This is a genomic window from Bacillales bacterium (genome assembly GCA_035700025.1).
GTDB lineage: Bacteria > Bacillota > Bacilli > Bacillales > DASSOY01 > DASSOY01.
This window is the reverse complement of sequence record DASSOY010000075.1, coordinates 1-52,850: the sequence shown is the minus strand read 5'-3', so window position 1 is coordinate 52,850 and position 52,850 is coordinate 1. Positions and strand designations below refer to the sequence as shown.

General features: G+C 48.8%; 53 protein-coding genes. 48 read left to right on the top strand and 5 right to left on the bottom strand.

Going from position 1 to position 52,850, the window contains the following annotated elements; translation table 11 throughout:
* Positions 1-189 precede the first annotated feature (189 nt).
* The 6 genes from hutH to VFK44_13630 all read left to right on the top strand — a co-directional run bounded on the left by hutH (position 190) and on the right by VFK44_13630 (position 7,500).
* The gene (gene hutH, locus VFK44_13655) at positions 190-1,710 is read left to right on the top strand and encodes a histidine ammonia-lyase (GenBank protein HET7629414.1); all 1,521 of its coding nucleotides are present in this window, start codon (positions 190-192) and stop codon (positions 1,708-1,710) included.
* Positions 1,701-3,365: a urocanate hydratase gene (gene hutU, locus VFK44_13650; GenBank protein ID HET7629413.1), complete on the top strand. Its 1,665-nt coding sequence runs from the start codon at positions 1,701-1,703 to the stop codon at positions 3,363-3,365. Before hutH ends, hutU begins: the two co-directional genes overlap by 10 nt.
* On the top strand, positions 3,366-4,622 hold the full coding sequence (gene hutI / locus VFK44_13645; GenBank protein ID HET7629412.1) for an imidazolonepropionase: 1,257 nt from the start codon (positions 3,366-3,368) through the stop codon (positions 4,620-4,622).
* Positions 4,615-5,571 carry a formimidoylglutamase gene (gene hutG, locus VFK44_13640; GenBank protein ID HET7629411.1) on the top strand — a complete coding sequence of 319 codons (957 nt, stop codon included), beginning with the start codon at positions 4,615-4,617 and terminating at the stop codon, positions 5,569-5,571. The genes hutI and hutG overlap by 8 nt, the downstream gene beginning before the upstream one ends.
* Positions 5,572-5,730: 159 nt before the next feature.
* The gene (locus VFK44_13635) at positions 5,731-6,393 is read left to right on the top strand and encodes a YpjP family protein (protein HET7629410.1); all 663 of its coding nucleotides are present in this window, start codon (positions 5,731-5,733) and stop codon (positions 6,391-6,393) included.
* 129 nt (positions 6,394-6,522) lie between these two features.
* Positions 6,523-7,500 (top strand): zinc-binding dehydrogenase, encoded by a 978-nt coding sequence (locus tag VFK44_13630; GenBank protein ID HET7629409.1) that lies wholly within the window; start codon positions 6,523-6,525, stop codon positions 7,498-7,500.
* Between the two features lie 78 nt (positions 7,501-7,578).
* On the opposite strand, the gene VFK44_13625 is transcribed toward VFK44_13630, so the two are convergent.
* The 3 genes from VFK44_13625 to dctP all read right to left on the bottom strand — a co-directional run bounded on the left by VFK44_13625 (position 7,579) and on the right by dctP (position 10,620).
* Positions 7,579-8,913 carry a TRAP transporter large permease subunit gene (locus tag VFK44_13625; GenBank protein HET7629408.1) on the bottom strand — a complete coding sequence of 445 codons (1,335 nt, stop codon included), beginning with the start codon at positions 8,911-8,913 and terminating at the stop codon, positions 7,579-7,581.
* Between the two features lie 14 nt (positions 8,914-8,927).
* A complete protein-coding gene (locus VFK44_13620; GenBank protein ID HET7629407.1) occupies positions 8,928-9,467 on the bottom strand; it encodes a TRAP transporter small permease in 540 nt (179 codons plus the stop codon).
* Between the two features lie 76 nt (positions 9,468-9,543).
* Positions 9,544-10,620 carry a TRAP transporter substrate-binding protein DctP gene (gene dctP, locus VFK44_13615; protein HET7629406.1) on the bottom strand — a complete coding sequence of 359 codons (1,077 nt, stop codon included), beginning with the start codon at positions 10,618-10,620 and terminating at the stop codon, positions 9,544-9,546.
* 363 nt (positions 10,621-10,983) lie between these two features.
* Here dctP and VFK44_13610 point away from each other — a divergent pair, with 363 nt between their 5' ends.
* From VFK44_13610 to VFK44_13595, 4 genes are read left to right on the top strand one after another with little or no spacing between them, the layout of a single operon-like run.
* On the top strand, positions 10,984-11,652 hold the full coding sequence (locus VFK44_13610) for a GntR family transcriptional regulator (GenBank protein ID HET7629405.1): 669 nt from the start codon (positions 10,984-10,986) through the stop codon (positions 11,650-11,652).
* Positions 11,653-11,671: 19 nt separating this feature from the next.
* A complete protein-coding gene (locus tag VFK44_13605; GenBank protein ID HET7629404.1) occupies positions 11,672-12,463 on the top strand; it encodes an enoyl-CoA hydratase/isomerase family protein in 792 nt (263 codons plus the stop codon).
* 4 nt (positions 12,464-12,467) lie between these two features.
* Positions 12,468-13,658 (top strand): CoA transferase, encoded by a 1,191-nt coding sequence (locus tag VFK44_13600; GenBank protein ID HET7629403.1) that lies wholly within the window; start codon positions 12,468-12,470, stop codon positions 13,656-13,658.
* 40 nt (positions 13,659-13,698) lie between these two features.
* A complete protein-coding gene (locus VFK44_13595) occupies positions 13,699-14,322 on the top strand; it encodes a flavin reductase family protein (GenBank protein HET7629402.1) in 624 nt (207 codons plus the stop codon).
* Here the strand turns inward: VFK44_13595 and VFK44_13590 are convergent.
* On the bottom strand, positions 14,319-15,143 hold the full coding sequence (locus VFK44_13590) for a hypothetical protein (GenBank protein HET7629401.1): 825 nt from the start codon (positions 15,141-15,143) through the stop codon (positions 14,319-14,321). The two genes, VFK44_13595 and VFK44_13590, sit on opposite strands and share 4 nt — an antisense overlap.
* A 132-nt stretch (positions 15,144-15,275) precedes the next feature.
* Between VFK44_13590 and VFK44_13585 the strand changes: the two genes are divergently transcribed.
* The 28 genes from VFK44_13585 to VFK44_13450 all read left to right on the top strand — a co-directional run bounded on the left by VFK44_13585 (position 15,276) and on the right by VFK44_13450 (position 41,112).
* Positions 15,276-16,340 carry a hypothetical protein gene (locus VFK44_13585; GenBank protein HET7629400.1) on the top strand — a complete coding sequence of 355 codons (1,065 nt, stop codon included), beginning with the start codon at positions 15,276-15,278 and terminating at the stop codon, positions 16,338-16,340.
* 72 nt (positions 16,341-16,412) lie between these two features.
* Positions 16,413-16,700 (top strand): hypothetical protein, encoded by a 288-nt coding sequence (locus VFK44_13580; protein HET7629399.1) that lies wholly within the window; start codon positions 16,413-16,415, stop codon positions 16,698-16,700.
* A gap of 39 nt (positions 16,701-16,739) precedes the next feature.
* Entirely contained in the window at positions 16,740-16,964 is a 225-nt protein-coding gene (locus VFK44_13575) for a hypothetical protein (protein ID HET7629398.1), read from the top strand.
* Between the two features lie 182 nt (positions 16,965-17,146).
* Complete coding sequence (locus VFK44_13570; protein ID HET7629397.1) at positions 17,147-17,938, top strand: SDR family oxidoreductase; 792 nt, start codon at positions 17,147-17,149, stop codon at positions 17,936-17,938.
* Positions 17,939-17,963: 25 nt separating this feature from the next.
* Positions 17,964-19,226 carry a DUF2088 domain-containing protein gene (locus tag VFK44_13565; GenBank protein ID HET7629396.1) on the top strand — a complete coding sequence of 421 codons (1,263 nt, stop codon included), beginning with the start codon at positions 17,964-17,966 and terminating at the stop codon, positions 19,224-19,226.
* Between the two features lie 42 nt (positions 19,227-19,268).
* On the top strand, positions 19,269-20,468 hold the full coding sequence (gene lhgO, locus VFK44_13560; protein ID HET7629395.1) for an L-2-hydroxyglutarate oxidase: 1,200 nt from the start codon (positions 19,269-19,271) through the stop codon (positions 20,466-20,468).
* A 113-nt stretch (positions 20,469-20,581) separates the two neighbouring features.
* The gene (locus VFK44_13555; GenBank protein ID HET7629394.1) at positions 20,582-21,106 is read left to right on the top strand and encodes a thiamine pyrophosphate-binding protein; all 525 of its coding nucleotides are present in this window, start codon (positions 20,582-20,584) and stop codon (positions 21,104-21,106) included.
* A complete protein-coding gene (locus VFK44_13550; protein ID HET7629393.1) occupies positions 21,103-21,684 on the top strand; it encodes a thiamine pyrophosphate-dependent enzyme in 582 nt (193 codons plus the stop codon). Before VFK44_13555 ends, VFK44_13550 begins: the two co-directional genes overlap by 4 nt.
* A gap of 184 nt (positions 21,685-21,868) precedes the next feature.
* The gene (locus VFK44_13545) at positions 21,869-22,615 is read left to right on the top strand and encodes an alpha/beta fold hydrolase (protein HET7629392.1); all 747 of its coding nucleotides are present in this window, start codon (positions 21,869-21,871) and stop codon (positions 22,613-22,615) included.
* A 366-nt stretch (positions 22,616-22,981) separates the two neighbouring features.
* Entirely contained in the window at positions 22,982-23,863 is an 882-nt protein-coding gene (locus VFK44_13540; protein HET7629391.1) for an isocitrate lyase/PEP mutase family protein, read from the top strand.
* On the top strand, positions 23,860-24,318 hold the full coding sequence (locus VFK44_13535) for a TRAP transporter small permease subunit (protein HET7629390.1): 459 nt from the start codon (positions 23,860-23,862) through the stop codon (positions 24,316-24,318). Before VFK44_13540 ends, VFK44_13535 begins: the two co-directional genes overlap by 4 nt.
* A gap of 3 nt (positions 24,319-24,321) precedes the next feature.
* Positions 24,322-25,635, top strand: coding sequence for a TRAP transporter large permease (locus tag VFK44_13530; GenBank protein HET7629389.1), 1,314 nt, complete (start codon positions 24,322-24,324; stop codon positions 25,633-25,635).
* A 22-nt stretch (positions 25,636-25,657) separates the two neighbouring features.
* Positions 25,658-26,743 carry a TRAP transporter substrate-binding protein gene (locus VFK44_13525; protein HET7629388.1) on the top strand — a complete coding sequence of 362 codons (1,086 nt, stop codon included), beginning with the start codon at positions 25,658-25,660 and terminating at the stop codon, positions 26,741-26,743.
* A gap of 165 nt (positions 26,744-26,908) precedes the next feature.
* Positions 26,909-27,973, top strand: a complete 1,065-nt coding sequence (locus tag VFK44_13520) for an Ldh family oxidoreductase (protein ID HET7629387.1) — start codon at positions 26,909-26,911, stop codon at positions 27,971-27,973.
* 50 nt (positions 27,974-28,023) lie between these two features.
* Complete coding sequence (locus VFK44_13515) at positions 28,024-28,587, top strand: HD domain-containing protein (protein HET7629386.1); 564 nt, start codon at positions 28,024-28,026, stop codon at positions 28,585-28,587.
* Complete coding sequence (locus VFK44_13510; GenBank protein ID HET7629385.1) at positions 28,584-29,276, top strand: RraA family protein; 693 nt, start codon at positions 28,584-28,586, stop codon at positions 29,274-29,276. Before VFK44_13515 ends, VFK44_13510 begins: the two co-directional genes overlap by 4 nt.
* An 8-nt stretch (positions 29,277-29,284) precedes the next feature.
* Positions 29,285-30,352, top strand: coding sequence for an isocitrate/isopropylmalate dehydrogenase family protein (locus tag VFK44_13505; protein ID HET7629384.1), 1,068 nt, complete (start codon positions 29,285-29,287; stop codon positions 30,350-30,352).
* Positions 30,353-30,378: 26 nt separating this feature from the next.
* Positions 30,379-31,173, top strand: coding sequence for an SDR family oxidoreductase (locus VFK44_13500; protein ID HET7629383.1), 795 nt, complete (start codon positions 30,379-30,381; stop codon positions 31,171-31,173).
* Positions 31,174-31,214: 41 nt separating this feature from the next.
* A complete protein-coding gene (locus VFK44_13495) occupies positions 31,215-31,874 on the top strand; it encodes a GntR family transcriptional regulator (protein ID HET7629382.1) in 660 nt (219 codons plus the stop codon).
* 45 nt (positions 31,875-31,919) lie between these two features.
* Complete coding sequence (locus tag VFK44_13490) at positions 31,920-33,287, top strand: acyclic terpene utilization AtuA family protein (protein ID HET7629381.1); 1,368 nt, start codon at positions 31,920-31,922, stop codon at positions 33,285-33,287.
* A 21-nt stretch (positions 33,288-33,308) separates the two neighbouring features.
* Entirely contained in the window at positions 33,309-33,617 is a 309-nt protein-coding gene (locus tag VFK44_13485; GenBank protein ID HET7629380.1) for a DUF4387 domain-containing protein, read from the top strand.
* Between the two features lie 100 nt (positions 33,618-33,717).
* The gene (larA, locus tag VFK44_13480) at positions 33,718-34,980 is read left to right on the top strand and encodes a nickel-dependent lactate racemase (GenBank protein ID HET7629379.1); all 1,263 of its coding nucleotides are present in this window, start codon (positions 33,718-33,720) and stop codon (positions 34,978-34,980) included.
* Between the two features lie 155 nt (positions 34,981-35,135).
* Entirely contained in the window at positions 35,136-36,611 is a 1,476-nt protein-coding gene (locus tag VFK44_13475; protein HET7629378.1) for a DASS family sodium-coupled anion symporter, read from the top strand.
* Positions 36,612-36,678: 67 nt separating this feature from the next.
* Positions 36,679-37,659, top strand: a complete 981-nt coding sequence (locus VFK44_13470; GenBank protein HET7629377.1) for a quinone oxidoreductase — start codon at positions 36,679-36,681, stop codon at positions 37,657-37,659.
* A gap of 87 nt (positions 37,660-37,746) precedes the next feature.
* On the top strand, positions 37,747-38,427 hold the full coding sequence (locus VFK44_13465; protein ID HET7629376.1) for a GntR family transcriptional regulator: 681 nt from the start codon (positions 37,747-37,749) through the stop codon (positions 38,425-38,427).
* Positions 38,428-38,429: 2 nt separating this feature from the next.
* Positions 38,430-39,488 (top strand): tartrate dehydrogenase, encoded by a 1,059-nt coding sequence (locus tag VFK44_13460; protein ID HET7629375.1) that lies wholly within the window; start codon positions 38,430-38,432, stop codon positions 39,486-39,488.
* A gap of 72 nt (positions 39,489-39,560) precedes the next feature.
* Complete coding sequence (locus VFK44_13455; protein HET7629374.1) at positions 39,561-40,484, top strand: AEC family transporter; 924 nt, start codon at positions 39,561-39,563, stop codon at positions 40,482-40,484.
* Positions 40,485-40,515: 31 nt separating this feature from the next.
* Positions 40,516-41,112, top strand: coding sequence for a DJ-1/PfpI family protein (locus VFK44_13450; GenBank protein ID HET7629373.1), 597 nt, complete (start codon positions 40,516-40,518; stop codon positions 41,110-41,112).
* Between the two features lie 45 nt (positions 41,113-41,157).
* Here the strand turns inward: VFK44_13450 and VFK44_13445 are convergent, their stop codons facing one another.
* The gene (locus tag VFK44_13445; GenBank protein ID HET7629372.1) at positions 41,158-42,225 is read right to left on the bottom strand and encodes a DctP family TRAP transporter solute-binding subunit; all 1,068 of its coding nucleotides are present in this window, start codon (positions 42,223-42,225) and stop codon (positions 41,158-41,160) included.
* 457 nt (positions 42,226-42,682) lie between these two features.
* Between VFK44_13445 and VFK44_13440 the strand changes: the two genes are divergently transcribed.
* From VFK44_13440 to VFK44_13395, 10 genes are all read left to right on the top strand, one after another.
* The gene (locus VFK44_13440; GenBank protein HET7629371.1) at positions 42,683-43,222 is read left to right on the top strand and encodes a TRAP transporter small permease; all 540 of its coding nucleotides are present in this window, start codon (positions 42,683-42,685) and stop codon (positions 43,220-43,222) included.
* Positions 43,222-44,493 carry a TRAP transporter large permease subunit gene (locus VFK44_13435; protein HET7629370.1) on the top strand — a complete coding sequence of 424 codons (1,272 nt, stop codon included), beginning with the start codon at positions 43,222-43,224 and terminating at the stop codon, positions 44,491-44,493. The genes VFK44_13440 and VFK44_13435 overlap by 1 nt, the downstream gene beginning before the upstream one ends.
* Positions 44,494-44,529: 36 nt before the next feature.
* Positions 44,530-45,375: a CoA ester lyase gene (locus tag VFK44_13430; protein HET7629369.1), complete on the top strand. Its 846-nt coding sequence runs from the start codon at positions 44,530-44,532 to the stop codon at positions 45,373-45,375.
* 25 nt (positions 45,376-45,400) lie between these two features.
* Complete coding sequence (locus VFK44_13425) at positions 45,401-46,762, top strand: MmgE/PrpD family protein (protein HET7629368.1); 1,362 nt, start codon at positions 45,401-45,403, stop codon at positions 46,760-46,762.
* Positions 46,749-48,194 (top strand): DASS family sodium-coupled anion symporter, encoded by a 1,446-nt coding sequence (locus tag VFK44_13420; protein ID HET7629367.1) that lies wholly within the window; start codon positions 46,749-46,751, stop codon positions 48,192-48,194. Before VFK44_13425 ends, VFK44_13420 begins: the two co-directional genes overlap by 14 nt.
* A 76-nt stretch (positions 48,195-48,270) precedes the next feature.
* The gene (locus VFK44_13415) at positions 48,271-49,434 is read left to right on the top strand and encodes a mandelate racemase/muconate lactonizing enzyme family protein (GenBank protein ID HET7629366.1); all 1,164 of its coding nucleotides are present in this window, start codon (positions 48,271-48,273) and stop codon (positions 49,432-49,434) included.
* Positions 49,435-49,715: 281 nt separating this feature from the next.
* Complete coding sequence (locus tag VFK44_13410; protein ID HET7629365.1) at positions 49,716-50,894, top strand: CaiB/BaiF CoA-transferase family protein; 1,179 nt, start codon at positions 49,716-49,718, stop codon at positions 50,892-50,894.
* Between the two features lie 25 nt (positions 50,895-50,919).
* Positions 50,920-51,444, top strand: a complete 525-nt coding sequence (locus VFK44_13405) for a MaoC family dehydratase (protein HET7629364.1) — start codon at positions 50,920-50,922, stop codon at positions 51,442-51,444.
* Between the two features lie 26 nt (positions 51,445-51,470).
* Positions 51,471-52,625: an acyl-CoA dehydrogenase family protein gene (locus VFK44_13400; protein ID HET7629363.1), complete on the top strand. Its 1,155-nt coding sequence runs from the start codon at positions 51,471-51,473 to the stop codon at positions 52,623-52,625.
* Between the two features lie 10 nt (positions 52,626-52,635).
* The coding region (locus tag VFK44_13395) for an MmgE/PrpD family protein (GenBank protein ID HET7629362.1) at positions 52,636-52,850 on the top strand (215 nt) is incomplete at its 3' end.

Sequence of the window (52,850 nt, the reverse complement as noted above, 5' to 3'; positions counted from 1 at the left end):
TTTGCCGGGAACACCGGCCCTTTTATGAGCTTCATATTGCACCCGAAGGACTGCTTTTGCGAATCCGTTGATTCGTGAAGAGCAGTCTTTTTTTATCGCTTTATTTTGGTACAGTGCTGATATGGCAAGTGGTTGAGGTGGAAATTGTATGGAAGAATTTCGTGTTGCTTGATAGAAAGGAGATCAACGATGATCACTTTAGATGGTCACCAATTGACGTTGCGGCAAGCTGCGCGCGTGTTGTATGACAATGAGACGGTTTGTGCCTCCGAGGAAAGCTGGCGGCGTGTAGAGAAAAGCCGAAAGATGGTAGAGCGGATCGTTAAAGAGGGCGCGGTCGTTTACGGGTTAACGACCGGCTTTGGGAAGCTGAGCGATGTGTTGATTGAGACGGACGACGTTGAGGATTTGCAGTTGAACTTGATCCGCAGCCACGCCTGCGGCGTCGGCGAACCGTTTCCGGAAATGGTCAGCCGGGGCATGTTATTGCTTCGTGCGAACACGCTTTTGAAAGGCTATTCCGGCGTTCGCCGCATCGTCATTGAACGGCTCATGCAGCTGTTGAATACGCGTATTCATCCGGTCGTGCCTCAGCAAGGGTCGCTCGGCGCAAGCGGTGACCTCGCTCCGCTCGCACATCTCGCACTCGTGTTGATCGGCGAAGGCGAGGTGTTTTACAAAGGGGAGCGCGTGGAAGCCATCCAAGCGCTGGCGCGCGAAGGCATTTCCCCGTTGACCTTGTCCGCGAAAGAGGGGTTGGCGTTAATCAACGGTACGCAGGCGATGACCGCGATGGGCGCTGTCGCTTATTTGGAAGCGGAAAAGCTTGCGTATCAAGCGGAAGCGGCAGCCGCCTTGACGATGGAAGGACTGCGGGGCATCATTGATGCTTTTGATGAAGATTTGCACGCGGCGCGCGGTTATCACGAACAAGTGGAAGTTGCTGAAAGGATCAGGGGATACTTGCACGGAAGCCGTTTGGTGAGTCGGCAAGGGGAACTGCGTGTGCAAGATGCGTATTCCTTGCGGTGCATTCCGCAAGTGCATGGAGCCACTTGGCAAACACTCGCTTATGTGAAAAATAAATTAGAAATCGAGTTTAACGCAGCAACCGATAATCCATTGTTGTTTCCAGATGAAGACAAAGTCATATCCGGCGGCAACTTTCACGGCCAGCCGATCGCGTTTGCGATGGATTATCTCGGGATTGCGATGGCGGAGCTTGCGAATATTTCTGAGCGGCGCATCGAGCGGCTCGTCAATCCGCAATTGAATGAAGGCTTGCCGGCGTTTTTAAGCAGTGAACCTGGCTTGCAGTCCGGCGCGATGATCTTACAATATACAGCGGCTTCATTAGTGTCGGAAAATAAAACCTTGGCGCATCCGGCGAGTGTCGATTCGATTCCGTCGTCGGCGAACCAAGAGGATCACGTGAGCATGGGCACGATTGGTTCGCGGCATGCACATCAAATCATCCAAAACGTACGCCGTGTCGTCGCGATTGAGATGATTTGCGCGTTGCAAGCTTGCGAGTTTCGCGGCGTTGAGAAGATGGCGAAAGAGACGTATCGGTTGTGGGAGACGGGACGCAAAATCGTGCAGCCGCTTGAAAAGGACCGCGTGTTTTCGCGGGATATTGAAGCGATGAGCCGTTGGCTGAAGGCATCGGATGTATTTGTGAAGATGAATGAAACGGAGGAATCGAAATGAAAAAAACGACGATACGAGCCCCGAGGGGAACGAAGTTAAATACGAAAGGCTGGGTACAGGAAGCGGCCTTGCGCATGTTGATGAACAACTTGGATCCGGAGGTCGCGGAGCGGCCGGAGGATTTGGTCGTCTACGGCGGAAGCGGAAAAGCGGCGCGAAACTGGGACAGTTTTGAGCGGATCGCGGCGACGCTGAAGACGCTGGAGGAGGATGAGACGTTGATGGTGCAATCCGGGAAACCGGTTGCGGTGTTCAAGTCGCATCCAGATGCGCCGCGCGTGCTGTTGGCGAACTCAAATCTCGTGCCGGCGTGGGCGAATTGGGAGACGTTCCGCAAACTGGAGAAAAAGGGACTGATCATGTTCGGGCAAATGACGGCGGGCAGCTGGATTTACATCGGCAGCCAAGGCATCTTGCAAGGCACGTATGAGACGTTCGCGGAAGCGGCGCGGCAGCATTTCGGCGGGACGCTGGCCGGCACGTTGACCGTGACGGCGGGTCTCGGCGGCATGGGCGGCGCCCAGCCGCTGGCGGTGACGATGAACGACGGCGTCGTGATTGCGGTGGAGCCGGACGCCAAGCGAATCGAGCGGCGCATCGAGACGAAGTATTGCGACGAGATGGCCCAGACGCTCGATGAGGCGTTAGCGAAGGCGCGCGAAGCGCAGCGCGAGCGGCGGCCGCTTTCGATTGGCCTCGTCGGAAACGCTGCGGAAATTTTACCGGAACTTGTGCGGCGAGGGGGAACGCCTGATCTCGTCACCGATCAAACTTCGGCGCATGATCCGTTGAACGGCTACATTCCTGTCGGTTATTCGATTGCGGAAGCTGACAAACTGCGGAAAGACGATCCTGACACGTATTTAAAATTGGCGCGTGAAAGCATCGTCGCTCATGTGGACGCGATGCTTGCTTTGCAAAAGGCAGGCGCGGTTACGTTCGATTACGGCAACAACATTCGCCAAGAAGCTTATAATGCCGGCGTCAAGAATGCGTTTGACTTCCCTGGTTTTGTGCCGGCGTTCATTCGCCCGCAGTTTTGTGAAGGGAAAGGGCCGTTCCGTTGGGTCGCGCTCTCTGGGGATCCGGAAGACATATATAAAACGGACGAAATCATTTTGCGCGAGTTTGCCGACAACAAACATTTGTGCAAATGGATTAAGATGGCGCAGGAGCAAGTATCGTTCCAAGGCTTGCCATCGCGTATTTGCTGGCTCGGCTATGGGGAGCGTGCGAAGTTCGGGCGCATCATTAACGAAATGGTGGCGAGCGGTGAAATTTCGGCGCCGATCGTCATCGGCCGTGACCATCTTGATTGCGGCTCGGTCGCTTCGCCGAACCGGGAAACGGAAGGCATGAAGGACGGCAGTGACGCGATTGCGGACTGGCCGCTTTTAAACGCGATGATTAATGCGGTCAACGGCGCCAGCTGGGTGTCGCTGCACCACGGCGGCGGCGTTGGCATGGGCTATTCGATTCACGCCGGCATGGTCATTGTTGCTGACGGCACGGATAAAGCTGCAGCCCGTCTTGAACGTGTGTTGACGTCTGACCCGGGTATGGGCATCGCGCGTCATGTGGATGCGGGATACGATTTAGCGGTGAAAACAGCGAAAGAGAAGCACGTGCGCATTCCGGGATTGGAGGCCGAATAAATGGATTTAGTTTTGCATAACATCGGGCAATTGTTGACGATGGACAACGGCACCGACACGCCGGTGAAAGGGAAAGCGATGCAGGAGCTTTCTGTGATAAAAAATGCTTGGCTGGCTGTACGCGACGGAAAGATTGCTGAGGTCGGCCAAGGGGACGGCTGGCGTGCGTTTGATGCCGCCGACGTCGTCGATTGCGGCGGCAAGCTTGTCACGCCGGGACTCGTCGAGCCGCATACGCACCTCGTGTTCGGCGGTTCGCGTGAACACGAGATGGCGCTGAAGCAGCAAGGCGTACCTTATCTCGAGATTTTAAAACAAGGCGGAGGCATTTTGTCGACTGTGCGGTCGACGCGCGAAACGTCGGAAGACGTGTTGGCAAAGAAAGCGCGTTTTCATTTGCAACGGATGATGACCTACGGCGTGACGACGATGGAAGCGAAGAGCGGATACGGGCTCGATTACGAAACGGAAATGAAGCAGATGCGCGTAGCGAAGCAGATGAACGAGGAAACGAAAATGGACGTCGTGTCTACGTTTCTCGGCGCGCATGCGATTCCGGAGGAATACAAAGGTGAGCCGGATCGGTTTCTGGAGGTGATGGCGGCGATGCTGCCGGAAATCAAAGAACGCGGACTGGCCGAATACGTTGATATTTTTTGCGAGACGGGCGTGTTTTCCGTTGAGCAATCGCGTACGTTTCTCAAGAAGGCGAAAGCGGAAGGGTTTCGCGTGAAAATTCATGCCGATGAGATCGATCCGCTCGGCGGCGCCGAGCTGGCCGCTGATCTCGGTGCGATTTCAGCCGATCATCTCGTCGGCACATCGGATGAAGGGATGCGTCGGATGGCCGAAGAAGGCGTGATTGCTGTGTTGCTGCCGGGGACGTCTTTTTACCTTGGCAAGGAAAAATACGCCCGTGCACGCGACATGTTGGAAGCGGGGGCGGCAGTTGCGCTTTCAACCGATTTCAACCCGGGAAGTTCGGTAACGGAAAACTTGCAGTTCATCATGAATTTGGCGGCGTTGAAGCTAAAGATGACACCGGAAGAAATTTGGCATGCGGTGACAGTAAATGCGGCTCATGCGATCGGACGCGGGGATTCCGCCGGCAAGCTCGCCGTCGGAAGGAAAGCGGACATCGTCGTATGGGATGCGGACAACTACTTGTACATTCCGTATCATTACGGGGTGAATCACGTAAACTCGGTTTATAAAGCAGGGGAAAAAGTGTTTGAAAGAGGTGGTGTTCATGCCTGAACATTTGCGGCCGGCAGGTCAGGCGGGATTCAAGGACAGTGAAGTAACGAAGGCGCACGAGATCATCCAGCCGTGGAACGGCGGCGAATCCGTTGACGGATTCGGCCTCATCGGCGCGCCGCTATCGAAGCCGTCAATCAGCCACTCCGGCGCCGCGGAGGCGCCAGCGGCGATCCGAAGCGCGTTGTCGTCGTATACGACGTATGCGATCGACAGCGAAGTCGATTTGAAGACGGAAACGCTGCAAGATTTCGGCGACGTGGCGATGCACGTCACCGATTTGGCGGAGTCGCATCGCCGAATCGAAAACACTTTCAGCGAAATCTTTCAATCTCACCCGCACATGCTGCCGATCATTCTCGGCGGTGATCATTCGATCAGCTGCCCGAGCATAAAGGCATTTGCTCAAGCGAAAGGCACGATTGGCGTTATTCAATTCGACGCCCATCACGATTTGCGCAACCTGGAAGACGGCGGTCCGTCGAACGGAACGCCGTTCAGAGGGCTGCTCGAAGCTGGAGCGTTGCGCGGCGAAAACCTCGTGCAAATCGGCATTCGCGATTTTTCCAACAGCCGTGAATATCACGAGTATGGCCGGCAGCAAGGGGTGACCATCTACACGATGCAAGACGTCGTCGAAAAGGGTATCCGGCCAATTTTATCTCATTCACTCAATGGTTTGAAAGAACGTGTCGATGCGGTCTATGTTTCGGTTGACATGGATGTGCTCGATCAAGCATTCGCACCCGGTTGTCCGGCGATTGGTCCCGGCGGCATGGATACCGCGACCTTGCTTTCCGGCATAGCGTTTCTTGGCGGGCGGCCGGAAGTGCGGGGAATCGACATCGTTGAAATCGATCCGACGATTGATTTTCGCAACATGACAAGCCGTGTGGCGGCGCATGTGGTGTTAAACTTCATGAAGGGGAGAGCACAGGAAAGTCTCTGAACGATTCTTCAGAGATTTTTTGCAGGTTTTCGTAAAAACGAGCAGTGATCGTTTTGTATTTTCCTCTGAGTTAAGTGAAACTTTTACCCGTTTGAATCGTCTAATAGATAGATAGGCAATATTTGCTCTGGTCTTGGGAATGGCTTAGGGGGGAGTCGAATGTTCCGGTTGTTGAAGAAAATAGTGGTGACATTGACCGCCGCGTTAACATTCGGTACGTTCGTTCCCGGTTCGCACGTCTCTTCGGACCGTACCCATACGACGAAATCAAGCCGGTTTGAGGGGGCATCGTCCGAAAGCGTTGAAATGAGCTCCGGCTCGGATTCGAACGCCAAGAACCAGACAAAACGCAGAAGGGAAGAAACGCCGGCCTCATGGAATGAAATTGCCGCTGCGGCTGAGCATCCTTCCGAACTGAGAACGAGATTGCCGAAATTTACGGTGAAACTCGCGGTGCGTCAAGGGTTCAGGAAATTCGGTCCTGCCATTTCCAACCAAGTCGGCGATGAGTACCGCGAAACGATTGTACCGAAGATCGGAGATGTTATGGAAGATTTATCGGGTCAATTGGATGAGGATACGTTAAGAAACCTCGTCGTTTCGCAATCACCTTCAGGTGGTTTCGGCGAAAAAATTTTTCATATCTTTGATGGGAGAAACGGTAAAGATCTCGTACGCTTTCATGTTCGCCGGGATCATCCGCCGAAGGACGGGTATTGGTTCAACTTTCATTATCATGTCGTGATGGATCACTATGAAAACCATCATGAACTTGGCAATATTTATTGGGACAAAGATACACCTCCGAAATGGATGGCTTAACGCACTGTTGAGGGTGCGTTTTTTTGATGGCAAGGTTGCGGCGTTTAAGAGGACATTTCGCGACAAATGTCGAATTGAATTAACGGAATCAGCATGGAACTTTATTTCCGGGGGGACGGTGCAATCCGTATGAAAGCTGTTGTTGTTACAAGGTTTGGCGGACTTGAAGGAATGAAATTCGAGGAAGTGGAACGGCCGAAGGTTGGAAACAATCAAGTATTGATCCGCGTTGCGGCTGCTGCGGTGAATTTTGCTGACATTAAATCACGAAAAGGGAAATTCCATGGAGGTCTGCGTCCGCCGTTCATTCCCGGGTTGGATGCGGCGGGAACGGTGGAAGCGATCGGTGCACACGTGACGAGTGTAAAAGTAGGGCAACGCGTGATTGCCTTTCCCACGACGGGATCGTATGCCGAGTATACTGTGGCGAACGAAAACTTGACGTTTCCGATTGCCGATACGGTTGATTTTGAGGTGGCTGCTGCCAGTCCACTCGTTTCATTTACGTCATTTCAACTGCTTTCTGAAGTCGGACGCCTGAAGAAAGGGGAGAATGTAGTTATTCATTCCGCTGCGGGCGGCGTGGGTACGACGGCGATCCAAACCGCCAAGATTCTCGGAGCGGGATTGATCATCGGAACCGTCAGCCGTGACGAGAAGAAGGAAACGGTATTGAAAGCCGGAGCCGACGTTGTGCTTAATTACGAGAAGGAGGACATTGTAAAAAAAATACTGCACTACACGGACGGGCATGGGGGAGATGTGATTCTCGATTCCATTGCGGCAGAAATTGGAGAAAAAAGTATGGAATGCCTTGCGATGTACGGCCGGCTTGTGAATTTCGGCAATGCTGGGGGGCGGCCGGTGCAGTTCCAATCAACGGATTTGCATTCGACGTGTCGATCAGTACTCGGATTCAGTCTCGGAACGACGATCAAGCGGCGTCCGGAAATAGTAAGGCAGACGGCGGAACAAGTATTGCCTTACTTGGCTGACGGTCGGTTGAACATCGTAATCGGACGTAAGCTGCCTTTGGAAGAGGCGAGAGCGGCTCATGATTGGATTGAAAGCCGGAGAAGCACCGGGAAGGTTATACTTGTTCCTTGATCCGAAAGGTTTTTGTCTACAAGAGTGTGGAGAAACCTTAAGGTTTCTCCACACTTTGAGCAGCCGATTCTTTTTTAATTACCCCATTAATTTCTCCGGCAGCCATGTGACAATTTGCGGGAAGATGCTGAAGAGGACGATCGAAAGTCCGATGACGATGATATAAGGAAGTGAACCTTTTAAGATTTCCGATGTCGGAATGTCCGGAGCAATTCCTTTAACAACAAATAAATTCAGTCCGACCGGAGGCGTGATGAGGCCCATCTCCATATTAATTGTCATGATGACGCCGAACCAGATCGGATCAAATCCGAGCGCCGTAATAATCGGATAAATGATGGGCGCCGTCATTAATATAATGGCAACCGGCAGCAAGAAGCATCCCAACAATAACAGGAACAGGTTAATGAAAAGCAAAATCAACCATTTGTTCATGTTCAGTCCTGCGATATACCCGGCGAGATCCTGCGGAATGGAAAGGAAGCTCATGACCGTACCAATCAAGAATGAAAAGGCGATGATCAACAAGATCATCGTGCTCTCTTTCGTCGACTCGAGCAAAATGTTCATCATTTTCTTCAGTGTCATCGATCGGTAAAAGACGACGACCATGATTAAGGCTAGAATCGCCCCGACAGCCGCTGCCTCACTTGGCGTCGCAAATCCGCCGTACAGCGATACAAGAATCGCGACCAACAACGCAACAAATGGAAAAACTTGGAGAAAAGACTTAAATCGATCTTTCCATGAAAAATCGGCGATGACCGGACCGTTTTCTGCCGTCTCACCTCCGACGGAGATTCCGCGCCGTTCCAATAACGTCGCGATGACGATCCAGATACAAAACATCACAGTCAAGATGATGCCTGGGATAATACCGCCGAGAAACAACTGTCCAATTGATTGTTCGACGGCAATTCCGTATAAAATTAATGTGACGCTCGGAGGAATGAGAATGCCGAGCGTACCGCCGGCAACTACAGCTCCGGTTGCGATCGGATTCGAATAGCCTCTCTTTTTCATTTCCGGAATCGCTACTTTTCCGATGGCTGCAGCAGTAGCCGCGCTCGATCCCGATAACGCCGCAAACAACGCGGAGGCAGCAACGGAACTGATCGCGAGCCCGCCGGGGAGGCGACCGACCCATTTTTGTGCGGCCGAAAACAAGTCAATGCTCGCTTTCGAACCGGCAAAAATCGCTCCCATCAATACAAATAGAGGGATGGCAAGCAAAGAGAAGTTATCGAGCGATTGATAAATGAAATTCGCCAACAGTTCAAATTGGGCGGGTTCCAAAAATATGAAAATCGTTGCCACAGCAACGATGCCCAATGCAAAGGCAATGGGCATGCCGGCCATTAACAAAACCAGGGTGGCAACAGCCATGAAAATGCCTGCAACTAATGAATGCAAAACGGATCACTCCTTCATGAGGCGGATTCGTTCGCGTGATCTCCGCCATTTTTGAAACGTCGAATGTCTTCGAATATAATCACGATGAATTGCAGCGAAACGAGCGTCATCCCTAACGGCAAAATAAAATAGGGATACGTAAGCGGAGGTCCCCACAGTGTTTCCGAGGTCCAGCCTTCGGAAGTCGCATGCCACCACATGTGCCATCCTCTGTAAGCGACAAACACCGTTAATACGAGCCCGATGAACGAAGTGACGATCCGTAACCCCTTGCGAATCCGCTCGGGTAAAATCATCAATGCAATGTCGACGTTTACGTGGGCGTCGTGTTTTAATCCGTAAGCCGCTCCGACGAAGGCGCCGAACATTAATAAGTAAATGCTTAATTCCGTCTGCCAAATCGTTGGAGAACCGAAAATATATCGCACCGCCACTTTGTAAAAAATAATCAAAGCTGCGGCAAAAAGTGCAATGCCGCTTAAATAACCGCTGATTTCGCTGATCGTGTTGATGATCCGAATAAAAACCGGTTTGCGGTCGTTGTTGATGCTCATCGTTTACCTCCTGAACGCTGATTTAAAACAGTGGCTGTGACCAACGATGAGTCGGACACAGCCACGTCCACCTTACTTATTGATTCGGAAGGGTTTTCTTTGCTAATTCCATTAACTCTTTTCCGCCTTCGACATTATTCGCAAAGTCATCCCAAATCGGTTTAGCGAGTTCCACCCATTGTTGATAAGCTTCGTCAGGCATCGGAACTACGTTAACCCCTTTTTCTTTAAACAAATCGGAAACGCGCTTGTCGTCCGCCGCTGAAGCCTCGTACACCCAAGGCTGCAACTCTGCGGCCGTTTCTTCAATTGCTTTTTGCTGATCTTTGGAAAGCTTGTCCCACGTATCCATGCTGATCAACAACGGTTCAAACATGAACCAGAACGTGTTTTCCAACGAGTTCGTGTAAGAATCGACTTGTTCATAAAGTTTGTACGATGCGAAAGAAGAGTTAGATGTCACTCCTGCGTCAAGTACACCTGTTTGGAACGCTTGATACATTTCTGACGAAGACATGCTCGTGATGCCGGCGCCTGCTGCTTTCAGCATCGCTTCAACACGATCGCCGGCGGCTCGCATGACCATTCCGTCTTTAACATCGGAGGGAGATACAACCGGATCGCCTTTGGCACCGATCGCCCCTGCATTCCAACACCATACGAGAATTTTTACGCCGTTCTCTTCAGCAATGGCTTCCAATTTTTTACCGATTTCCGCGGTTTGCCAAGCTTGTGCCTGTTTGTGGTTTTTGATCAATGCCGGCATAAGTGTAATGCCGTACTGGGGCACTTTACCGCCCGCGTAATCCAAAGGATAAACACTCATGTCAATGGAACCGTTCAACATTGCGTCGTATTGGGCCTTCGATTTGACGAGCGAAGATGAAGGATAAATCTGTACTTTGACACTTCCCCCGGATTTCTCTTCGACTTTTTCGGCAAATTTCTGTGCTAAAACGGCACGAAAGTCTCCTTCACCGTTCGTAGGTTTCGGCCATTGATGGGAAAGTTTCAGCGTCACCGACTTTTCGCCGCTGCTGCCGCCGTCATCACCGCCTGTGGATGTGTTTCCGCTTCCGGAACCACCGCCGCATGCAGCAAGGATGCCAATCATCAGAGCCAAGACCAATCCTAAACTGAAGTGCTTCTTCACGAATGATCTCCCCTTTTTTTGTAAAATGAGTTTCGCAGAAATGTAAACGCTTTCTTTTTTGGTAAAAGTTAACCTCCCCAAACAAGGATCAGGTGCAAACGAGAAAAGTATCGTCAACTGTCGACAATGGTTGTCTAAATTCTAAACGAACATTCGTAAAATTGCAACACGAAAATTGAATTTTGTTCGCAAAAATGGAAAACAATGAACATCGAGACGTATTTATGATTGAATTTTATGACGATACGTATTATGATGTAAACAGTCAACTGTCGACAATGGGGAGAAAGATTTCCGTCATAAAAGTGATATACTTATAGCAAGGAAAATGATTCGCTTTTATGTAACGGGAGGAATGTCTTCGTGGGAAAAAGGCAAGAAATCGACAATAATTCGTTGTCAAAGATTATTGCGGAAAAGATCACCGAACAAATCATTACGGGAGAACTGCAGCCCGGAGAAAAAATCGTCGAAACCGTTTATGCCGACGAGTACGGAACGAGTCGTGCGCCCATTCGTGAAGCATTGTATTTGCTAACAATCGAAGGGCTCGTCGAACGTGTGCCGAGAAAAGGGGCAGTTGTAAAAGGGTACACGAATTTTGAAATGTACGATTTGCTCGAAATTCGCATGATGCTGGAAGATCTTACGATGAGACGAATTCGTGAAACCGGCATCGTCGTGGAACTCGTAGACGAAATGGAAAAGTTGATTCCGTTCATGGAAGAGGCGAAGAGCCATGAAGAATATGCAACGTTGAATCATCAGTTCCACTCTTTGATCGTCAAGATGTCGCAGAGCGAAGTGATTATGAACATGTATGCAAGGCTCGGATTGCCGCTTCTTACGCTGCAAACGATGTCTTTCCTCGAAGAGCGTTATATTTTGAAGTCGTTGCAAGAGCACCGTTTGATCATTGAAATGTTGAAAATCAACCGATTTGACAAAGCACACGAAATTTTGCAAAAGCATAATCAAGACGTGATTGGCAGAGTCGAAAACACGATTGCCGAGAAAAAGCGGGAGGATTAAGTGAGAGAGGGGCGGTAATGTGAGAGTTACCATTAGCCGCGTTGAAAAGAACGGAAAAATTTCGCTGCAAGAAAGCGGCGGCATCGCGATTGTAACAATTTATCGTCCGGCGTACAAAAACGCATTGACGGCGAACATGTGGAAAGAATTACGCCGGGTGGCAACAAGAATTCCTCTCCATCGAAAAACCAAAGTCGTATTGTTGCGAGGAGCCGGGGGGCTGTTCACCGCTGGTTCGGACATAAAAGAATTCAACACCATGACCATCGATCAAGCAAACGAAGCGTTTCGCCTCATGGAAGAGGCGGTTTCCGCGTTCGAGAAGCTGCCGTTGCCAACAATCGGGATCATTAACGGTCCTGCTATGGGGGCGGGTTTGGAACTGGCATTGGCATGCGATTTAAGGATTGGCACTTCGAAAACGAAAATGGGCATGCCGATCGGTAAGCTCGGCATCACCTTAAGCAAGGCGTTCACGAAGCGTATTGTTAACATAGTCGGACCGAGCAGAATGAAAGACCTTGTGTATACCGGCCGCTTACTCAGTCCAGAGGAATCAATGCAATGGGGCTTGATTAATTATTTATTGACAGATACGCAAAATCCGGATCATTTCGCCGCGAAATTAGCGAAAAAGGTGAAGAGTCAGTCCTGTTCGTCCTTGCAGGCAGTCAAGGAAGCGGTCGCGTTCAGCAATCCCCTATTCGATGTGCCCGTTCATGGCCGGTTTCAATCAAGCGTCGATCCTGACGATTTTCCGGAAGGGGTTCGTGCATTTGTCGAGAAGAGAAAGCCGATTTTTAAGGAGTGATAAGATGCTTCCGCTTGAAGGATTGAAAGTCGTTGATTTGACGAGAATTTTAAGCGGCCCCTTTTGCACGATGACATTGGCTGATTTGGGGGCGGAAGTCATCAAGATCGAAAGCCCAAAGGGGGATGATACAAGGGAATGGGGGCCGCCTTTCGTTGGGGATGAAAGTGCTTATTTTCTGAGCGTGAACCGAAACAAGAAAAGCATTGTGCTTAACTTGAAGACCGAGAAAGGCAAAGAAATTCTTTTTCGGTTAGTGAAAGATGCGGACGTTGTCGTTGAGAATTTTCGTCCCGGGACGCTTGATCGTCTCGGCATCGGTTATGAAACGTTGAAAAAAAGAAATCGGAAAATCATATTGGCTTCGATTTCGGGTTTCGGCCAAACGGGGCCGTATGCACAAAAGCCAGGGTATGATGTGCTTGCCCAAGGTATGGGAGGGTTGATGTCGGTTACCGGCGAACCGGGGAGACCTCCCGTAAAAGGCGGCTTTTCACTTGCCGACCTCGGGGCCGGCATGTGGGCGGTAATCGGAATTTTGGCTGCGCTTCGCGAACGGGAATATTCGGGCGAAGGGCAGTGGGTGGACGCTTCGTTGCTCGATACAATGATTTCTTGGCAAACCTATTTAGCAGGAAACTATTTTGCTTCGGGCGAGAATCCGAAACCACTTGGTGGTGCGCATCCGAATATCGTCCCTTATCAAGTATTTGAAGCATCGGACGGCTATTTTATTCTTGCCGTCGGTAATGACAGTTTGTGGGAAAGCTTTGTGGACTCAATGAATATGGATATTTTGCGAGAATCACGTTTCAAATCGAATCCTGACAGGGTCAAGCACCGCAATGAGCTCATTTCCATTTTGGACGATATATTCATCGGCCGCCCTAAATCGGCATGGATTCAACAATTCGAAGCCGCAAAAATTCCATGTGGACCTGTCAATCAATTTTCCGACATCCTTGATGATCGGCATGTAAAAGAACGAGAGATGGTTATCGAGGCGGACCATCCGCATGCCGGTACTTTCAAAATGCTTGGATTTCCGTTGAAACTATCGAGAATGTCCGGTACAGCAACAACGGCGCCGCCGCTTCTCGGCCAGCACTCAGGTGATCTCTTGAAAAGTCTCGGTTATGACGAGGAAGAGATTGCGGCTTTCGCCGCGGATGGAATTATTAATCATTCGCATTGAGTGTCGACAATCGACCGAAAATGACTTGAGGAGTTGTAAAATGGTCATCGATCCCCATGAACTTTCTGATAAAGATGTTTACAAACTGTTAATTGGTTCCGTCGTTCCGCGGCCCATCGCCTGGGTATCGACCGTGAATGCTGCAGGGGTGTGCAACCTCGCGCCTTTCAGTTTTTTTACGGTCGCTTCGAGAAAGCCGCCGATGCTTTGCTTTTCCATCGGCCCCGGGGTAAATGAACGTCAAGGCACCATTAAAGACACGTTGATCAATATTCGCGGAATGAAGGAGTTCGTAATCAACGTCGTTTCATTACCACTTGCTGACGCAATGTACGAAACGTCCCGCCACCTGCCTCCGTCTGTCGATGAATTCCAAGCAGCCAACGTAACTCCTGTGGAAAGCGTCGAAGTGAAGGTGCCGCGTGTGAAAGAGTCGCTGATTCAGATGGAATGTAAGTTGGAAACAATTATTCCGCTCGGCGGGGACCATTTGGTCATTGGAAGAATGGTCAAATATCATATACGCGACGATTTGTACAAGAATGGAAGAATCGATTTGCAAGCTTTGCAACCGGTCGGCCGGCTTGCGGGGAATTACACTTCTGTTGATCATCTCTTTGAATTGCCGCGGAAGAGCACTCAAAAAAAGCAACCGACTCGTTAAGAAGAGTTGCTTTTTTTCTTTGTGACGAGTTTGTTTACTTGGAGACGCACCGAATCCAATTCCAAATCTAAGTAGTGCATGTAATCGTCGATGATTTTCTTCTGGACGCCCTCGAGTATCGGTTTTAATTCAAGATTCGGCCCATATTGCATGGTCAGCGTGACTTTAAGAGAAGGTACTCCTTCCAGCTGAATATCGACCCGATCGCATGAAACGACTTCGGGAATCGACTCGGCCGCATGAGCGGCAATCGCTTCAAAGACAGTTGAAGAGATGTTGATTGTATAGTTATGGAAAAACGGTTGAACAATCGTCGTTTCACCGATGAGTTCTTTTTTCGGCGAAAACACTTTAATCCCCTGATCGATCAGTTTTTTGAATAATTTTTTTTCGACTTGAGCGTGAGGAACGGGAATAATGTGGTCACCTCTCGTGTGGCGGGCAAACAGCGCCGCTTTCAATTCGCCGGAGGATCGAATGTCTTCAATTTTGACGTAATGATCCACTTTTCCGAGTGCGAGCCTGGAGACGATTTTTTCAATCATGTTTTTTGAAGTGCCGATGACCAATAGCTTGTCGATGGCCAGCAGATCAAGTGTGTTCCGTACTTGCTCAGCATGATCGTCGTAGTGAAAAATCGCCCGCTTGACGGCAGTGATGTAGTTTTTTTCTTCTTTTGCGGAAACGCCTGCGCTTTTTGTGCCGTTATGAATGAGCAGACCGTCGTCGATAATCGCCGGAATGCCGTGATCGTAAGCAAAAGTCAACGCGCTCGAGCTTTTTCCAGATCCGCTTCGTCCGTATAGCGCGTAAATTTCCATGATTAAGTTCTCCCATCAATAGGATGGAAGTATTATATCCATCTCCGTTAAAAAATGCAAATGATTTTCAGGGTTCGAAAAATTGAAAAGATTTACGGTCAGACGTAAACTGAATACAAGTGTCGTCGTCTCATGTGTCATCCGAAGAGAGGAGGGATCACAATTCAATCAAAGATCTATCATTTTTCGGACGTCAGCGACGTCAACGAAACGTATATGGCAAAAGGGTGGACGGACGGCCTGCCCATTGTCCCGCCGACCAAGGAAAAGGTTCAAGCGATGCTCGATTTTTCGGGAATGACAGGGGATTATGTGATAGGCGGTATCCCGGAACGAAAAAAAGTGTTTACCGCTGAAAAAGTTGCGGTTAATGCGGTGATGGCGGGGTGTTTGCCTCAGTATTTTTCGGTTGTTGTTGCTGCTTTAACGGCTTTGAGCGATGAAAAGTTTAATCTGCACGGGCCGACCGCGAGCACTCACGGGGCCGCATTACTCATGATTTTGAACGGACCGGTCGTCGAACAGCTCGGTATCAACAGTGGACAAAACGTATTTGGACCTGGCAATCGCGCGAATATGACGATTGGACGGACCATTCGTTTAGTATTACACAACCTCGGCGGCTGCCGTGAGTTCGATCGTTCCACGCTCGGCCATCCGGGAAAAATTTCTTATTGCATCGCTGAACGTGAGACCGACTGGACGCCCTTGCACGTTGAACGCGGCTTTGATCGGGAAGACAGCACAGTTACCGTCATTGCTGCAGAAGGGCCGAACCAAATCCAAAACAGCGCGTCGACCGAGCCGGAAGGCATCTTGCTCACGTTGGCTGACCGAATATCAGCTGTCGGGAATTTCAACCTCGTTAAAGATCAGCAGTTCACAGTCGTGCTCTGCCCTGAACATTATCGGACATGCCATGTGCATGGCTGGGATAAACAAAGAGTGAAGGAATTCTTGTATGAGAAGGCGAGACGTCCGGTGGCTGATTTGAAGAGATTTGGTGGATTGCCTGGTGAAGTGACAGAACAAGACTATCAAATAATGAAGACAGCCGCTCCTTCGCCCGAGGACATTCTGCTTGTCGTTGCCGGCGGGGAAGCGGGGAGGTTTTCGGCGGTCATTCCAGGCTGGGGTACGAAAAAACAGACGGAAGCCATCACGCGCTCGATCAAATCGTGCACCGGAGACGGCTGACAGCTTTGACGGCTCATTCGGCGAATGAGCAGAAACGGTTGTAATCATCGATTGACGAGAGAAGGTGAATAAATGGAAGGAATTACCGTGTTGGATCCAACGAATGAGAGATCCATTACTGAATCTTCAAAAGTGGAACGTCTCAGCACCTTGAAAGGAAAGATTGTCGGTTTTGTCGATAATGGGAAACGGAACTCGGATGTTGTGCTGAAAATGATTGCAGAGGAGCTTAAGGAAAGGTATAGGCTGAAAGACATTGTCTTTATCCGTAAACCGTCGTCTTCTCATCAAATTCCTTATGGAGACGCAACGCGGTTAAAAAAAGCTTGCGATGCGGTCGTCACCGGAATTGGTGATTGAGGATCTTGCAGTTCGGGCAGTTTGCTCGATGCGTTAGTAATGGAAAGACAGGGGGTTCCGGCATGTGCCGTTTTAACGGAACCGTTTGTTGCTTCGGGGAAAGCGATGGCACTTGCTCAAGGTTTTCCTGACTATCCTTTTACAGTGATGGAACATCCGATTTCCGCTGCTGAACCGGAAGAGCTGGAAGCGCGGGCGAAAGCTATCGTGGATGAAGTATGTGATCTGTTGGTGCGGCGAAATGAAAATGACTCCGATCGTTGAATCGGAGTCATTGCTTTACCTATTTGCAGAGAGGCGTATCTCGCTGCATTTGCGCTATAGGGGTTCTAAAGCGGCTGTGATGATGCGATCGCAACTCCTTACCGTTGAACGTGTATAAATTAAAAAAGTGTTACGAGGGCTTATTGAAATGTTAGTTTGAAAGAAGAAAGGGGAAAATGAATATGGATTTAGGATTGCAAGGAAAATCGGTGCTCGTTACAGCTGCAAGCAAAGGATTAGGAAAGGCAACGGCAAAACAATTTGCTAAAGAAGGCGCGCATGTTTTCCTCTCGAGCCGAAGCGAAGAGGAATTGAAAAGGACCGTCGAAGAGATTCGGTCGGAAACCGGAAATGACGATGTGAGATATGCGGTTTGTGACATTACGAAACCGCAGGATGTCAAGGATCTCGTAGCAGAAATCGTTGATTGGAAAGGCACTGTGGATGTATTGATCAATAATTCCGGCGGGCCGCCGGCAGGCGGGTTTGACAGCTTTGACGACGAGCAATGGCAGTTCGCTTTTGAATTGAATTTGCTAAGCTTCGTGCGGACGATTCGTGAGGTACTTCCACATATGAGAAAACAAGGAAGCGGTCACATCGTGAATTTCACTTCTTCGTCGATGAAACAACCGGTCGACGATTTGATTTTATCGAACACCTTCCGTACTGGCGTCGTTGGATTGGCAAAAAGTTTGTCTCAAGAACTGGCGAAAGACAATATTTTGGTCAACGTCGTCGGCCCGGGCAGGATTGCTACCGATCGTGTAGCGCATCTTGACAAAGTCAAGGCCGACAAATTGAATGTGAATCCGGAAGCGGTGAAAGCAAATGCAGAACAATCGATACCGTTGGGGAGGTACGGTGAGCCTGCTGAATTTGCCCGCATGGTTGTTTTTCTTTGCTCAAATGCGAATACGTACATCACCGGTCAATCGCTGCTAGTGGACGGCGGCCTCGTTAAGGCGCTTTAAGGACACCGGAGATTGGAGGGAGAACATGAACGATTTCCCACGGGTGTACAAGATCAAGCAGAAGTTCGAGCGAAAAACGATCGCTGATCTTCACGAAGAAGTCAGAAGTGCCGTCGATGCTGCTTTGGAAGAAGCTGATTTGCCTGATGGCGCACGAATTGCCGTTACGGCGGGTTCTCGCGGCATTTCTAACTACGTCCAAATTCTTCAAGATGTTGTGAGATCTCTGAAGAGCAAAGGGTATTCACCATTTTTGGTTGCAGCGATGGGGAGTCATGGACGCGGTGAAGCCGATGGGCAGCGAGAGCTGTTGGCAAGCCTCGGGATCACAGAGGAATCGATGGCCGTCGACATTTCTTGTTCAAGCAAATGCGCCCAAGTCGGAGAAACAGATGAAGCGTCCGGAAGGCTGCCGGTGTACGCGGCATCTGAAATGCTCGATGCTGACGCGACGCTCTTGGTAAATCGTGTAAAGCCGCATACGGCTTTTCGCGGCCCGTATGAGAGCGGATTGCTGAAAATGGCGGCCGTCGGGCTTGGACGACCGAAGGGCGCGACGATGGTGCACAGCTTAGGGGCCGAACGTATGGCTGAAGTGATTCCAGCGATAGCGAAGGTTGCGTTTGCAAAAACGAATATCATTGGAGGCCTTGCCATCGTCGAAAACGCTTATGACGAGACGGCCGTTGTCCAAGGCATTCCTGTCGGTCGCATTTTTGAGGTAGAGAAACAATTGCAAACAGAAGCGAAAAAGATGATGCCGTCACTTCCTGTCGACCATATTGATCTTTGCCTTGTTGGAGAAATGGGAAAAAATTTCAGCGGTACAGGAATGGACACGAACATTATCGGCCGCATGCGGATCCAAGGTATCCCTGAGCCGGAGAAACCAGCGATCACCTATTTAGGTGTTTTGAATTTGTCGGAAGCTTCCCATGGTAATGCAAACGGGATCGGCCTTGCCGACCTTACGACGGAATCTTTAGTGCGCGACATTGATTACAAAGCCACGTACTTGAACAGTTTGACGAGCGGTTTTCTCATCCGCGCGGCGGTTCCGATGACCTTCCCGAACGATTGGGAACTGATCCAAGGAGCGGTGAAAGGATTGAAATTGTCAAACCCAAGAACGATGCGACTCGTTTACATGAGAAATACTTTGCATCTCGATGAAATTTGGGTATCGGAATCCGTATTCGACGAAATTAAGCACTTGTCGAACGTGACGGTTGAGAGCGGCCCGGATCCGATTTCGTTCGATAAGCGGGGCAGGATTCGGTTTGAGTGATACTAGAGGTGACAAGGAGAAACGATGGAGGGGAGGAAGGCCATGTATGATTTCGTAATCATTGGTGCAGGGATCGTAGGGTTGTCGGTCGCAATGCAATTAGGGGAAAACGATTCCGATGCAAAAATTGCTGTCATTGAAAAGGAAAAAGAGATTTCTCTGCATCAGACGGGCCGAAACAGCGGAGTGATTCATTCGGGCATATACTACAAACCCGGAAGCTTTAAAGCGAAATTTGCCCGTGAAGGCAATGCACATATGGTTCAATTTTGTAAAGAAAACGGAATTCCTTATGAAAGATGCGGAAAATTAATCGTCGCTGTAACCGAGAAAGAAGTTCCGTTGATGGAAAACCTTTACCAAAGAGGACTAAAAAACGGGTTGTCCGTAAAAAAAGTGATGAAAGATGACATTAAGGAAATTGAGCCCAATGTCCGGGCAATCGCCGGCATCTTCGTCCCCTCGACGGGAATCGTGGACTACAGGAAAGTAGCGGCGGTTTATGCCGATAAGATCAAGCAAAAACAAGGAGACCTCTTGACGGACACGGAAATCAAAGGTGTTCAAATGAACGATGATCGCATAGTTCTAACGACGAGCCAAGGGGACATTCAAGCCCGATTCTTGATCAATTGCGCCGGATTGTACAGCGATAAGGTTGCGGAGATGGCCGGTGTCAAAACCGATATGAAAATTGTTCCGTTTCGCGGAGAATATTATCAGATTTCAGCAAATAAAAAGACACTGGTGAAAAACCTCGTATATCCAGTTCCGAACCCTGATTTTCCTTTTCTCGGCGTTCACTTTACACGGATGATGAACGGCTCGGTGCATATTGGACCCAATGCGGTACTGAGTCTAAGAAGGGAGGGTTATTCAAAAACCGACATTCATTGGCGAGAGGCAGCGGAAATTTTACGATACGGGGCTTTTTGGAAAATCGCTGGATCGAATATGCGGGAAGGTATGAAAGAAATGATCAAATCTTTCTCTAAACGTGCGTTCGTGAAAGATGTGCAGAGGTATTTTCCACAATTAGAAGAGAAAGATCTAGTTCCGGCGAAAGCCGGTGTTCGAGCCCAAGCACTGTCCCGGGACGGAAAGTTGCTGGATGACTTTTTTATCGTGAAACACGATCGTGCTGTTCATGTTTGCAACGCTCCTTCGCCGGCAGCAACGGCGTCGCTCGAAATCGGTGCCCGCATCGTTCATTTGGTGAAAAAGCAAGTGCGCAACGGGTAAGATTCTCGTCTTAGCAAGGCGAATGAAAACGATCACAAACTAACATGACCTTTCGGGATACGTTTGTTTCGTTTTATTAAACAGCAACCTGGAGAAGGAAGGCGACCAATAACATGGCCACTTTTAACGAATTAGCATCGAAAGAAATCATTGCCGGCATCGAAGCCGTCAAGCCTAATCATCTTGTTTTTATTCCTTGCAGTACGATCGCAGCGGTCATTCAGCACTTTGAAAGTCGTGAAGATGTTCATTCTTTTCCGGTCAGCCGCGAAGAAGACGGCATCGGCATTGCTGCCGGGATTAGTTTGGGCGGAAAAACGCCGGTCGTCTTGATTCAAGACACCGGGATCGGGAACTCTTTGCTTGCTTTAACGGCATTTTGCACCGCTTATCACGTGCCGATGTTGATCTTGGTCACGAGACGCGGGGGTATGGGTGAAATCAACTCTGCCGTCCAAAACTTCAGCGAACCGTTGCCGAGAATTTTGGATAATGCGGCGATTCAAACGTTTCGCCTCGATTACCGGGTTCCTTTGCATGAATGGTCCGCGGTTATTCAGCAGGCGGAAAAATACAGCCGTGATACGCACCGCCCGATTATTGTCATGTTCAACATTAAAGGGGGTGCCGAACAATGATGACGCGATTGGAAGCTTTGCAAACTTTATATCCTTTTACGGAAAAATTGCCGGTTGTATCCGCTTGCGGAGCGACTTCAAGGGAGTGGGCCAGTCTCGGCAGACGGCCAAACCATCTGTACAACGTCGATACGATGGGGCTTTCGCCGTCGATTGCGTTAGGGGTAAGTCTTTCTTTGACGGATTCGCCGATTGCCAAATGCATCGCCTTGGAAGGCGACGGCGGCGTTCTGATGAATCCGAACGTGTTGGCGTCCGCTTCTTTTTTGAATGCAAAGAAATGGCTGTTGATCATTCTCGACAACGGTTGTTTCGATTCCACCGGCGGGCAACGGTCGATGGCGACCGAGATTAATGTCGGCAATGTCGCGAGAGGTTACGGGTTAACGGTTCTTGACGCAGAAGAAACGGATCAGCTCGATGCGTCGATTCAAGAGGCTTTGGCGGAGACGGAAAAACCCGTGGTCATTCATGCCAAAGTCAGGCCGGGGAATGCCCCTGCGGCTTACCTCAATGACGATCCGGCAGTCGCCAGCCATGCCTTTCATCAATTCATTCAAGAAATGTCGGCATTGTAACGGTTAATCGATGGAAAGCACAGGAGGAGAAGTGTTTGCGAGCATCCTCGTCGGTTTGGATGGCAGACATCGTTCCGTTCTCTCATTCTTTTCTATTGCGCCGAGATGAGATATGCTTGCTTTAAGTAGGATCCAATATCCTAACAAAATAAACGAGAAACAGCAACGTCACGGAGGTTCTCTCATGAAACTGATCCGGCCAAAACCATTTACGTACCATGCAGGAAATCACGGCGTTCTTCTGTTGCACGGTTTTGCGGGTACTTCCGCTCACGTGCGTAAACTCGGGCGATTTTTACAAGAAAATGGGTTCACTTGCCATGCGCCGATCTATGACGGACACGGATTGCCTCCAGATCAACTATTGCAATCAAGAGCTTCCGATTGGTGGCGAAACGCCGTTCAAGGGTATCGCGAAATTCAGTCGTTAGTCGAAGGGGGTGTGGCGGTGATCGGCCTCTCGCTCGGCGGAGTCTTGTCCCTTAAGCTGGCGTACTCATTTCCGGTTCGTGCGGTTGCGACGATGTGTTCACCTATTGCGGCTAAAAGCCGTGAACGCTTGCTCGAGGATGTTATGAATTATGGACGGGAATACAAAAAACTTGAGAACAAAACGCCTGAACAGATCGAAGCGGAGCTGACCGCATTGAAAAAGCTTCCTTTGCTGCCGTTCGAAGGAATTCATGAGCTATACAGCGAGGTTTACGGCCATCTTGAAGACATACGAGCACCGTTGCTTGTCATTCAAGCTGCGCACGATGAAGTCATTGATCCAAAAAGTGCTGAAATCATCTATGAACGCGTCCAATCGGAAGAGAAGTCGCTTCATTGGTACGATCATTCTCCGCATGTAATCACGAATGGCGAGGAAAAGGATCGGCTTCATGAAGACATTTTACGTTTCTTACAAGACCGCAACTGGGGCGATTAGGAGTGAGGAATTGTTGCCGGTGAAAAAATACAGGGTGTGCCGGTATGCCGTGGGTAATGTGTTCATGAACAACTGAAGTAATTAGTAAGTTTTGGGATCTGTCCATTTTATAGTGAAGGATCCTTTGAAACGAGGTATGATGAAAGGTCAACCGACAATGGTTGGCCTTTTGACATATAACGAACGGGAGTTAAAAAATTCGAAATATTATCGAAATACCGTTGACATCGTATAATGTATACATTATACTTTGTTCAATATTATGTATTCAAAATTTGATCAATAGAAGATCATGGTTGAGTAAAGGAGGCGGTGGCCGCCAGCAATGTAAGCGTTTTCTTAATTCAACATCCTGGAGGGGTTGTAGTGGTTAAGACGACAACGAAGCTTCGTCAACTGATTCAAGAACCGGGCATTATTGTCTCACCAGTCGCTTATGATCCGTTGAGCGCGAGAATAGCCGAGCAAATTGGATTTCGATGCATCAGTCTCGGCGGTTACGCAATGGGATCTCATCTCGCCGTTTCTGAGCCATTGATGGGACTCAAAGATGTTACTGATTTATGCCGGAACATTACCAGTGCCGTAGACATTCCGCTAGTCGTTGATGCTGGCGCCGGCTTCGGTGAACCTGCCCATATCGTGCGAACGGTAAGGGATTTCGAAAGGGCAGGCGTAGCAGGCATACACATCGAGGATCAATTTTATCCAAAACGGGTTCATTACCACAAAGGCGTGGAACATACGGTTTCGGCCGAGGAATTTTTGATGAAAATTGAGTATGCGGTTCAATCTCGGACGGATCCTGATTTTGTCATCATTGCGAGAACCGACACGATGCGAACGGAGTCTTTCGAGGAAGGCGTTCGGCGATCCAATGATGCACTTGCTGCGGGAGCTGACATGGTAATGGTTTTTCCGAACAACCGGGAAGAAGCGAAATGGGCGCCAAAGCTCATCCATGGGCCGGTCGTTTATGTGAACAGTTCTGGAAACCGTGCGAATCGTCCGCTTTTCACCGTCCAACAGCTTGATGAAATGGGCTACAAGATGGATTATGATGCGATTTCCGCAATTAATGTTGCATCCCAAGCGGTGTACAAGCTGTTCAAAACGTTATATGAGACCGGTGATACTGGGCTTGATCAGGAGGAAATGATTCGCGTACGCAAACAAATCGAAGACACGATCGGATTGGACGAATACTACACGATCGAAGAACGAACCGTCGAGGGTGGTGGCAAATGACTTATATCATGCGCTTGGAAAAATGGTTGACAACGTTTTGTTTGCTTGGGGCGGTTGCTCTTGGTATCGTGCAAATCATTGCCCGTTATGTATTCAGCACTGGCTGGCCGTGGGGGAATGGCATTGTCGTGATGTTAGCGGTATGGGGATCGTTGTTTGCCGGCGCGGCTGCGATCGAATCGAGAGAACATATATCGATTGACATTGTGATGAAAGCATTTCCGATTTCGTGGCAAAGCAAGATCAATCTTATTGCCAATCTTTTGACAACTCTATTTGTCGGAACACTTTGTTACTTTAGTATCCATTATTTCTTTTTCTTAGTCGAATTTGGCGGAACATCGCTGCTCACCTATTTGCCCGCATGGGTGGAATTTATCGGAATTCCCGTCAGCACGTTTTTCATGACGATTCATGGGTTCCGCAATGTTGTGAGCCTTATTAGGGGAGGGTGATGATTGTTGATTCCATTGCCATTTATCGTTTTGGTCCTGTTTCTCGTCTTGTTTTTGGTCTTAAATGCACCGATCTTCGTTGCGCTTGGGCTTTCCTCTGTTGTTTTGGCTTTTTTGTTCACGGATACACCGTTGAACATTTTGTCCGGCCAATTTTATTCAAACTTGGCATCTTTTCCGCTTATGGCCGTTCCGTTTTTCTTGCTGGCATCCGGGATTATGGAGCACAGCACGATCAGCCGGAAAATTGTTAACATGGCGGACGCCGTCGTTGGTTCGTTTCGCGGCGGATTGGCGATTACGGGATTGGTGGCTTGTGCAATGTTTGCTTCGATTTCCGGATCGAGTTTGGCTACGGTTGCCACGATCGGCAACATTGTCATTCCGAAAATGTTGGAAAAAGGATACGATAAGCGGCTGGCGATTGGCAGCATTGTCGCAGGCGGCACTTTAGGGATTATTATTCCGCCAAGCGTTCCGCTGATCATTTACGGTACGGTTACCGGGACTTCGGTCGTCAAGCTCTTTTTGGCAGGGATCGTTCCGGGGTTAATCATCGTAGCCGCATTGTTGATTGCAATCATCATTTTTGCAAACAAAGGCTGGGATCCCGGCGAAAAACGGACATTCACGTTTCAGCAAAGAGGCAAAATGCTTCGCGACGGGGTTTGGACGCTCATCATTCCATTCGTCATTTTCGTCGGTATTTATGGCGTACCAGGTTTTGTATCGGCCATTTTTACGCCGACCGAAGCTTCAATGGTTACGATCTTAACGTGTCTCGTCGTTGCCGGTGTCATTTATCGTGATTTCCGCTATCGAGACATTCCAAGAGTCGTTGCTAAATCCGCTCCGAATATCGGAATGATTTTGATGATTGTTGGATCGGCTTTGTTGTTCAGCTTCGAGTTGAACAACGAAAGAATCCCGCAAATGTTGGCCAACTACTTAGTAAGCATCGATCTAAGCCCGATTGTATTTTTGCTCATGGTCAATTTGACCCTATTGGTCGCAGGGGTTTTGATGGATGCCACGCCGATCATTCTCATTTTTATGCCTGTACTTTTTCCTTCGGCTGTCGCCCTTGGCATCGATCCGATCCATTTCGGGATTTTGACAGTCGTGAATTTGGAGATAGGTTGTATTACGCCGCCAGTCGGTGTCAATCTTTTCATGGCGAGCGCCATTACGAAACAAAGCATGTTGGAGGTGATCCGATCCGCGATTCCTTGGGTATTCATTTTACTTCTCATCTTGTTGCTCGTCACTTATGTTCCGGCCATTACGCTATTTTTGCCAAATCTTATGGGGAATTAACATTAAAAAGGGGTGTTTCATTGTGAAGATCAAGATCATAGCGATTTTCAGTTTAATCTTACTATTGATTGCGGCAGCTGGTTGTTCCAATTCTTCGGCTCCAAATTCATCGTCGGGCGGAGATCAAGGAAGTGCCAACGGCGGTGATAAATCTTCCGGAGAAAAAATTACCATCAAAGTAAATAACGACGTTGCTGCTGATACGTTGAAAGGTCAGTCATGGCGGCACTTTAAAGAAGTGCTTGAGTCTTCAAGTGTTGGTGATCGTGTGGATGTTCAAATCTACGACAGCGGTTCGTTGTTTGCCCAATCGAAACAGCTTCAAGCTTTACAGCAAAACCAAATTCAACTGATGGCGCCGGTTCCCGGCGTGTTGTCGGGGCAGTTTCCGAAACTTCAAGCGTTCGGGTTGCCTTACTTGTTTAAATCACCGGATATGATCTCGGCTGCGATTGCTGATCCGAACATCGGCGCCAAATTGTTTGCCGGTCCTGAGGAAAAGGGCGTCAAAATCACGAACGTTTGGTTGAACGGTTGGCGGATGGTCAGCGCGAGCAAACCTATCAACACGATCGATGATTTGAAAGGTGTCAAAATTCGTGTTCCCGGCGGCAAAAACTACGTGAACACCTTTAAAGCTTTGGGTGCAGACGTAATCACGATCGACTGGGGAGAAGTTCCTTCTTCGTTGCAACAAGGTGTCATCGATGCAGTTGAACCGACTCCGAACGCCAACGTCAGCGCGAAAATTTACGAATTGGCTAAATATACAACGACGTCTGATCACATTCTCGATATTTACGTCATCTGTGCAAACAAGCAATGGCTGGAAAGCCTGCCGACAGACGTGAAGAAAGAAGTCGAAGCGGCATTGAAAGATACAGAAAAATGGAACTGGGAACAAGCGCAGAAGGCCAATGAAGATGCGCTGCAAAAACAAATTGACGGCGGCGGAACCGTCATTAAGTTGAGCAATGACGAACTCGCCAAATGGCAAGAAGCTACGAAACCGGTCATTGACAGTTACAAAGACGTTATCGGTGAGGATATTTTAAGTGCGATCCAAGATTTGGCGAAAGAATACGAGTGGAAGCGTCCTTCGAAATAAGCTGATAACGTCATCGGTTTCATCCGCAAGTCATTAATTTTACAAATGGAACTTCCGAATGTTCACGAAACGTTCGGGGTTCCTGCTTCAATCCTATTTTTATTCAAAAACTAGTATTGCATGAATGTACGACACATAGAGAGAGCTTTTTGGGGAGGTTATCGTTTGTCTTCAAACCGTGTGGTCGTTCGGCAGGAAGATCTATTTCGCATGACGAGTGAAGTTTTCCAAGCATTGGGCGCACCCGAAGATGAGGCCGACATTATTGCTGATACACTGGTCGATGCCGATTTGCGCGGTGTACATTCGCACGGAACGATGCGGCTCAATGTATATCCGCAAAGGATTACGGGCGGTGCGGTTTCGCCGAAAGTGGAAACGAAACTCGTAAAGGATGGACCGTCCTTTGCATTAATGGACGGTGGGAACGGGATGGGTCAAGTCGTCAGTTACCGAGCCATGAATGAAACGATCAAGAAAGCGAAGGCAAGCGGAGTCGGACTTATAGGAGTCAAGCACAGCAATCATTTCGGGGCTGCGGCTTATTTTGCCAACATGGCGCTCGAAGCGGATGTCATTGGTCTTGTCTTTACGGTATCTTCTGTCAACGTGATGGCGGCTTGGGGAAGCGTTGATAAACTGCTCGGCAACAATCCTTTGGCGATCGGGGCTCCCGCTGGGGAAGAGCTGCCGTTATTGCTCGATATGGCGATGAGCGTTGCAGCTGTCGGTAAAATCAAGCTGGCTTCCTACAGTGGAGACAATATTCCTGAAGGTTGGGCACTGAACAAATACGGGGAACCGACGATTGACGCGCACGAAGCTTTGGAGGGCTTGGCTGCGCCGCTTGCCGGCTATAAAGGCTCTGGTTTGGCGGTGATGGTAGGCGCAATCGCAGGATTATTGACCGGAGGTGCGATAGGGAGCGAAGTGAAAGACATATTTTACAATTTGGGAGAGCCGCAAAACACGGGACATACATTTATGGCCATTGATATTGCCCATTTCGTCGAACTCAAAGAATACAAAAAAAGGGCGGATACGTTCATTCGCGAATTGAAAAATTCGAAGAAAGCGAGAGGAACGGATGTCGTACTCATGCCCGGCGAGCGTGAATTTCTTTTGAAAGCGCAGCGTAAAAAAGAAGGCATCCCGTTAAATGCGGAAGTCGTCAGGCAAATTTCTCGAGTTGCCGTTCAATTCGGCGTGAAACCTGTACATGTCGAATAACGGGGATGACCAAAAGAATTTTTTTCAGGAGATTGCGGAGGAGAAAAGACATGAATTCAAAAGCGGATGCCGTAAGAGACAGTTTCCCGCAATTAGCAAACATCAAGAATAAAGAATGGGTAGAAAAAATCATCAAAATTTGGGTGGAGGTTTGGGATAAAAGCGCTTGGGACGGCCTTCACGATTGTCCTTATAATTCTTTGGCACCGGAAATCAGCTTAGTCGAGCATGTCAATCAAGTCGTTGATGGGGCGGTTGATCTTGCTAATCAAGGGAAAAAATTTGTAGGCACTAAAATAGACATGGACGTGTTGCTCGCAGCGGGAATTCTTCATGACGTTTGTAAATTGGTTGAATATGAACCCGATTCGGACGGTAAAGCACACAAAAGCGATCTAGGCAAACGTTATCAGCACGGATTTTACGGAGCCTTTAAAGCTGAGGCTGAGGGCTTTCCGATGGCTGTCGTTCAAATTATTATTAATCACACCATCTCTTCGAATGAAATTCCGAATACGCCGGAAGCGCTTTGTATTTATTATTCAGACATGTGTGCGGCCGATTTGGCACGCCTGGATGCGAATGCGCCTTTGTTGGTCGAGTCTCACAAATGAGCAATCAAAAGGCGGGACAACATAAGCGTGCAGCGATCGGTACGTACGAGCCGCCTGTCGTCCATCCTATGGCGAAACGTCCCGACCCAACACGATTTGCTCCTTTGCGAAATATACCCGGTTTGAGCGCAACGGTTTCCGATGTTTTGGATGAACTCGGGTATCGGCTCGCTGTTCCTGCCGCGAAAGTTCCCCCTTTGACGAGGGGGAATTGCATCGTGGGGCCGGCAGTGACCCTTCGCTATTTGCCGGAGAGAAAGGCGCATCAGGAAGGGAGGCGCTTGGCTCATCAATTCGTATTTTCGCATTCCGCACAAGGGGATGTCATAGTGATTGAAGGCGATCGGGATGCACAATATTCAGTGCTCGGCGGGCTTGCGGCGTCCCACGCCAAAAAAGCAAAATTGGCTGGTATCCTCGTGGACGGTGCGATCCGTGATGTTGATCAAATCATCGCCATGAAATTGCCTGTATGGTCGCGGGGGATTTCCTGCATGACCGGGCAAGGAAGGTTGGAAGGATTCAGCGTCAATCAACCGATTTCGTTTTGCGGCGTTCAAGTCTGTCCCGGAGATTTCGTGATCGCCGATGACAGCGGCATTTGTTTTGTTCCGATTGAGCTTGCGGATGTAGTGCGTCGGCGTGTTCTGACTATTTATGAAGAAGAAGTCACTATGGTACTGGAGTGAAAAGAACGATGAAATCTGTTGAAATCGCAGTTCTTGAAGGCGACGGCATCGGTCCGGACATCGTACAGGCAACGATGCGCGTATTGGAAAAGGCGTGCGCGAAACAAGGGGTACGAACGGATTTTTCCATGCTTCCATCCGGCTTGTCGGCCTTGGAAAGCCACGGAAGCACGCTTCCACAAGAAACGTTGGACAAACTGCCCGATTATTCGGGTTGGATCTTGGGACCTGTAACCCATCATACGTATCCGATCAACGATAAACGTTTCATTAATCCGAGCGGGTATTTGCGCAAGAACTATGAGTTATTCGCGAACATTCGCCCGAGCCGCGCTTTTCCCGGTGTGAAAACGAAATTTCCGGAAGTCGATTTGGTTGTTGTGCGGGAGAATACTGAAGGGATGTATGCCGATCGAAATGTGTTGGACGGAAACGGCGAGTTTCGTCCGACAGAGGATACGGTCGTTTCCGTAAGAGTCGTCACGCGAAAAGCATCCTTGAGAGTGGCGCGCCAAGCGTTTGAATTGGCGAGAAGCCGCCGAGGAAAAGTAACCGCCGTTCATAAAGCGAATGTGCTGCGGCGCGGATGCGGCCTTTTCTTGGAGTGCTGCAAGGAAGTCGCAAAGGAGTATCCGGATATTGAGTTAAACGATTTTCATGTCGATGCGTTCGCCATGATGCTTGTCATGTATCCCGAAAGGTTTGACGTTATTGTGACGACTAATCTTTTCGGGGATGTGCTCTCGGATGAAGCCGCAGGCTTGGTCGGCGGACTCGGGTTGGCCCCGGGATTGAACGCGGGAATTGAACATGCGATGGGACAAGCGACGCATGGATCTGCCCCGGACATTGCTGAACTTCACATCGCGAATCCAGTGGCGGAAATTTTATCAGGTAAATTACTGTTGGATTGGCTTGCTGCTCACCTGTCGATGCCTGAACTGTTCGAAGCGGCGAAGGACGTCGAACGAGGGGTCGCCGAAACATTGAAGAACGGAAAAGGATTGACTCCTGATTTGGGTGGCACAGCGCATACGGATGAAATGACCGATGTGATCTTGTCTGAGATGGGATGACGAATGGGTGAAAGGCAGGAATCTGTATGAAATTCGAGGAGTTGCGTCATAAGGTGGTCGTCGTAACTGGAGCCGGAAGTGGAATTGGACAGTCGATCGCGTTAGGATTTGCCTCCCAAGGGGCAACGGTCGCGGTTACCGATCTTTCCAAGGAAAGCGCGGAATCCACGAGGGCGATGATTGATGAGGCGGAAGGCGGAACGGCTTTTGCACTCGCCTGCGATGTCAGTGATGAATCTTCCGTCGAAAAAATGGTTGCTGAAACGCTGCAAACGGCGGGACACATTGATATCTTGGTGAACAGTGCAGGTATCGTCTGTAAGAAAACGCCGACCGTTGAGGTCAGTGAAGCTGATTGGGAGTTGATTTTGTCCGTAAATTTGAAGGGAACGTTCCTATGCTCGAAGCATGCGGGCAAAGTTTTCATTGAAAATCGAAACGGAACGATCATTAATATCGGATCGATTTCGGCGAAAATTCCGAGGTGGCGGATGGCACCTTACAGTGCTTCTAAAGCGGCGGTCGTACAATTGACGCGAGTGATGGCGATTGAGATGGCCGAGTATGGCGTTCGTGTAAATACGATTTGTCCAGGAGGAACGGTCACGCCGCTCATGCAAACGTCGATGGAGCGGGACGGCAAAAGTTCTTTGGATTATCGCATCCACGGAGATCGACATTTTTTTCGGGCGGGCATTCCGCTGCGGCGTATGGCTCAACCTGACGACCATGTTGGGGCAGCGTTGTTTTTGGCATCAGATGCTGCTAAGCATATAACCGGGCAATCCTTGTATATTGACGGCGGTGAATCTATTATTTAAGCTTTTTGTATACATTATTATGTACGAAAGGAATTTTACGTATGGAAAAAGTTGAACAAACCCCGGCAAGAGAGCGGATTGCTGCTATTTTGAGAGAAGAAATCTTGTCCGGCAATCTAGCACCCGGACAAAAATTAGTAGAAACCGAGTTATGTGAAGACCTTGGCATTAGCCGAACGCCGTTGCGTGAGGCGATTCGTATGTTGGAAGCGGAAGGTATGGTAGAAAGCATCCCGAACAGGGGGTCACGAGTCGCTGAGATTACGATCGAAGACATTCAGGATATATACGAGATTCGGAAATGTCTTGAAGGGTTGGCTGCCCAAAAAGCTGCCTCGAAAATGAGTCCGGAAGTATTGGCGAAGTTAAGCAGCATCCATGAGAAACTTTCCAGCGTGTTACGAATGGGAAATTGGAACGAAGCGGATTTATTGAACAGGGAATTCCACTCGACGATTTATCGTCTCGGTTCAAATGTACGATTGATCGCTTTGATTGAACAAATTAATCAAATCGGGAGGTTCATTCGAATTTCCGCCTTTTCGATTCCCGGTCGTGCCGAAGAAGTCATTAAAGAACATGAAGCAATATTAAGCGCATTGAAGGAAGGCAACTCAAATAAGGTCGGAACATTGGTTGAGTACAATCTACAGGCGGGAGAAAACGTATTGTTAAGGCGGTTAAAGCAAGAAAAGCATTAAGAGAACCATTCTTCTGCGTGCTTCCAGCCAGAGGGGAGAGAGAAATTGAAGGAAGTCAAAGTTCTTGCGGCAACAGGGTTGTTGGGGACGGGGTTTTTGGAAGCGTCTTTTGAGCGAGCGATGAAATTAAAGCCTGACGTTATCGGCTGTGATGCGGGATCGACGGATCCAGGTCCGTATTATTTGGGTGCCGGAATCCCGATGTCGTCGAGAGAAGCGGTGAAACGAGATTTGCGCATCATGATTAGCGGAGGCATCAAGTACGGGATTCCTGTTTTGGTCGGTTCTGCCGGAACCGCCGGCGGACGTCCTCATGTCGATTGGACCGTTGAAATCGTTGAAGAAATCGCGACAGAGGATGATCTTCATTTTAAATTGGCGGTCATTCAGTCGGAAATTGAGAAGGAAACGTTTGCTGATTATTGGAAGAATGGAAAAGTGAAGGATTTGCAACCGGCGCCTGAAATCACTGAAAAATCCATCGATTCATTGGAACGCATTGTTGGTTTAATGGGTCCCGAGCCTTATATTCACGCTTTGAAGGAAGGGGCACAGGTGGTGATCGCGGGACGTTCGAGCGACATCTCGATTTATACGGCGGTTCCGATCATGAAAGGCATTGGTGAAGGACCGGCTTGGCATGCAGCGAAAGTTTTGGAGTGCGGCACAGGCAGTGTCGAGCATCGCTTGTATCCGGATTGTTTAATGGCATGGGTCAGGGAAGATTCGTTTCGCGTCGAACCAATGAGCCCGGAAATGCGTTGCACGCCGGTAAGTGTTGTCTCGCATACGCTGTATGAAAACAGCAACCCGTTTCAATTAGTCGAACCGTCCGGCGTTTTGGATACGTCGGCTTCGACTTATCATGAAGATGGAGATCGCGGAGTAAGGGTGAAAAACAGCAAGTTCCATCATGCTCAAGCGTACACGGTTCGTGTTGAAGGCGTTGAAAAAGCCGGATATCGCCAAATCGCCGTCGGTGGCATTCGGGATCCTATTGTATTAAAGCAATTGGATTCTTTTTTATATGGTGTGGAGGCAAGCATCAAAAAGAAAGTCAAGGCGAGTCTCGGGCTCGATTCATCTCGGTATCAATTGCATTTTCGTATTTATGGAAAATCGGGTTCGATGGGCGTACTTGAGCCAATCGCGCGATTGGAAGGGCATGAAGCAGGCATCGTAATGGAGGTACTGGCGGAAACCGAGGAACTGGCACATTCCATTATGGCGATTGTGTGGCATACGGCTCTCCATCACCCCGTCAAGGAATGGTCGGGATTGGCAAGTCAGATTGCTTTTCCTTATTCGCCGCCGAACATTGCGTTAGGGGTTTGCTATCGGTTTAGCTTGAATCATGTCATTGAACTGGATGATCCATTGGAACTCGTGTCGTTTACTTATCGGATGACATAAATGATTCGGAGGCGAAAGGCAATGAAGCTGTACGAATTGACGAAGTTGATACGCGCGAAAAACGCGGGGCCGTTTTTTTTAACGATTGATGTGGTATTTTCCGACCGAAAGGCTTTTGAACATGTAAAACAAACCGGAATTTTGGATGAATCGCTCATCGCGAGTCTTTATCACCTCAACGAATCAGACGTGCAATGTTTCGAATGTGACGAAGCCATGGCCCTTAAATTTTCGTTTCCGCGACCCGTTTCTTCAGGTGATTTTATGGATCCAGACGTTTTTGGCGGACAGCAGCATGCCCCGCTTGTAAATCTCGACATCCCGGGGTAAGTTTCGCAACTGGTGCAGATGAAGGTCACCAAGGAAAGTTCTCCCGGTGTACGGATCGTATGTACGAAAACATGCATTTTGATTTGGGGAGGACATTAAATTGAACTATAATATTCCTTACGGAAAACGACAGTTGACTTTTGAACTCGACGTTGACATCGAGTGTTTGATGACGCAAAAAACTTCAGTACCTACAGAAAAAAGGGAACTTGTGAAAAAAGCAATGAAGAATCCGATCGGATCGGCGAAGCTCATCGATCTTGCACGAGGAAAAACAAACGCCGTCATTGTCATTAATGACATTACGCGTCCTTCACCTTCGCAATTGTTCGTGGAAGAAATCAGCCGGGAATTAAATGAAGCCGGGATTCCTGATTCGAAAATCACATTATTAGTCGCGACGGGAAATCACCGGGCAAACACTAAAGAGGAATTGCTCGGGATGATCGGTCGAGAAGCTTACGATCGTTTCACGGTAATCAATCATGATGCTTCCGACGCCAACCAATTGGTTGACTTAGGTGAAACGACACGCGGTTTGCCGGTGATCGTGAATCGCATCGTCGTTGAAAGCGACTTGACGATTCTTACGGGTATCATTACCCCTCATCAATCTGCAGGTTTCAGCGGCGGGCGAAAAAGCATCGTTCCAGGGGTCGCCGGCTTGAAGAGTTTGGAGATGCATCATTCTTTCCCGATTCGCCCGGAATACCCTGTCATGGGATTGATGGAGAAAAATACATTTCATGAAGAAGCGGTGGAAGCGGCAAGAAAAGTCGGGGTTGATTTTATCGTGAATGTCGTAAAAAACAGCGATGGAGCGATCGTATCGGTCGTTGCGGGCGATTTGGTCGAAGCTCATGCAAAAGGCGTGGAAGTGTGCAAAGAAGTTTGGGCGGTGAAGGTAAAGGAAAAGTTTGATGTAACGATTGTTTCTCCGGGCGGATATCCGAAAGACTTTGACATGCATCAGGCGCAAAAAGCGCTTGCCACCGCTGAGATGGTAACGAAACCCGGCGGTTCAATTATTCTTGTCGCAGAATGCGCGGACGGAGCAGGCAAGTTCGCACAGCTGCTTGTCGATGCTCGTGATCCCCAGGAAGTGATTGATTATTTCAAGTCGGCCGGCTTTAACAGCAAAAACCATTCGTCGAAAGCGTTCATGTATGCTAGGGTGTTGCAAAAGCATGACATCTATTTTGTAACAGATCAAATGGCCCCGGTAGAATTGAAGAAAATGTTTTTCATTCCGTCGTCAACCATTGAAAGCGCCTATCACAATGCGGCTGCCAAGTGCGGAAGACAGCCGAAAACGGCGCTCATTCCTTATGCAGTAGACTGTCTCGTCCAACTGAATGAATGAACCATTTTATTCCCGAAGAGAACAAACTTAGCCTTTGTTTTTTTCGGGATTTTTAGTATAGTTAAAGATATCTAAATTGTGTATTGGATACAATCGACAGCCGAACGAAGATTTTACTTAAAAGGTGAAACTGAAAAGGAGCACTGAGTGCACACATGAGTGATATTGCCCGACAGACAAAAAAGAACAAGGAAACAATCAACATCGGGAAGGCTGTTTTTTATCAGAAGTCCTTATTCGGTATCTTTGGATCGATGGCGGTGTTTGCCGCGGTGCTCTTTTGTTTGCCTGAATCGTTTCACGGCGCACCCGCCAAAATGCTTGCGATTGTCGCTGGTGCCGTCATGTTATGGATTACCGAAGCCATTTCGATTGAGTTGACAGCCGTTATGACGCTGGTTGCCATGCTATTGTTGCAACCGGTCCCCACGGATGTCGTCTACAGTGGATTTTCGTCATCGGCAATCTTTCTAATCATCGGCGGCATGATGATGGCGAGAGCTGTGAACGAAACGAGACTCGCAAAACGAATCACCTACTTTATTTTGGCGAGATGGGGAGGGAACGCGAAAGGTTTGCTGGCGAGCATCTTGATCATTCCGCAAGTGCAAGCTTTTTTTATACCGGCCGTTGCCGTGCGAACCACCCTTTTATTGCCAATCACAATGAACGTCCTTGATACGATCGGCGCAAAGCAAAACAGTCGATTAAGAAAGTTAATCTTACTTGGGGTTGCATTTGGAAGCACTGTGAGCGGTACGGCGGTAATGACTGCAGCAATCAGCAATATTTTGACGGTTGAAATGCTCGAAGACTTTGCTCACATCGAAATCAGTTACTTTCAATGGTTTTTATATGCGTTGCCGTTATGGTTAATCATGATTCCGGGTATTTGGATCGTACTTTTAAAATGTTTTCCTTTGGAGAAGCGCGAACAATCTTTCCCACAAGTAAAAGCTGAAATCCAACAGAGATTGAAAGCGTTCGGTTCTTTGGATGCTTCTGAGATTAAATGTCTTATCGTTCTCGGACTGATCGTTTCTCTATGGATGACGGAACCGCTTCACGGCCTGGATCCGAGCATTCCTGCCTTAATCGGTTTGACATTGATGACTTTGCCGGGTATCGGATGTGCCAAATGGTCGAATGCTGTCAAAATTAATTTCAATACGATCCTCATCCTCGGTACAACGCTCTCTATGGGATATGCTTTTAACGCGTCAGGTGCGGCGCATAAAATCGGGGAGGTGCTCGCGGGAAACGATTGGGTGCTGACTGTCATGCATAACCCGGTTGCGGCCGTGATCGTCGTTATTATTGCAACGCAATTGATTCATTTAATTATGTCCAATGTATCAACGGCCGTCGTCACGTTGATTCCGGTTTATCTCGGTTTGGCAGCGACTGCCGGCGTCGATCCGCTTTATTTATGTTTTGCCGCTGCATTAACGTGTTTGCATGGGTATATCCTTGTTGTAGAATCGATGCCGAATATTATGATTCACGGAACGGGACAAATTTCCCAACGTGCTTTTTTCATTCCCGGACTTTTTGCAACTTTGTTAATGATGGCAGTCACGGTCGTCATTGCATTGACCTGGTGGAAATGGCTTGGCCTTGTTTCCTTTTGATTCTTTGGGAAGGATTTCTTTCATCTATTGGTGAATTCATACTTAAAATACGTTTGGAGGGGTTGAAATGAAAGCTGTTGTCGTTTCATCATACGGCGGACCGGAAGTACTTAATTATGAAGAAGTGGCGATGCCGACTCCGAAAGCCGATCAAGTGCTCATACGCGTTGGCGGGGCGGCTGTTAATTTTGCCGATCTTAAGGCGCGTTACGGCAATTACCATCGCGGGAAACAACCGCCTTACATTCCTGGAGTCGATGTTGCCGGAACGGTAGAGGCGGTCGGCAGCAAGGTAACGGCATTTCGGGAAGGCCAACGTGTGATTGCTTTTCCGACAACGACCGGGTCTTATGCTGAATTTACGGTGGCGAATGAAAATTTAACATTTGCTTTGCCTGATGGTGTGCCGTTTGATGCCGCAGCGGCTTGTCCGATCGTTGCGTTCACTTCTTACCATTTGCTTTCGCAAGTCGGCCGGGTACAGCCAGGCGAATCGGTTCTCATTCATGCGGCATCCGGCGGTGTGGGAACAACAGCCATTCAAATCGCCAAAATTCTCGGTGCACGACTTGTGATCGGTACAGTCGGAAGCGAGGAAAAGAAAGAAACGGCGAAACTTGCCGGAGCAGATATTGTGATCAATTACCGAGAAGAGGACTTTGTTGAACGCGTTCGAGAAGTTACAAATGGTACCGGAGCAGACGTCATTTTAGATTCAGTGGCTGGGGACACCGGAGAGAAAAGTTTGCATTGCCTGGCGATGTACGGCAGACTTGTGAACTTTGGAAATGCTTCAGGCAAACCTGCGCAATATCAGACAGATGACTTATATCCCACCTGTCGTGCGATCCTTGGATTTAGTCTAGGCACGACACGGAAACAGCGGCCGGAGTTGTTGCGGCCGACAGCTGAAAAAGTTTTGACATGGATCAAAGACGGCCGTTTAAAAATGATGATCGGTCGAAAATATGCGTTGTCGGATGCGAAGGCTGCTCATAAATGGATGGAAAGCCGCAAGAACACCGGCAAAGTAATACTCGTTCCGTAACCAAACAGTGATAGGCGCTGACCAATCTAATTCGATTCATCGCAGTGACGAAGCGTATGCTGTCGACAGCCGACAATGGGAAGGTGAATATATGGGAAACTTCAAGCTGCAACGGGTCCAACCTTATTACGAGCAAATTTACGAGAGACCTTGAAGGCGTTTATCTTCCAAGGTTCGTATGAACCGGGGGATCGCATTTATGAAGCGAAAATCGCCAAGGAGTTCAATGTAAGCAGAAGTCCTGTGCGGGAAGCGGTACGCGCGCTTGTCAAAGAAGGGTTGCTCGTTGTTAATGATAAGTCGCAGTTGGAAGTGTACCGGCCGACATTGACTGATGTCGAAGACATCTATCAATGCCGCGCATTTTTGGAATCTCTCGCGGTCCAGTTGACCGCCGAAAGAGCGCCGGATCATCAGCTCGAACAACTTGAACAATTGCTGAAAAAGACGGAGGAAATGTTTGAGAATCCGTTCGTTGATAAAAACGAATGGGTTTCCTCGAATGAAGCCTTTCATGATCATATTATCGCATTCAGCATGAATGAGCGTCTGCAAAAATTGCTCGGCGAATTGCGTTCTTTGACGCATTTTTACCGGGTGATCAATTTTGAAGGCGAAAATCGAAAAGAAACGATCTTTGCCGAGCATAAGGAGATTTTCCGCTATTTGAAACAGCGCGACGGGCAAACCGCCTCGCGGCTTATGCAAGAACATACGGCACACGATCTTTCTCATTTAAAACAACTATTAAGCAAAAAAGGAGAATGAGGATGAAAAAATTTGACATCGCCGTGATTCCCGGAGACGGAATTGGAAAAGAAGTCGTGCCTGAGGCACTTAAAGTGTTGGACGCGATTTCGGAAGTACATGGGGGACTATCTTTTCAGTACACAGAGTTTCCGTGGAGCTGCGAGTATTATGCGGAACACGGGGAAATGATGCCGAAAGACGGGATTGACACGCTTTCCAGTTTCGACGGCATATTCCTTGGTGCTGTTGGTGATCCATGCATCGTTCCGGATCACATTTCCTTATGGGGATTGCTTATTAACATACGCCGTTCCTTCGAACAATCGATCAACATTCGTCCGGCGAAATTCATGAGTGGTTTGCGTTCACCGCTTGTCAATCCGAACGATTTTGATTTAATTGTCGTCAGGGAGAACAGTGAAGGCGAATACAGCGAGGTTGGCGGACGCATCCATCGCGGGGAAGATGAATTGGCGGTGCAAAATGCAATCTTCACGCGCAAAGCATCGGAAAGAGCGATTCGTTATGCTTTCGAATTGGCGAAGGAAAGAAGGGGGCATGTGACGAGCGCAACGAAGTCGAACGGAATCGTTCATTCAATGCCATTCTGGGATGAAGTGTTCAAAGACGTTAAAGGAGATTATCCGGATGTGGAAACCGCTTCCTACCACATTGATGCACTCGCCGCATTTTTCGTTACCCGCCCGCAAGTTTTCGACGTGATCGTTGCCAGCAATTTGTTCGGTGACATTTTGACGGATATCGGCGGCGCGATCATGGGCAGCATTGGCATTGCTCCAGCTGCCAACATTAATGTGAACGGAAAGTATCCTTCGATGTTTGAACCGGTGCACGGTTCGGCGCCTGACATTTACGGGCAAGGCATCGCTAATCCGATTGGGCAAATTTGGACGGCGAAAATGATGCTTGATCATTTTGGCGAAGCGGAATTAGGAAACCACTTGCTCAACGTTATTGAACAAGTGTTGGAAAAAGGCGTCAAGACGAAGGACATCGGCGGGAATGCAACGACAAAAGAGGTTACACAAGCCATTTGCGAAGAAATCAAGGCGCTTTAAGGGTGCCGCGCTGTCCGGCCCTCAAAATGGGCCGGGTTTTTCCTAGATAAGAGAATAGGAGACGCCAGACGCATGACAGTCATTTGGACGATTTTTACAACGGTCATTTTGCCTTTATTTATTCTCGTTGCGGTAGGGGTTTTGTTGCATCGTCTTTTCGATTTGGACAACCGCACGTTGTCGAAACTGAATTTGTATTACCTCGTGCCGGCGTTGATTTTTGCCAAAGTGTACGAAGCGGAGCTTTCCGCTGACTTGTTTCTTCATGTCATTGCCTTTTTGCTTTTGCAATTTGTTGCGCTGCTGCTCGTATCCCAAGCGTTCGGAAGGATTTTTCATTACGACAAACCGTTTCTGGCCAGCTTTACGAACAGCATTGTTTTGACGAACAATGGGAATTTCGGCATCCCGGTCAATCAGCTCGCCTTTCGCAACGATCCGTATGCGCTTGCGGTGCAGATCGTCGTGTTAGCCTTTCAAAATTTTTTAACTTTTACGTTTGGCTTATTCAACGCCGGCGTGTCGAGTAAAGGATTGAAAGAGGGGATCGCTGAATTTTTTAAAATTCCAATCTTCTATGCGCTTGTTATCGGTGTGGCGTTCAATGTTACCCATGTCCAACTACCGAATTATGTATGGGAACCGATTTCTCAAGCGGCTGACGGCTTTATCGCGCTTGCGCTCGTTACGCTCGGCGTTCAAGTGGCAACGTTGCGGTTCAAGAAACATTTGTTGCCGATCGCCTTCAGCAGTTTCATTCGTCTCATCGTCGGTCCCGCCTTCGGTTTATTGTTTATTTTTGTTCTCGGATTGGACGGGCTGATGGCGAAAGCGCTGCTGATTGCTGCGGCATTACCGACTTCAAGAAACAGTGCAATCCTTGCGTTGGAATACGGAAATGAATCTGAATATGCGGCACAGGCGGTCATCGTATCAACTTTGTGCAGCGGTGTTACGATTACACTCGTTATATACGTTGCGAATTTGCTCTTTTGATCGATCCGAAATAGGTTTGGAGGTTATGAGTGTGAACAGCAAACGATGGAGCGTTGGCATCTTTCTGTTTGACGATGTGGAAGTGTTGGATTTTGCCGGGCCGTTTGAAGTTTTCTCGATTACGACGTGGAATGACGGAAGCCAACCTTTTCTCGTTGAGACCGTATCGGAAAAAGGAAACCTCATACGCGCGCGGAACGGATTGAAAGTCCAGCCGGATTACAGTTTTGCATCGATGCCGTCCTTCGATGTGTTGGTCATTCCCGGAGGATATGGTGCAAGAGAACGAGAAATAAACAATCCGATTGTGATCCAGTGGATTTCTAAGCAAATGCAATCAGTGCAAATCATGGCTTCAGTATGCACGGGGGCGCTGCTGTTGGCGAAAGCCGGGTTGCTTGACGGGAGAAAGGCAACGACTCACTGGGCGAGTCTTGATCGGTTGGAAACCGAATTTCCGAGCGTTTTGGTACAAAGAGACGTGAAGTTCGTGGACGAAGGTTCGATCATCACATCGGGAGGCATCTCAGCCGGTATCCATATGTCGTTTCATCTCGTAAAAAAATGGCTTGGGGAGGAGGCGGCGCGGCGAACTGCTAAACGCATGGCGTTCGATATTGTCATTTAACTTGAAATAACCCCTGTCGGATGACTCCAACAGGGGTTTGGTTTATTATTTTCCAGCTGCTGCTTTTGCTGCGTCGATGACGTCTTGCCCAATTTCATCGGCGAACTGTTCGTAAATCGGTTGAAGTGCGTCTTGGAAGGCTTGACGCTCCTCGTCGGTCAACTCGTGAATTTCGATCTTGCCGCGCTCTTGCAAGTTTTTCAAGCCTTGAGCGTTCAATTCTTCCGCGGAAGATCGGGCGACTTTCGTGCCTTCATCAATACCGCCTTGGATGACTTCTTTCGTTGCGTCATTCAAGCTGCTCCAGAACTTCGTGTTTGTAAACAAAGCGTAGTCGACGCGGGCTGCCCCCCAGTTCGTCGTCATATACTTTTGTACGTCGTCGAGTTTCTTCGTGTCGATGTTGCTAAACGTGTTGACTTCACCGTCTACCGTGCCTTGCTGCAACGCCGTGTATAGCTCGGAGAACGGAATCGTCGTGGCGCCGGCGCCGAGATTCTCAAAGATGGCAGCGAGTACTTGGCCGCCTTGTACACGAAGCTTCATCCCCTTCAAGTCGTCAGGCTTCGTCACCGGATGCTTCGAGTTCGTCAATTGTTTCGGTCCGTTCGGCCACATTTTCAAACCGATGATGCCTTGGTCTTCCAAGCTGTGCAACACTTCTTGGCCTTTTTCACCGTCCCAGAATTTATACGCTTCTTCGTTGTTCGCGAACAAGAACGGAAGCGAAGGTACGTTAAATGCCGGGTTTTTGCCAACCATTTTCGAAAGGTCAGGAATAATAAACTGAACGTTGTTGGCAATCAAGTTCTCAACTTCGTCTTTATCACCAAAAAGCGAGCTGTTCGGATACACTTGAACTTTGATCTTGCCGTCGGAATGCTCTTCGATATACTTCGCCATCGCTTCTGCGCCTTTGTTTTTCGGCGTGTTTTCCGCGACTACGTGCGAGATTTTGATCGTCATCTCTTGGATGCCCTCGCCTCCGGAAGATGATCCATCGCCCGATCCTTTATCCCCTGAAGAACTGTCCGAACCGCCTCCGCATGCAGCCAGGGCAAACATCATGATGACTGCTAAAACCAACGCAAAGCTTTTCTTGAAATGACTCATTCTCTTTCCCCCTTGTGCTTGAATAAAATTGGGTCTATTCCCTCTATCGTGAAAAAGAATCGGATCATGGATCCAATGAAATGGAAATGATGACAAGAGCAGCATAATGAAGATGGTGGCTGCACGTGTAAACCTTCCATCACAAAAGGAAATAATAGAGGATCATAGTGTTAGCGCTTTCATCTTTGGTGAGTCCTCAGCCTTTGCTCAATCCTTACGATCACCCCCTTAACAGGAATCGGTTTAGCGAGCTTGTGGATTCTGGATACAAGCGCCAGTATATATTTGAAAAAAGAATAGCAGACCCGTATAAAGTTGTCAATATGAAAAAAATAAAATCAAATACTAATTTTCTATTTATTTTTCGGATGTGATTTAGTATAGTTAAAGGCATAAAAATGAAGATTGTCAACTGGATACAATCTTCAAAGTGATTATTGAAGGGGGTACGGTATCTTTGAAAGCGCTTAAATGGTTGGAGAAAGTTGAAGAATATGCGGCATTCGTCTTTTTCAGCGCTGCGATCCTTGTCAGTTTGTATGGAGTTGCTATGCGCTACGTGTTCAACAATCCGCAGTTCGGGCTTCTAGAAATCGTCGAAATTCTTATGCCCTGGGCAATTTTTATCGGATTTGGACGCGCTTTGAAGGAAAACCACCATATTGCCGTCGACGTCGTATATGATATGTTTCCGTTCAATGTAAAAAGAGTTGTTGCGGTCATCGCAAATTTGTGTGGAGCGTTTTACAGCTTCTTTCTTTCAGTCACCGGGATGCAGATGCTGCTCATCGCCAAGGAAAACGCATTTGTTTCCACTGCGCTGAAGATTCCGCTTTGGATCCCTTACATCGTATTGCCCATTTCCATGTTCTTGCTCGGCATTTATTTTCTTCTAAAAACGTACAAGGCAGTTATCGGCGACAAAGATGAAGTCGAAGGCGTGCTGCATCAAGAACATGACAGCTATGTTTCGGACAAGCAAGGGGGACAACTGTAATGAGTATTCCGGTCATGATTTTATTCGGTCTTTTCGTTCTGCTCTGTATTTTGCGTGTCCCGGTGGCGGTCAGTCTCGGATTGTCCAGTTTGATCGCTCTTCTTATGTCTGATTTCACGATGTATACCGTCATACAAAAAATGTTTTCCCAGTTAAGCTCCTTTACATTGATGGCGATCCCCGGCTTCGTTTTGACCGGCATCATCATGTCGAAGGGCGGCATATCTTATCATTTGATTGAAGCCTTGAAAGCTTGGGTCGGTCATATTCGCGGCGGTCTCGCCGTTGTAACCATCCTTGCCTGTATGATTTTCGCTGCGATTTCAGGATCGAGCCCGGCAACTGCTGCGGCGATTGGGAGCATTATGATTCCGGCGATGGTAAAAGCCGGTTACGGCAAACGATATTCGATGGGTCTCGTCGCTGCAGCGGGTACGCTTGGGATTTTGATTCCGCCTTCGATTCCGATGATCGTCTACGGCGTCGTGTCTGAGCAATCGATCACCGCACTATTTAAAGCTGGAATCGTTCCGGGGATCATTTTAACATTCGTCCTTGTCGTTTCAGCGATCGTATACGCCAATATGAAAAAATTCGGCGTTGTGCCGAAGCAAACATGGAAAGACCGCCGCCAAAAAACGTTGAAAGCGATTTGGGGACTGCTTCTTCCGGTGTTAATTCTTGGCAGCATTTACGGCGGGGTCGTGACGCCGAGTGAAGCGGCATTTCTCGCTTGTTTGTATGCGTTTCTCGTGTCGTTGTTCATTTATCGCGAGATGACATTTCAACGGTTGCGCGATATGTTGAACGAATCGATCAACATCACGGCGATGATTTATTTAATTATCGCGTCCGCTGTCATTTTCGGCATGTTCTTGACGATCGAACAAGTACCGCAAACGGTGGCGACGTTCATTAATGACAACACGTCGAACAAATGGGTGTTCTTAATCGCTGTTAACATTTTGTTCTTCATTCTTGGCATGTTCCTTGAACCGACGTCGATCACGTTGATTACGTTACCAATCTTCCTGCCGATTCTTGCCCTGTTTCACATCGATTTAATCTACTTCGCAGTCATCATGACGATCAACATGGAGCTCGGCATGATCACACCGCCGGTCGGCTTGAACTTGTTCGTCGTCAGCGGGGTGGCGAAAGAGAAGATTGGTGCTGTCGTTCGCGGCGTCGTTCCGTTTTTCTTTTTAATGGTGGCAGTGCTCATTCTTATAATCATCTTCCCGCAGTTGTCGCTCTGGCTTGCAAAATAAAGGAACCTCATTAGGCAATCGAATAGGAGGAGGGAAATGAAACCAGCAAGATCGTATTTGTTTGTGCCGGCGAAAAAGAGAAAAATGATGGAGAAAGCCGTTTCGACTGCGGCAGACTGCGTGATTTTCGATTTGGAGGATGCGGTCGCGTATTCGGAAAAAGAGGAAGCCAGAAGTCTCGTTCAAGAGCTGCTGCCGGTGCTTGCGGACCGCAAACCGATCTTCGTTCGCATGAATGATGTCTCCACTCCGTATTGGAGGGAAGATGTCGCCAGTTCCGTAAAAGGCGGGGCTCAGGGCATCGTCGTTCCGAAAGCAGAAAGGAAAGACGGCGTTCAGCAAGTGTGCGACTTCATTCGCGAAGTGGCGGAAAACGATGCACAAGCGAACTGCGAGGTGATCCCGCTCGTTGAATCCGCCAAAGGCGTGCAGTTTTGTTACGATATCGCGTCCGCCGATCCGCTCGTCAGCCGTATCGCATTCGGATCGATCGATTTTTCGTTCGATGTCGGATGCGAATTATCCGAAGGGGGGGAAGAACTGTTATTCGCCCGTTCAAGCATCGTGATTGCCTCGCGGGCCGCAGAAATCGGTCCGCCCATCGATGCGGTCTACCCAAACTTGCAAAATAACGAAGGTCTTCGCGATGAAACGAATGCTGCCAAGCGGCTCGGTTTTAAGGGAAAGCTTATTATCCATCCAAAGCAATTGGATACCGTTCATGAGGTGTTTTCACCGGGGGTGAATGAATTGCGCGAGGCGGAACAAATCGTTCAAGCATTTGAGGACGCCGAGCGGAAAGGTCTCGCTTCGATCAGCGTGAACGGTCGGCTCGTGGACTATCCCGTTTATAAGAAAGCAAAAGAAAGGCTCGACAGCTGAGCGTTCAGGAGTGAGAAGGACAAAGATGATCACGTCACAGTTAGTGAAACACGTAATCGAGACAAAAATGGAAAGGTTGCCGCCGGAGACGATTGCTGAGGCGAAAAGAAGTTTGCTCAATTGGGCAGGGGCAGCGATTGGTGCATCGAAGCATCCGTCGATGGAAAAAGTGTTGAAAGTTGCAACGCTCATCAACGGTGAAAAGCAGGCGACGGTGTTAGGGAGAAAAGAGCGGACGGATGTTTTGTTTGCGGCTCTGCTGAACGGGATGTCTTCTCATATCTTCGACTTCGATGATACGTTCCTTGATACGATCCTTCATCCGTCGGCTCCGGTGTTTCCGGCAATTCTTGCTTACGCTGAGCACTATCAAAAAAGCGGGAAAGACGTATTGGAAGCGTTTATCGTCGGCTGTGAGGTCGAACAGAGGCTCGCGCAAGCGCTTTATCCGTCTCATTACTGGCGCGGCTGGCACATCACAGGAACGGCCGGGACGATCGGGGCGGCAGCGGCGGTGGCGAAGCTGCAAGGATTAGATGAAGAACGGTTTACTTACGCGATCGGGTTGGCGGCGACGGAGCCGACAGGATTACGGGAAATGTTTGGAACGATGACAAAGCCGTACCATCCAGGGAAAGCGGCGATGAACGGTCTGATGGCGGCGCTGCTCGCCGAATCCGGATTTACGACCTCTAAACAACCGCTTGAGGCGCCGCGCGGCTATTATGCCGTGTTGACCGATGAGACGAAATTAGAGCGGTTGACGGACGGCTGGGGAGAATCTTGGGAGATTCTAAACAACAGCTACAAACCGTTTGCAAGCGGGGTTGTCACGCATCCATCCATCGATGCGGCGATCCAGCTTCAGCAAAACTACGATCTGAAAGCTGACGACGTCCAGTCGATTCACCTTTTGGCTCACCCGCTTGTAAAAGAATTAACTGGAAAAAAGCAGCCCGAGACCGGATTGGAAGGGAAGTTCAGTGTTTATCATTGCGTGGCTTGCGGATTTCTTGACGGCAAGGCCGGCGTGTCGCAGTTTACCGATGAACGTGTGAAAGATCGCGATATCGTGACGCTAAGAGATAAGGTCGAGGTAGACATTAGTGAGGCCATACACGAAGACCAAGTTCGCATTCAAGTGACGATGAAAAACGGAGACGTCCATGAAAGGTTTATCGAACATGCAATCGGGAGTGTGAATGCGCCGATGACGAACGCGCAGCTGGAACAGAAATTCGTCGATGTCACGGCAACGATCATCGATGAGAAACGGAAAGCTGCGCTGATCAAACTCATTGACGATTTTGATTCGTTGCATGACTTGAGTTCGTTTTTTCAATTATGTGTTCCTGGTGATGAGATGACGGGAGATGAAACCGATTGACGAAGGGCACACGGTGAGCTTCGAACGGCTGACAAGAAGAAATTTACTTGGGATGGGTCTTGCTTTTGCGGCATTTTTCGCTGTGCTGATCGGATTGCCCGCCCCGTTCGACGGTCCGGCGAGAGAAATGTTGGCGATCGTCTTTTTCGGCATTCTTTTATGGATCACAGAAGCGATTCCGATGGGGCTGACTTCAATATTTGTGCTTGTTTTGATGCTGCTCTTTCATCCCGTCTCGATGGAAGTCGTTTACAGCGGCTTTTCCTCTTCAGCCGTGTTTTTGATTATCGGAGGCATGATGCTCGCGAGAGCCGTTAATGACACGAGATTGGCTCGGCGGGTGACTTATCTTATTTTAGGAAAGTGGGGCGGTACAGCGAAAGGACTGCTTGCCAGCATATTGCTCATTCCGCAAATTCAAACGTTTTTTATCCCGGCGGGTGCTGTTCGAACAACCTTGCTGCTGCCGGTAGCTTTAAATGTGCTCGATACGATTGGGGCAAAACCTAACAGTCCGCTTAGAAAAATGATTTTGCTTGCGGTGGCTTTTGGTTCGACGGTCAGCGGAACAGCAGTCATGACCGCGGCGATCGGGAATATTTTAATGGTCGATATCGTCAATCGCATTCTTCACGTCAAGGTTACTTATTTTCAATGGTTTATATATGCGTTGCCGCTCTGGTTGCTTCTTATTCCCGGCATATGGTTCGTTTTATTAAACAGCTTTTCATTGAGTGCGGAAGAACGTAAATTTCCTCACGTAAAAATGGAAATTGAAAGCAAACTGAAAGACTATGGACCGTTGAATCGTGATGAAAAGAAGTGTTGCGGCATCCTCATTTTGATCGTGCTGCTCTGGGTGACGGAACCGCTCCACGGGTTGGATCCGAGCATCCCCGCATTGATCGGTGTGCTTTTGATGACCTTGCCGGGCATCGGCTGTTCTGACGGTTCACAAGTATTTAAAGTGAATTTCGGGACCGTCCTGCTGTTAGGGACAACGTTATCGATGGGCTATGCGTTGACGGAATCAGGGGCTGCGCGAGAAATCGGGGAATGGATCGCTGTTCCTTGGGTTTTGTCGCTGCTTCAGCATCCGATGTTAGCCGTTCCGTTTATTGTCATCGTAACGCAAATTGTCCATTTGTTTGTCGCGAACGTGGCCACTGCCGTTGTTGCGTTAATTCCGATTTACATTGGACTAGCTGCAGAAGCCGGGGTCGATCCGCTCTTTCTTTGCATTACCGCGGCGATTACATGCCTTCACGGTTACATCCTGGCGGTTGAAACGATGCCGAACGTCATTGTTTTCGATACGGGACAAGTGACCCAGAAAGATTTTTTCATACCCGGCCTTTATGCGACGCTGATGATGGCGGTTGCTATTGTCATCGTGGCGCTCACCTGGTGGAACTGGCTCGGATTGATTTAGAACAAAGACAGCTTAGTGAGAAAGTCCAGGCGAGAGAAAAATGGATAGCTTGTCTTTTCGGGGAGGAAAAGAGCAAATGAAAATCGTTGAAATTATAGAACGGGCCGTGCCGATTCAATCGAGCATTAGTAATGCGTATATCAATTTCAGCAAAATGACGGCGTCTGTCGTTGCTATCGTTACGGATGTGATTCGCGACGGAAAGCGAGTGATTGGCTATGGGTTCCATTCGAACGGACGGTATGCGCCGAGCGGGTTGCTGCATGAGCGCTTTATTCCGCGGCTGCTTGAAGCCGATGAAAAGGATCTATTGAATGAAGAAGGGACGAATTTCGATCCGCATCGCATATGGGATGTGTTGATGACCGGGGAAAAGCCCGGCGGTCACGGGGAAAGGTCCGTAGCCGTCGGTACCTTAGACATGGCTGTTTGGGATGCCGTCGCAAAAATTGAAAATCAACCGTTGTACCAACTGCTCGCCGAGCGGTATGGAGACGGAAAGGCTGATGAGAAAGTATTCGTATATGCTGCCGGCGGATACTACGAGCCAGGAAAAGGGTTGCGAGAACTTCAAGATGAAATGCGCGGCTACCTTGACATGGGTTATTCCGTTGTAAAGATGAAAATCGGCAACGGACTGGAAGAGGATTTGCGACGTATTGAAGCCGTGTTGGAAGTTGTCGGAGACGGCCGAAAATTGGCGGTTGACGTTAACGGCCGGTTTGAACTAGCTGAAGCCGTTGAATACGCCCGCAAGCTCGAACCTTACCATTTATTCTGGTACGAAGAAGCAGGTGATCCGTTGGATTATGCGTTGCAGGCAGAGCTGGCCAATCATTATAAAAACCCGATGGCAACTGGTGAGAATTTATTTTCGATGCAGGACGCACGAAATTTGATTCGTTACGGCGGCATGCGCAGAGATCGCGATTACTTGCAATTTGACTGCGCGTTAAGCTATGGGCTCGTCGAATACATGAGAATTTTGGACATGTTGAGAGAACATGATTGGTCACCGCGGCGCTGCATTCCGCACGGCGGGCATCAACTTTCATTGAATATTGCGGCAGGACTCGGTCTTGGCGGCAATGAATCGTACCCGGGTGTTTTCCAACCGTTTGGCGGGTTTGCTGATGACTATCCAGTTGAAAACGGCTATGTGCGCCTTCCTGATGTTCCTGGTGTAGGATTTGAGGCAAAAGCGAATTTGGCTGAACTGCTTCATTCGCTGGCTATATAAAAGTGTGAACAAGAGAGAAACCATTATAGAACGTGATTAATAACAGCCATGATCCGCTTTGAAGAATATAACCTCGGAACCATAATACTCGCAATAGGAACGGCCGAAAACACCACGGTTCAAAGTATGAATGTAGTTGTTCACTTTGGCGACAATCAAAATTGCGAAATCTTGCGAAATACCGTACTCGGTGAACGGTGGATGTAAGAAAAAATTATAGACATTTCATTTTGGATCCAGTATCCTAAAAATAAAATCTTGATCAAGAAAGGAGGTTGCACATGCTGCCTTTGGAAGGAATCACAGTGGTTTCGATTGAGCAAGCGGTGGCCGTTCCGTTTGCGACGCGGCAATTGGCCGATTTAGGGGCTCGCGTGATAAAAATTGAAAGGGTAGGCACCGGGGATTTTGCCCGTCATTACGACACAACGGTGAATGGCATGTCCAGCCATTTTGTTTGGTGTAATCGTTCGAAGGAATCGCTCGCTTTAAATTTAAAATCTGAGGCTTCCAAACAAATTCTTGATCAATTGCTTAGCGAAGCGGACGTGTTCGTGCAAAATTTGGCTCCCGGTGCCATCGAAAGAATGGGCTACGACAGTGAAAGGCTGAAGGGAAAATATCCGCAGCTCATTATTTGTAATTTGTCGGGTTACGGTTCAACAGGCCCGTATCGAGATAAAAAAGCCTACGATTTGCTCGTCCAATGTGAAGCGGGACTTGTTTCGGTAACAGGTACGGAAGAAGAACCTTCGAAAGCAGGGATTTCGGCCGCGGATATTGCGGCAGGCATGTACATGTACAGCGGCATTTTAACCGCGTTATTTACGAGGATGCGGACAGGGAAAGGGACGGTGCTTGAAGTTTCGATGCTGGAGGCGCTGGGAGAGTGGATGGGTTATCCGGCTTATTATGCAGCTTACGGCGGACAGGAACCGAAAAGAACAGGCGCCAGTCATTCGACAATATATCCGTACGGACCGTTCCAGTGCGGGGACGGAAAAACGGTGTTTATCGGTCTGCAAAATGAGCGCGAATGGGTTCGCTTTTGCGAGACGGTGCTTGAACAACCGCAACTAAAGGAAGATCCGCGCTTTGTAAGCAATGCCAACCGTTCAGAAAATCGAAAGGTGCTGAAGGCAATCATAGAAAACGAGTTTAGGAATCAGCGCGCAGACGAGATTATTGAACGTCTCGAGCAAGCGCAAATCGCCAATGCGCGCATGAATACGATGAAAGATTTCTTCGAGCATCCGCAATTAAAAGCTCGAAACCGCTGGGTAGAAGTCGGGTCTCCGAAAGGGCCGATTCGCGCCCTGCGGCCGCCGGTAACGGCGGAAGGCATTGACGTCGTGATGGGCGATATTCCGGACCTCGGGGAACATACGGAGAAAATTTTACACGAACTCGGGTTTACGGATGCTGACGTCAACCGTTTGCGCGATCAAGGAGTCATTTAATTTCTTATGGAACGGGGGAAGAACAGTGGCTGTGAAAAAAGGATGGAACGGCAGGTTTTTCGAGGATTTTGAGGTGGGGGATATTTACCCGCATCCGCTTGGAAGAACGGTGACACAAACGGATAACATTTGGTTCACATTGCTTACGCAAAACACGAATCCGATTCATTTCGATGAAGTTTATTCAGCCAATACGGAGTTTGGCAAGCCGTTGGTCGATTCAACCTTCACGCTTGCGCTCGTAACCGGGCAGTCGGTGACGGATCTTTCACAAAATGTGATGGCCAACCTCGGCTGGGACGAAATTCGGCTGCCGAACCCGGTATTTGAAGGGGATACGATCTACGCATATTCGGAAATCTTGGAAAAACGGGAATCGAAATCACGCCCAAACGTCGGGATTGTGAAGGCGAAAACGTTCGGCTATAACCAAGAGGGCAAAGTCGTCATTTCTTACAAGCGGACATTTATGGTTTACAAACGCGAGCATGCACCGGATTACTCGACGGACTTGCTGGATCAAGTGTTAGAAAGTCAAAAAGACGATTGAGATTCTTAAGCTCGGAGGGGTAAAAGATGGCCAATGTAGAAGAGCACGATTTGATCAGAAAAAGCATTCGCTCCTTGTGTGCCAAATTTCCTGAGTCGTACTGGAGCGAGCTCGATGAAAAGAAAGCTTACCCGGAAGCATTCATTCAAGCTTTAACCGATGAAGGCTGGCTTTCGGTGTTAATTCCGGAAGCGTACGGCGGGGCTGGACTTGGGATTACAGAAGCCGGCATTATTTTGGAAGAAATCAACCGCTCAGGCGGGAACGCCGGCGCCGGGCACGCGCAAATGTATACGATGGGTGCGATTTTGCGTCACGGCAGTGAGGAGCAAAAACAGCGCTGGCTGCCGGGGATTGCCTCTGGGGAAAAGCGGTTGCAAGCGTTCGGGATCACCGAACCGACGGCCGGAAGTGATACGACGAGTATTACGACGACCGCTGAACGGAAAGGAGACCGTTACATCGTCAACGGTCAAAAAATTTGGACGTCGCGCGCAGAGCATTCGGATTTGATGCTGTTGTTGGCGAGAACGACACCGAAGGATGAAGTGAAGAAAAAGACGGACGGCTTAAGCTTGTTTGTGCTTGATATGAAAGAGCAGGCAGCAAACATTGAAATTCGGCCGATCAACACGATGATCAATCATGCCACGACGGAAGTGTTTTTCGAAAACGCGGAGATTCCGGTTGAAAATTTAATCGGCGAAGAAGGCAAAGGCTTTAAATACGTGCTCGGCGGCATGAATGCTGAACGGATTTTGATCGCTTCAGAAAGTGTCGGGGACGGCCATTATTTCATTGATAAAGCCGTCAATTACGGCAGCGAGCGGGTCGTATTCAATCGCCCGATCGCGCAAAATCAAGGTGTGCAATTCCCGATTGCTGAAGCGTACATGGACATACAAGCCGCTGCGTTAATGAGGGATCAAGCGGCGGAAATGTTTGATGCCGGGGAAAACTGCGGGGCGGAAGCGAACATGGCGAAATATTTAACATCGGAAGCGGCGTGGAAAGCAGCGAACGCTGCGATGACGACGTATGGCGGGTATGGCTTTGCAACCGAATACAACATTGAACGGAAGTTCAAGGAAGCGCGCCTGTACATCGTTGCTCCGATTACGAACAACCTTGTGCTGAGCTATGTCGGACAGCACATTCTCGGCATGCCGCGGTCATTTTAATTGAGGGGGAATGGCTTTGTTAAGTGAAGCGTTAGCGCAGTATATCGTTGAAATGGAGTACGAACGGTTGCCGGGGGAAGTGGTCGCTTTCACAAAACTTTGCATTCTCGACTGGTACGGTTCGGCTTTAGCCGGCAAGGATCAGCCGCCTGTGCAAATGATTCGCGAAATGATTGAGGAAATGGGCGGGAATCCGCAAGCAACGCTCGTCACCGGCGGTAAAAC

Coding starts and splice junctions, on each gene's coding strand:
- hutH (HET7629414.1), top strand. CDS start 190: ATGATCACTTTAGATGGTCACCAATTGACGTTGCGGCAAGCTGCGCGC.
- hutI (HET7629412.1), top strand. CDS start 3,366: ATGGATTTAGTTTTGCATAACATCGGGCAATTGTTGACGATGGACAAC.
- hutG (HET7629411.1), top strand. CDS start 4,615: ATGCCTGAACATTTGCGGCCGGCAGGTCAGGCGGGATTCAAGGACAGT.
- VFK44_13635 (HET7629410.1), top strand. CDS start 5,731: ATGTTCCGGTTGTTGAAGAAAATAGTGGTGACATTGACCGCCGCGTTA.
- VFK44_13630 (HET7629409.1), top strand. CDS start 6,523: ATGAAAGCTGTTGTTGTTACAAGGTTTGGCGGACTTGAAGGAATGAAA.
- VFK44_13620 (HET7629407.1), bottom strand. CDS start 9,467: ATGAGCATCAACAACGACCGCAAACCGGTTTTTATTCGGATCATCAAC.
- VFK44_13600 (HET7629403.1), top strand. CDS start 12,468: ATGCTTCCGCTTGAAGGATTGAAAGTCGTTGATTTGACGAGAATTTTA.
- VFK44_13595 (HET7629402.1), top strand. CDS start 13,699: ATGGTCATCGATCCCCATGAACTTTCTGATAAAGATGTTTACAAACTG.
- VFK44_13590 (HET7629401.1), bottom strand. CDS start 15,143: ATGGAAATTTACGCGCTATACGGACGAAGCGGATCTGGAAAAAGCTCG.
- VFK44_13585 (HET7629400.1), top strand. CDS start 15,276: ATGTGTCATCCGAAGAGAGGAGGGATCACAATTCAATCAAAGATCTAT.
- VFK44_13580 (HET7629399.1), top strand. CDS start 16,413: ATGGAAGGAATTACCGTGTTGGATCCAACGAATGAGAGATCCATTACT.
- VFK44_13575 (HET7629398.1), top strand. CDS start 16,740: ATGGAAAGACAGGGGGTTCCGGCATGTGCCGTTTTAACGGAACCGTTT.
- VFK44_13570 (HET7629397.1), top strand. CDS start 17,147: ATGGATTTAGGATTGCAAGGAAAATCGGTGCTCGTTACAGCTGCAAGC.
- VFK44_13565 (HET7629396.1), top strand. CDS start 17,964: ATGAACGATTTCCCACGGGTGTACAAGATCAAGCAGAAGTTCGAGCGA.
- lhgO (HET7629395.1), top strand. CDS start 19,269: ATGTATGATTTCGTAATCATTGGTGCAGGGATCGTAGGGTTGTCGGTC.
- VFK44_13555 (HET7629394.1), top strand. CDS start 20,582: ATGGCCACTTTTAACGAATTAGCATCGAAAGAAATCATTGCCGGCATC.
- VFK44_13550 (HET7629393.1), top strand. CDS start 21,103: ATGATGACGCGATTGGAAGCTTTGCAAACTTTATATCCTTTTACGGAA.
- VFK44_13545 (HET7629392.1), top strand. CDS start 21,869: ATGAAACTGATCCGGCCAAAACCATTTACGTACCATGCAGGAAATCAC.
- VFK44_13535 (HET7629390.1), top strand. CDS start 23,860: ATGACTTATATCATGCGCTTGGAAAAATGGTTGACAACGTTTTGTTTG.
- VFK44_13515 (HET7629386.1), top strand. CDS start 28,024: ATGAATTCAAAAGCGGATGCCGTAAGAGACAGTTTCCCGCAATTAGCA.
- VFK44_13510 (HET7629385.1), top strand. CDS start 28,584: ATGAGCAATCAAAAGGCGGGACAACATAAGCGTGCAGCGATCGGTACG.
- VFK44_13505 (HET7629384.1), top strand. CDS start 29,285: ATGAAATCTGTTGAAATCGCAGTTCTTGAAGGCGACGGCATCGGTCCG.
- VFK44_13500 (HET7629383.1), top strand. CDS start 30,379: ATGAAATTCGAGGAGTTGCGTCATAAGGTGGTCGTCGTAACTGGAGCC.
- VFK44_13495 (HET7629382.1), top strand. CDS start 31,215: ATGGAAAAAGTTGAACAAACCCCGGCAAGAGAGCGGATTGCTGCTATT.
- VFK44_13485 (HET7629380.1), top strand. CDS start 33,309: ATGAAGCTGTACGAATTGACGAAGTTGATACGCGCGAAAAACGCGGGG.
- VFK44_13475 (HET7629378.1), top strand. CDS start 35,136: ATGAGTGATATTGCCCGACAGACAAAAAAGAACAAGGAAACAATCAAC.
- VFK44_13470 (HET7629377.1), top strand. CDS start 36,679: ATGAAAGCTGTTGTCGTTTCATCATACGGCGGACCGGAAGTACTTAAT.
- VFK44_13460 (HET7629375.1), top strand. CDS start 38,430: ATGAAAAAATTTGACATCGCCGTGATTCCCGGAGACGGAATTGGAAAA.
- VFK44_13455 (HET7629374.1), top strand. CDS start 39,561: ATGACAGTCATTTGGACGATTTTTACAACGGTCATTTTGCCTTTATTT.
- VFK44_13445 (HET7629372.1), bottom strand. CDS start 42,225: ATGAGTCATTTCAAGAAAAGCTTTGCGTTGGTTTTAGCAGTCATCATG.
- VFK44_13435 (HET7629370.1), top strand. CDS start 43,222: ATGAGTATTCCGGTCATGATTTTATTCGGTCTTTTCGTTCTGCTCTGT.
- VFK44_13430 (HET7629369.1), top strand. CDS start 44,530: ATGAAACCAGCAAGATCGTATTTGTTTGTGCCGGCGAAAAAGAGAAAA.
- VFK44_13425 (HET7629368.1), top strand. CDS start 45,401: ATGATCACGTCACAGTTAGTGAAACACGTAATCGAGACAAAAATGGAA.
- VFK44_13420 (HET7629367.1), top strand. CDS start 46,749: ATGAAACCGATTGACGAAGGGCACACGGTGAGCTTCGAACGGCTGACA.
- VFK44_13415 (HET7629366.1), top strand. CDS start 48,271: ATGAAAATCGTTGAAATTATAGAACGGGCCGTGCCGATTCAATCGAGC.
- VFK44_13410 (HET7629365.1), top strand. CDS start 49,716: ATGCTGCCTTTGGAAGGAATCACAGTGGTTTCGATTGAGCAAGCGGTG.
- VFK44_13400 (HET7629363.1), top strand. CDS start 51,471: ATGGCCAATGTAGAAGAGCACGATTTGATCAGAAAAAGCATTCGCTCC.